We start from the raw sequence: 51,246 nt of genomic DNA on the forward strand, positions 1-51,246 counted from the left end.
CTCCACAGCCTGAAAAAAAGAGCCGATGGGCTCTTTTTTTATTTTTCTTTCTTGTGTTCTTTATATTCATGTACTTTTTCTTTTACATTACCAACTGTATCTTTAGCAGTGCCTTTCACCTTATCCCATTTTCCTTCAGCTTGTAATTTCTTATTGTCAGTTACTTTCCCAACAACTTCTTTTACTTCACCTTTTACCTTATCAATGGCACCTTCTACTTTTTCTTTTAAACCATGATCATGTTTAGTCATACATTTCTCCTCCTTGTAGTTTGATTAGAATTCTCTTTTCATATTGCAAGTTGAATGATGTATCTAGTAATATCGTAACAAATCTAGTTTGAATATTCAAATGATTAATAGGATAGAAAAGGATTTGTCATAAAATGTTTAAAAATGTAACGGAAGGAGAAATAAAGTAAATTATATGTCTTTTGCGGTCCATATTGATTTTGTATAAGCAATTTTCATGTGGGCACGTTCCATGTTATTTTGACTGCCGCTACCGAACCTTGCTTGTCCAACTATTAAAGTACAATTTGATTCAATAGCTGTCTTAATTCGTTTTTGAATTAATGCAGTATGACAGCCTTTACGCTGAAATTCTGGCAAAGTAGCAGAAGCAGCTAATGATGCGACACCCTTATTTATATACAGGACACCAATACCAGCAGGGATATTTTGAACTTCAGCTATGAAAAAATGCCATCCTGGTTCATTGTAAAGAATTTCATTATTTTGGCGCACGCTATCTTTTGTAAAGGATGGCATATTAAATCCATGTACATAAATGTTTGCAAAAATATCAAACTCATTTTCTTTTAGTTTTCGTATTGTAATATTAGAAGGAAGAAGTGATGAACCCTCTCTCGGTATACTATACAAAGCAGTATGGAAGCTAGATTGATAAAACCCTTTTTGAGATAAGTATTGAAATAATTTAGTTGTACCTTGTGCTGGGGTAATTTCAAAACGACAAGGGATTTGTAGTGATTCATAATAAGAAATGATTGCATCAATCGCATCTGCATTTGTAATACCTTTTACCGTATTAAAAGCAGGACCAGCAATTATTTTTGATGAAAAGGCAGTGGCGCTACCGAATTTTTTCATTTGCACTTGCATTGGGTTTCCGCTTATTGTTTGTAGTCTCTCTAATCTAGAAGAGAGCATATCAATTTCTGCATTTTCAATTTCTGTTGCTATATCGAGTGTCATAACAGTAGTCATAAAATTCCTCCGTTAATAAATATATTTCATAGTACATATACGATTTTTGTTTTGAGATTCCTGTTGAAATGTGAGAGAATAAGAGGCTTTTTGGAAGGGAAATGGAAGTGAGCTGTCGAAGGGAGTGGAAACAGATTAAAGGTGGTGCTCTCATGAAACAAAAAACCGTGCAGACATGCTCTAATTGTGGTTCTCAAAACATAGGAGAAGGTGAGTTTGTCGGATATGCACAAATACGGAAAAAGGAAACGATGTTCACATCTTCACCAGTAGATGCTTATATTTGTACAGATTGCGGGAATGTCCTTTTATTAAAAGTACGACATTATGAAAAGTTTAAGCAGAAGCCGTTATGATTATTGAAAAGTGTTTTTATTAAAGAAGCTAATAGGAGTAATATTTTACATATATATGAATATGCCTTATATAAAGAGATGACAACATATACTGTGTGGGATGCTTATTAATCGTTGCACAACATACAAAAATATATAGAAGAAATTGTGAATTAATATAAGAAAGAAAATTAGCCCTTCTTGGAATATTTCATATCGAAAACTCCTTTAAATGAATAAGGGAGTTTTTATTTTTTTGTAACAATAATTACCTTTAATTGTTATAATTTGTTATTGGAATGAAATGTTTGATTAATGTCATAATCGTAGAAGAAAACTAGCTAAATCGTATGAAAAATCGCTATATAACACAATCGCAACCGTAAGTTGACAAAGTGCAACCGCAGGAAGATAGAGATAAGGGCAATGTTTACATACAATTTAGGTAAGAAAACAAAGGGGGACACACATATGGGATTTGGTGAAAAGCTTTTTAAATTAAGAAAGGAAAAGGGCCTTTCTCAAGAAGCATTAGCTGAAAAATTAAACACAACAAGGCAAGCGGTTAGTAAATGGGAAAACGGTCAAGGTTTTCCTGAAACTGAAAAGTTAATAATGATTGGAAATGTATTTGAAGTATCACTCGACTATTTATTAAAAGAAACTGCAGAGCAAAGTAATGAAAATGTGGATGGCTATTACGTAAGTCAGGAAATGGCAGAAGGGTATATAGTGTATGGGCAAAAGATTTCAAAATATATAGCGTTAGGGTTTAGCTTGCTCATTTTATCTACAATACCGTATTTACTATTTAAAGAAAATGCAACAATGTCGACATTCCTTGTCATTATCATTGCTGTTCTTGGAATTGGAGCAATGATGGTGCCTGCAACGATAGAAGAGAGTCGATACAATGTATTGAAAAAAGAAGAACTACTATTTGATCAAAACTTTCTAAAAGAATTGACAAAAAGATATGCGATTATTAAGAAGAAGTATGCCGCAGTGATGATTGTTGGATTTTGTTTTATTGCCGCAGGCGCAATACCGTTTTTGTTTGAGGAAAAGCATATCACTTCAGGAGAATTAGTGCAGTATTATCCGTACTGTGTTGTACTTATTGCTATTGGAGTTTATCTTTTTGTTCGTGTTATAGGAGTGTGGGAGATGTATCGAATTTTAGTAGAAAATAAAGAATATAGCAATCGTATTATTTTCAAACTAAAAAAGAAAGTGAGAGAAAAAGTGGATAATTTTTAATAGGAGCAAACATACTTTTATGAAAAGTTAAGATAGGAGTGAAATGATGTCAAACATTCTAGAAATTAAAAATTTAAGTAAATCATTTGGAAACAAAATTGTTTTAAAAGATGTTACATTCAATGTGCCATCAGGGTCAATAGTGGGATTCATTGGTGACAATGGGGCAGGTAAATCAACAACATTTAAAACAGTACTAGAATTAATTTCTAAAGATAGTGGTACAGTGAAAATATTTGGTGAAGAAAATATAAATAAAGATGCCAAGAATAAGGGGAAGATTGGAGTCGTATTTGATGCTATGAATCTCCCGGCTCATCTTACAATAAAACAACTAAATAAGGTTTTTGAAAAGATATTTGAATCTTGGGACAGAGAAAATTTTTACCGATTAGTTCATTCTTTCTCTTTACCTACTAATCAAAAAGTAGGTAGATTTTCCCGTGGAATGTCGATGAAACTATCTATAGCTGTTGCATTGTCGCATAATGCCAAATTATTAATCCTAGATGAAGCGACGGGAGGTCTTGATCCTTCATCTAGGGAGGAGGTATTAGAGGAATTAAAAAGTTTTGTGAATAAAAGTAACGGTGGTATATTACTTTCTTCACATATTATGAGTGATGTAGAAAAAATAGCTAGTCACCTTATTGTGATAAAAGATGGAGAAATTTTATTGAATGAAGAAAAGGATAAAGTTTTGGACAATTATGCCATTGTAGATGTTGATGAGGAACAACTAACTTTAATTAACAAAGATATAGTTGTGGTGAAAAGGAATAATGGTTCTTATTTCAATGTACTTGTATCAGATGTGCATAAACTACCAAATGGGATTGCTCATAGAACCATTTCACTAGAAGAAATAAGTGTTTTATTAACAAGGGGTGAAAAATAAATGAAAGGTTTATTATTGACAAACTACTATCTAGTGTATCGAACTTTCTTTATGTTCATGGGAATGGCGATATTAGGATCAGGATTTGTTTTTTATTTTGGTAATGCTTCAATGTACCGTTTAATTGCTACATTCATTATCTTATTTGCTGCGATTCCTGCACTTGAAGTTATTAAGTATGAGAGTAAGTCGGGTTATGAAAAATATGTACTTACTTTACCGGTTACTAGAAATAACATTGTACAAAGTCACTACCTTTTCTATTTTTTAGTTGTAATTATTGGTACTTTATTATCGTATGGCATATTTTATGTACATGGTTTAGTTTCAGATACACCAATTGATGATGATATATTTAAGAGTGTTTCTTTAGGGATGTTCATCATTCTTAATGCCGGAGCAATAGCCTATCCACTTCTCTATGTTTTTGGAGCAGAAAAATCTGATGCTATTACAATTGGAGGCGCATGCGGGGGGCTTGTTACTTATTTTGGATTACAAAGTGTTATTGGTTATCTAATAGAACAATTTCCAATATCAAATTTAAATTCATCTGTATACGTTTCAATGCTATATACAATATTTGGTGTTATCATATATATCTTTTCTTTTGTTATTTCGGTATTTATATATCGTAAGAAAGAATTTTAATATGTTTTCACTTAGTATTTTCTGAATTATTTCCAAAGAAATAATTCAGAAAATACAGAAAAATGTCGTAATCATTTGCGGAAGTCTGTTATAATAAACGAAAAAATGAAAACGCTTTAAAGGGGGATATAACCAATATGATGATGAATGTACCGCTAACAATTAGTTCTATGATGGAAAGAGCAGAAAAGTTATTCTCAAAGAAAGAAATTGTTTCTCGCACACATGATACCATTACGACATTAACGTATAAGCAGTTAGGGGAAAGGACGAGAAGACTTTCCAGTGCGTTGAAAAAGCTTGGAATTAAAGAAGGTGAACGTGTAGGAACGTTAGCGTGGAACCATCATCGACATGTGGAAGCGTATTTTGCTATTCCAGGTATTGCTTCTGTTTTGCACACAATTAACATTCGTTTATCTCCTCAACATATTTCATACATTATTCAGCACGCAGAAGACCGAATTCTACTTATAGATGAAGATCTCGTACCGCTTGTTGAAAATATTCAATCACAATTATCAACTGTACAAGCTTACATTATTATGACTGATAAAGATAAACTCCCAAATACGACGCTGAAGCCTGTATATCATTATGAAAAGCTATTAGAAGAAGGTGATCCAAATTTCCAATTTGTAAAAGATATTGATGAAAATACACCTGCTGGTATGTGTTATACGTCAGCGACTACAGGAAATCCAAAAGGTGTTGTATATACGCATCGTAGTACTGTATTACACTGTATGGCACTCGGTTTAGCGGATACAGCTGCTTTATCGGAAAGTGATGCAGCAATGGCAATCGTCCCGATGTTTCATGTGAACGCTTGGGGACTTCCTTTTGCGGCTACTTGGTTTGGATCAAAACAAGTTCTTCCTGGACCGATGTTTACTCCAAAAATTTTATTAGAGATGATTCAATCAGAAAAAGTGACGTTAGCTGCGGGTGTGCCGACAATTTGGCTCGGCGTATTACAAGAGTTAGAAAATAATAGTTACGATTTATCTAGTATGACGAGAATACTATGCGGAGGTGCAGCGGCGCCGAAAAGTGTTATTAAAGCATTTGAACAGAAACATAATGTTCCGTTCATACATGCATATGGTATGACTGAAACGAGTCCACTCGTAACACTTGCACGTTTAAAAAGTTATGAAACGGAATTATCGTATGAAGAGCAACTAGAAATTCGCTCTAAACAAGGATATCTTGTACCTGGTGTCGAGATGAAAGTAGTCGGTACAAATGGTGAAGTGAAGTGGGATGGTACTGAGATGGGAGAATTATGTTTACGAGCACCTTGGATCGCTGAAAGCTATTATAACGATGATCGTACTGTCGAAGGTTTTCGCGATGGATGGTTATATACTGGTGATGTTGTCACAGTGGATGAGGAAGGTTGCGTGAAAATTGTTGACCGTACGAAGGATGTTATTAAAAGCGGGGGAGAATGGATTTCTTCGGTCGATCTTGAAAATGCTTTAATGGCACATGATGCTATATTTGAAGCGGCTGTCGTTGCAGTTCCGCACCCTCAGTGGCAAGAGCGACCAATTGCCTGCGTTGTTCAAAAGAAAAATAGTACGGTTACAAAAGAAGAAATATATGAGTTTTTAAAACCACAGTTTGCGAAGTGGTGGTTGCCAGACGATATTGTCTTTATGGAAGAAATACCGAAAACATCTGTTGGGAAGTTTTTAAAACAGGCGCTTCGGAAAGAACTGGAGCATTTGCATAGAGAGAAATAAGTGAACTTTTATTTGTAAACTCTAATACATTAACGGTTGACAAAAGAGGAGTGGAAAGATAATATAATTTTTGTGATATGTTATCTAAAAACAATTTTAAGTTTACAAATAGGAGAAGCAAATATGAATACAAAAAATTTAGTTTTCGTCGCTTTATTTAGTTCTATTATGGGAGTGTTAGGGTTAATACCTCCGATTGCTCTTTCTATTACACCAGTTCCAATTACATTGCAATCACTCGGTGTTATGCTTGCGGGTGGGTTGTTAGGATCACGTCTAGGTGCGTTAAGTCAGCTTATTTTCTTACTTATTGTAGGAGTTGGAGCACCATTGCTTGCTGGTGGACGCGGTGGCCTTGGTGTATTTGTTGGACCAAGTGCAGGATATTTACTTGGTTACATCATTGGGGCGTTTGTTATTGGTTATTTAATTGAGCGTTTACGTGAAGCTTCTATTATAAAAGTATTATGTATTAATATAATTGGTGGTATTTTCGTAGTTTATGTATTTGGTATTACTGTACAAGCGTTCTTAATGGAAGTTTCTGTATGGGAGACAATGAAAGTGAGTGCTGTGTTTTTACCAGGGGATTGTATAAAAGCAATTATTGCGGCAGTTCTCGTAACAAAATTACATCGTTCATTGAAACATATTATTACGCCCGCTTTAAAGAATGGAAAATATACAAATGCGGGATGATAAAGGGAAGAAACACGTTAATTGCGTGTTTCTTTTTATTATTATTGTAAAGAAAGGACGTCTCATATGGGGATTACAAAAGAATATAAAAAGCATGCCTCTTTACAACCAAATAAAATAGCGATAAAGGAAAATGATAGAGTTTTAACATATAAAGAGTGGTTTGAATCAGTTTGTAAAGTAGCAAGCTGGTTAAATGAAAAAAAATCGAAGAATAAAACGATAGCAATCCTATTAGAAAATCGTATAGAGTTTTTACAACTATTTTCTGGTGCCGCTATGGCCGGGTGGGTTTGTGTTCCGTTAGATATAAAGTGGAAACAAGATGAGCTCAGAGAAAGAATTGAAATTAGTAATCCGGATATGATTGTGACAGAACGATATAAGGTGAATGATCTATTGGATGAAGAAGGAAGAGTAATTGAAATTGATGAGTGGAAAAGAATGATAGAGAAATATCTTCCTACATATTCCACTGTAGAAAGTGTACAACATGCTCCTTTTTATATGGGATTTACATCAGGATCAACAGGAACAGCAAAAGCATTTTTACGTGCACAACAATCGTGGGTTCATAGTTTTGATTGTAATGTACATGATTTTCATATGAAAAGGGAGGATTCGATTTTAATAGCTGGGACGCTCGTTCATTCTCTTTTCTTATACGGGGCAATAAGTGCATTATATGTAGGACAAACAGTGCACATTATGAGAAAGTTCTTTCCAAATCAAGTATTAGATAAGTTAGAAACTGAAAATATATCAGTTATGTATACAGTTCCGACAATGCTTGAATCTTTATATAAAGAAAGTAGATTAATAGAAAATAAAGTGAAAATTATTTCGTCAGGAGCGAAATGGGAAGCTGAAGCGAAAGAAAAAATAAAGAATATATTTCCTTATGCGAAAAGATATGAATTTTATGGTGCATCAGAGTTAAGTTTTGTAACAGCACTAGTCGATGCAGAAAGCGAAAGAAGGCCAAATTCAGTAGGAAAACCTTGTCATAATGTGCAAGTTCGAATATGTAATGAAGCAGGCGAAGAAGTACAAAAAGGTGAAATAGGAACTGTTTATGTGAAAAGTGATCAGTTTTTTATGGGATACATAATAGATGGGGTTTTAACACGGGAGTTGAATGCAGAAGGTTGGATGACAGTGCGAGATGTAGGCTATGAAGATGAAGAAGGCTTTATATATATTGTTGGTAGAGAGAAGAATATGATTTTATTTGGAGGAATCAATATTTATCCAGAAGAAATAGAAAGTGTATTACATGAACACCCAGCTGTTGATGAAATAGTTGTAATTGGTGTGAAAGATAGTTACTGGGGTGAAAAGCCCGTCGCGATCGTAAAAGGAAGTGCTACGAAACAACAATTAAAGAGTTTTTGCTTACAGAGATTATCCTCTTTTAAAATACCGAAAGAATGGCATTTTGTAGATGGAATACCTTATACAAATAGTGGGAAAATCGCTCGTATGGAAGCAAAAAGTATGATTGAAAACCGGGAGAAAATATATGAATAGAGCAGTTATTGTAGAGGCGAAAAGAACACCTATTGGTAAGAAGAATGGGATGTTAAAAGAGTATGAAGTTCAGCAATTAACAACGCCGCTTCTTACGTTTTTAAGTAAAGGGATTGAGAGGGAAATAGATGATGTCATATTAGGTAATGTTGTTGGGCCAGGAGGGAATGTTGCGAGACTATCTGCTTTAGAGGTGGGACTTGGCTATCATATTCCTGGTGTAACGATTGATCGGCAATGTGGTTCTGGTTTAGAAGCAATTCGAACTGCGTGTCATCTCATTCAAGGCGGGGCAGGTAAGTGTTATATCGCCGGGGGAGTAGAGAGTACAAGTACGTCACCTTTTCAAAAAAGAGCAAGATTTTCACCTGAAACAATTGGTGATCCTGACATGGGAGTAGCGGCTGAATATGTTGCGGAGCGTTATAATATAACGAGAGAAATGCAAGACGAGTATGCTTGTCTTAGTTATAAGCGGACACTGCAAGCGTTAGAAAAAGGATATATACATGATGAAATATTTTCTTTTAATGGATTATTAGATGAATCTATAAAGCCAGAAATGAATTATGAACGAATCATTAAAAGAACAAAGCCCGCATTTTTACAAAATGGAACAGTAACGGCAGGTAATTCGTGCGGTGTAAATGATGGGGCATGTGCTGTTCTTGTAATGGAAGAGGGACAAGCCCGAAAGTTAGGATACAAGCCTGTACTTCGTTTCGTTCGTAGTGCTGTAGTGGGAGTGGATCCCAAGCTTCCAGGGACTGGTCCGATATTTGCGGTGAACAAATTATTAAACGAAATGAATGTAAAAGTAGAGGACATCGATTATTTTGAAATAAATGAAGCATTCGCCTCAAAAGTTGTTGCTTGCGCAAAAGAGTTACAAATTCCGTACGAAAAAGTAAATGTAAATGGTGGAGCAATTGCGCTCGGTCATCCGTACGGTGCATCTGGTGCTATGCTTGTAACACGTTTGTTTTATCAGGCACAAAGAGAGTCTATGAAATATGGAATTGCTACATTAGGAATTGGAGGCGGGATAGGGATTGCGCTATTATTTGAGAAAGTAGAAGACTAGCGAGGTAACTAGTTTTCTACTTTTTGAGGAACATAAATATTGCTACCAGGCTTCGCTTTCATTTCGTTCCAAGCAGCAATCGCATCAGCTTTTGCTTTCCCTTTATTATTTGGATCTTCGAAAAAGTCACGAGTAAAGCGATTGTATTCAAATTGTGTACCGATAGTTGTTTTGTATGTAGGGTCTTTTTTTCGTTCGTTTTCTTCATGCCAAAAAGCTATCGCGTCTTCATATGTTTTTCCAACATTCTCTTTGAAAAATTTTTGAAGAGCTACTGTAAAGCGGAAGTTTGTTCCGATTTTTTCTTTGAAAAAAGCACGAACATCTTCGCTACAGCGGTGATTGTTAGTAATAATCGTTTGAAGAGAAAGGTCTTTATAGGATAGGGAAGCTTTACTCACCTTTTGAACAGAGCTGTTTTTTAATATTTTACCAGTAGTTAAATAATGTGAGATACGCTCGGTTATTTCGATCTTAGAGCCACTAGCTGGCAACCCATTCTCACGACAAAATGTTTGGAGTTCTGCTTTTAACCAATAATAGTTTTGGAAATCTTCAAGTGATATAGACTTTGTTAAAGTTGGACGCATGAATGTAACAACTACTTTCTTCCATAATTTTCTTCAATTATAAAACGTATGTTCTTTTTATGGAAGGGTTAATTTGTAAATATAATGGGAAGAGGAGATTACATATGGAAAATGTAATGCAAGTTCGTGTTACGGGAATTTTAATTGAAGGTGAAAAATTATTGCTAGTAAAGCAAAAAGTTGCTAATAGGAATTGGTCTTTACCTGGAGGAAGAGTGGAGAATGGTGAAATGTTAGAAGAGGCGATGATTAGAGAAATGAGAGAAGAAACGGGATTAGAAGTTAAAATTAAGAAGCTACTCTATGTTTGTGATAAACCGGATGCCAGTCCATCTTTATTACATATTACATTTCTACTTGAAAAGCTTACAGGGGAAATTATGTTACCCTCTAATGAATTTGATCATAATCCAATTCATGATGTGCAAATGGTGCCGATTAAAGATTTAAGTCATTATGGTTTTTCGGAAACTTTTATAACTCTTATAAGTGAAGGTTTTTCAAATGCAGGGAGTTACCAAGGATTGAAACAAAATATTGGCCTGTAACTATAGAGTAAGGATAGCTATTAGCTATCCTTACTAAAAATGCTTTACACCGCCGACTGTAAAGAAGAAACAAGCTGATTTAAAAATTCATCTCCGCTCATAATTGCTTTCCCGCCACCGCGAGCACTCTTCTTATTTCCGCCACCTTTTCCTTCGATTGTAGGAAGAGCGTCTTTTAAAAGAGCATTCATATCGAGTGATACTGATTTTCCGCAAGCGAGAATACATTGTAGTTTGTCATCATTTTCGATGACGAAATACGTAATTGCATGCTCTTGTTGTTCTGTAATAATAGCGGAAAGCTTTGCGATTTCTTGCATAGAACGATTTGTAAATACTTTAGAAATAAGTATGTCAGCATGAATTTTTATAGGCTGTAGAAGTAGTTCATTTGCCTCTGCAAATAATAATTTTTCATTCATTGTTTGTATTGCTTTTTCGTTTTCTTTTTGAGAAGTAAGCAGTTGCGCCACTTTTGCTGGAATATCAGTTTCGCTACTGTTTAATTGTTTAGAAACATCTTTCATAATTTGTTGCTGTTGCCCCATTAATTTAAGTGTACGCCAACCAGCGATAAACGTTAAGCGTATACCACCTTTATTGCGCTCCCATCCTAGTACTTGAATAGGACCAACTTCACCAGTTCGTTTCGGATGCGTTCCACCACAACCGTTGTAGTCAAAGTTTTCGATAATAACAACCCGTATATTTTCTGTCATAGTCGGTTCTTTACGAAGGGGCAACGTTTTCGCTTCTTCTAAGTTCATCCACTGGATGCGGATTGGATGGTTTTCAAAAACAATTTTGTTTGCAATTTGTATTGCTTTTTCAACCGTTTCTGCATGAAGATTTTCTGTTTCTAAATCAATTGTTACTGTTTCTTTACCAAGATGGAATCCAATTGTAGGCATGTTAAAATGGTCCCAAAAAGCAGCAGATAAAATGTGCTGAGCTGCATGTTGTTGCATATGATCAAAACGGCGCTCCCAATTGATTTTACCTTCTACGTTTTCTGTATGTAATTGTTCTGCAATGTAGTGACGAATTTCTCCGTTTATCTCTTCTACATTGATTACATTGATATCATTTAATGTACCAGTATCATATGGTTGTCCGCCACCTGTCGGATAAAATGCTGTTTCATTCAAAACAACGTATAAGTTACCGTCTTTATCATAATCTTGCTTTATAATTTTAGTAGTAAAGTCTTGCTTATAAGCGTCAGTGTAATATAATTTGTGCTCCAATTTTCTTTCTCCCCTCGCATTAACTAGTTTCATTGTAATGCAATTGAAATTAGTTTCCTAATATTTCAGAAGAAAGAAACTATTTTTAGAATTTTCTTGCTATAATAAGGGAAAGAAAATGCGGGGGTGGAATAAATATGTTATATGAAAACGGCGTAGATAAACTGCTTAGTTTAAGTAGAAATATTTCCGAATTATATCGAGAATTAAACGAAATGACCCGGATTTTAACGGATTGTAATCGAGAAAGTGTGAAGTTTGATCGATTATATGTAAAAGAGTTACTTTGGAAGAAAGAAGATGTAATAGAGAAATATGACCAGCTACTTGTACAACTTTGTATTAACGAATGCTTTGATCTAAAAAGTGTCATTACAGGGGAATATAAGTATACATATGAAGAAGTAGAAAACATAGTTTTACAATTTAATGAAAAGTATAATGTCGCAATCTTAATTAAAGATGTGTGTAAAGAATTACAGTTCACATATGGAATTGATATGGACATAACGAGAACAACTCGGGTATCAACAGCTCAAGTATAGAAAAAGGAAAAGAAAGCAGATCCTTTGCTTTCTTTTTTTGTGAAAATAGAGAGAGTAGGTTTAACGATGAAGGGGAAGTTACAGCATATTCATCCGCTTGGAATGAGTATTATTTTAGGGACATTGTTTGCTAGGTTTGCAACTTCAATGAGTATCCCTTTTTTAGCGATTTATTTAACGACTGTTAAAGGTGTATCAGCTGGAATGACTGGTGCTATTATCGGAACGAGTGCACTTGTTGGTGTTTTTGCTAGTTTTATCGGAGGGAATTTATCAGATCGATTTGGCCGGAAAACGATTATGCTCTGGTCCATGATCGTTTGGGTTTTTGTGTTTATAGGTTTTTCACTTGCGGATCATGTTTTAAGTTTCTTTTTATTAAACGCTTTAAATGGATTATGTAGGTCGTTTTTTGAGCCAACATCAAGAGCATTATTATCAGATTTAACAAAGCCTGAGTATCGGTTACTCGTCTATAACTTACGATACGGTGCAATAAATGTTGGAGTTGCAATTGGACCAATTGTTGGATTACAGATTGGAAGTGCAAAATCAACAATTCCTTTTTTAGTAGCAGCTGGGGTATATATTCTATATACAGCTATATTAGCGTTCCAATTTAAGAAGTATCCAATGGAAAAAAAGAAAGTGAGTACAGAAAAAACTGTTACAATGCTAAATGCAATACGTATATTGCGAAAAGATATAGTATTTTTAGTTGCTTTAGTCGGTATTATTTTGAGTAATTGCGGTTTTTCCCATTTAACGACGACAGTATCTCAATATTTTGCAAATGCACATATATTTGAGGATGGGGTGAAGCTATTCTCATATATGCTCGCTTTAAATGCAATTGTTGTAGTGATTATCCAATACCCTGTTATTCAAATGTGCAAAAAGTATACACCGTTAACATCAATTATGGTTGGGACTTTATTTGTGAGCGGGGGATTATTTGGCTTTGGAATAGTAGAATCTATGCTAGGTGCTGCCGTTTGTACAATTATTTTTACAATTGGAGAAGTCTTAATGTTTTCGATGACGGATGTATTTATTGATGATATTGCTGTTGCGCATCTAAAAGGAACATACTTCGGTGCGATGGGCTTTTCGGGAATTGGAGTAGTAATAGGTCCGTGGTTCGGAGGAGTACTTCTCGATTACTACGGGTACCAAAATGGGTTTGCGGTATTTTCAGCACTAGCTATATTTTCAACTGTGGCATTTCCTGTGCTTTTAGTTACAAAAGGTTTATCGAAAAAAAGATATGATAGAAATTCTAATATAGAAATGCATGCGAAATAACATAAGCCCCAGTAATCAACTGGGGCTTAGTTTGAATTATATTAACTCTTAATTTGAAAAAAGAACTTTTTTTTCATGCTTATCAGCAACTTCATTTTTGGAAATATGAATGGCTAAAAATCCGTTTTCTAAGCAGGCTAGCATCTTTTTATAAATGATAGTAGTAGGTAAAGGGATTGTTCGTTGTAAGGAAATGTTTTTATGAAGTATGCATATAGCTAGGCCTGTCTCTAACTTTTTAATGAGTACATTTTGTTCCGTGACATTTTGTACATCTGTTTCCAAAATATATTCTTCTTCGGTTTCGCAAAGATCGATGTGAATTTGATTTGGAAAGCTAAAGTTACTATAAGAATCGGAACAAAATTGATCCATCCATTCTTCGAAACCATCAACATGAAAAAGACAATTCTTCTTTTTCTTGCCCATGTAAGACACCCTCCGTAAAATATCAATTCATATCATGTTATGCATGAATGAAACAGAGGTGAAGAATAAATGATGAAATACAAACATTTTATGTTGAATGTGCACGGTATGTGAATGTTTTTATTACATATCATGATGTGAATGTTTTTTTTGGCGTGAATGGTTACGGTTTTTTACTTTATGAGATCCGCTTAATGGTTCAGGTTGTCCTTGTTTTTCTTTTGATTCACGGTTGTTTTTATCCATTGTATATGACACCTCCTCTTTCTTTTTAGAATGAGAGAAGTTGGCGATTTTATACGAGAATGTTTTTAGAAAAAAAGGTAAAGATAAAGGGGACTAACAATTATAGAAAGGGGATTATATAATGCCATATCATAAAGATAAGCAACAAGCCTTTCAAGCGGCACAGCAAGGAGTTACACAAGCAGAAAATGCATTTAATAATATTGTGAAAAATGACCCTAACTACGGTCATGATTTAAAAGAGTTACGCCAAGAGGTTCAGGAAGCATATGAACAAATTCAAAATGCACTAGAGGTAGCTTCAGAAACACAACGTCCACAACTTGAGCAATATGAAAATAATCTCCAAAATATAATGCGAAATGTAGATCAATTAGAAAAGTAAATGAGGTTGTTGTCTATTCGACAACCTTGCTGCTTTAGTAAACGTTATGCTAAAACAGAAAATTTTTCTATTAGTTTTTTCTTTGCTATGTGCAGTACATATATTTCAAGTGGAAAAAGTGGAAGCGAAAATGTTGCTCAGAAAAGAGTTAGAACCAACTGGTTATGTAACATGGGAAGTACCTAATAATGAAAAAATTATTGCAATTACATTTGATGATGGGCCAGATCCAACGTATACACCACAAGTTTTAGATTTATTACGTCAATATAAGGCGGAAGCGACATTTTTTATGATTGGATTTCGAGTTCAGCGTAATCCATATTTAGTGAAGCAAGTGTTAAAAGAGGGACATGAAATTGGAAATCATACGATGAATCATTTGTACGCAAGTAATTCGTCAGATGAAAAATTAGAAAATGATATTTTAGATGGAAAGAAATTTTTTGAAAAATGGGTGAAAGAACCTTTGCTATTCCGTCCTCCTGGCGGATATATTAACGATGCTGTATTTAAAACAGCGAAAGAGGCTGGCTATCAAACCGTTCTATGGTCGTGGCATCAAGACCCGCGTGATTGGGCAAATCCAGGGGTTGAATCCATTGTAAATCATGTAGTGAAAAATGCTAAAAGTGGCGATATTGTATTGTTACATGATGGAGGGAATGATCGTAGTCAAACGGTAGCAGCGCTAGCAAAAATTTTACCTGAGCTGAAAAAACAGGGCTATCGATTTGTAACGGTTTCGGAATTACTACGTTATAAACATTAGAAGAAATCCCAAAAGGAAAATAGACCTTTTGGGATTTTTCTTTACTGGTTCTTTTTACGTTTCTTATTATTTTGTCGCTCTGCTGGAGTTAAAGGCTCGTTTGCAAATTCTTCATTGTAACCAGTTCCTTGTCCTTGTGCAGATGCAGCATTCATTCCTGAAATAGTATGATTTGCTTTTCTTTTACCCATTTTATTTCACCCCTATAACATTTTTTGTATGTTGAATGATGAGCAGTTCATAGTATGTATGAACTGTAAGTAAACCGCTGATAGAGCACTTTACTTTATGATAATAGTATTCATAAGGAGCATGAAAGCTATTCAAATTTAGAAACATAAAGAAAACTTATGATAATCTATAAGTTTCTTATTATTTACTTATTTAGAAAGTTGTAATAAGATATTATCGTAAGGTATTGAAAAGTTTGTCTACATTTTATATTCAGACAACTTAGTCACGTTTAACAGGGGGGAAACATAATGGTCAAACATAATCCATTTCAATCACGTGCAACTTTTGAAGTAGATGGAAAAACGTATCATTATTATGATTTGAAAGCGCTTGAAAATGCAGGGGTTGGCAACGTATCTCAATTACCATATTCCGTGAAAGTTTTACTTGAATCAGTACTTCGTCAAGTAGACGGACGTGTAATCACAGAAGAGCATGTTACAAATTTAGCGAAATGGGGAACGAAAGATGTGCAAGATATCGATGTTCCATTTAAACCATCTCGTGTAATTTTACAAGATTTCACTGGTGTTCCAGCTGTTGTTGATTTGGCTTCGCTTCGTAAAGCAATGGCAGACATGGGTGGGGATCCTGACAAAATTAATCCTGAAATTACTGTAGACCTTGTAATTGACCACTCTGTACAGGTTGATAGAGCGGGTACGGCAGACGCGCTTGCATTCAACATGGACTTAGAGTTTAAACGTAATGAAGAACGTTATAAATTTTTAAGCTGGGCACAAAAATCATTTGATAACTACCGTGCAGTTCCACCAGCTACAGGCATTGTACACCAAGTAAACCTTGAATATTTAGCACCAGTTGTTCATGCTGTGAAAAATGCTGAAGGTGACTTAGTTGCATACCCAGATTCATTAGTTGGAACAGACTCGCATACAACAATGATTAACGGTATCGGCGTTCTTGGATGGGGCGTTGGTGGTATTGAAGCAGAAGCAGGAATGCTTGGACAGCCTTCATACTTCCCAGTACCTGAAGTAATCGGTGTGAAATTAACTGGCACACTTCCAAGTGGTACTACAGCAACAGACGTTGCATTAAAAGTAACACAAGTATTACGTCAAAAAGGTGTAGTTGGTAAATTTGTTGAGTTCTTCGGTAATGGACTAAAGAGCATGCCTTTAGCTGACCGTGCAACAATTTCAAATATGGCACCAGAATACGGCGCAACTTGTGGATTCTTCCCAATCGATGATATTTCATTAGAATACTTACGTTTAACAGGTAGAGATGAAGAGCAAATTCGTATTGTTGAAGAATACTGTAAAGCGAACGGTTTATTCTATACAGCAGACAGTAAAGATCCAATCTACACTGATCTTGTTGAAATTGATTTAAATACAATCGAATCTAACCTTTCTGGACCGAAACGCCCACAAGATTTAATTCCACTTTCAGATATGAAAGATGCGTTCCACAAAGCTGTTTTAGCACCAGTTGGAACACAAGGACTTGGATTTAATGAGCAAGAGTTCGATAAAGAAGTGAAGGTTACATTAGAAGATAAAGAAGTAACGATGAAAACAGGTGCAATTGCAATCGCTGCAATTACAAGCTGTACAAATACATCAAACCCATACGTATTAATCGGGGCAGGTCTAGTTGCGAAGAAAGCAATTGAAAAAGGACTTGTAGTACCTGAGTACGTAAAAACATCATTAGCACCAGGATCTAAAGTTGTTACTGAGTACTTAGATAAATCAGGTTTAACAACATATTTAGACCAATTAGGTTTCCAAACAGTTGGTTACGGCTGTACGACTTGTATCGGTAACTCTGGTCCATTAGCGCCAGAATTAGAAGAATCAATCGCAGCAAACGACTTACTAGTAACATCTGTTTTATCTGGTAACCGTAACTTTGAAGGTCGTATTCATCCTCTTGTAAAAGCAAACTACTTAGCATCACCACCACTTGTTGTGGCATATGCACTTGCAGGTACTGTTGATATTGACCTGAAAAATGATGAAATCGGTAAAGATGCAAATGGCAATGCTGTTTACTTCAACGATATTTGGCCATCAGCTAAAGAAATTGAAGATGTAGTTCAAAGTGTTGTTACATCTGAACTGTTCAAGAAAGAATATGCACAAGTATTTAACAGCAATGAGCGTTGGAATGAAATCCAAACTTCAAACGAAGCTTTATATACTTGGGATAATGATTCAACATACATTCAAAACCCACCATTCTTTGAAGGTTTATCTAAAGAGCCAGGTGAAGTTGAAACGTTATCAGGTTTACGCATAGTTGGTAAATTTGGTGATTCTGTAACGACAGACCACATTTCACCAGCAGGTTCAATTGGTAAGCACACACCAGCTGGACGCTACTTATTAGAAAACGGCGTACAACCAGTTGACTTTAACTCTTACGGTTCTCGTCGTGGTAACCATGAAGTTATGATGCGTGGTACATTTGCAAACATCCGTATTAAAAACCAAATCGCACCAGGAACAGAAGGTGGATATACAACATATTGGCCAACTGGTGAAGTAACATCAATCTATGATGCTGCTATGAAATATAAAGAAGATGGAACAGGTCTTCTAGTTGTTGCTGGTAAAGATTACGGTATGGGAAGTTCTCGTGACTGGGCTGCGAAAGGTACTAACTTATTAGGTATTAAAGCAGTAATCGCAGAAAGCTTCGAACGTATTCACCGCAGTAACTTAGTATTAATGGGTGTATTACCACTTCAATTTAAAGATGGCGAAAGTGCTGAAACGTTAGGTCTTGTTGGTAACGAGTCATTTGAAATTCAAATTGACAAAACAGTTAGACCGCGCGATCTTGTAAAAGTAGTTGCAACTGATTTAGATGGCAACGAAAAACAATTTGAAGTAGTAGCTCGTTTCGATAGTGAAGTAGAAATTGACTACTACCGTCACGGTGGTATTCTGCAAATGGTTCTTCGTGAGAAAATCGAAGAGTCAAAAGTGTCAAACTAAATAATTGAAATGAAAAATAAGGAAGCTAACAATAGTTAGCTTCCTTATTTTATGGAAAGGGATGAAACCATATGGTTTCATCCCTTTCTTTTTACTACGAAAAGTGGAGGGAACGTCATGAAAGAATATAAAAGAATATTGTGGCCGTTACGAAAAGAGAAAATATTAGTAATGGCAGCTGTATGTAGTGGGATAATTGCTGCTATTTTAAATTTATCACGCCCAATTTTCATGGGATTAATTGTAGACAATCTTATTCAAAGGGAGCTAAAAGGTGCGTATTTATATATAGCTTTGTTTGCGGGTATTCGCTTTTTAATGTGGACGAACAATCTTTTATTTGATTATATAAGCTCAAAAGCCAGTCAACGTATATTACAAACGAAACGTATAGAATTATTGCGTCACTATTTCTCATTACCGTTTGAAGAGAGTGAGAAGATTAAGCAAGGGGAGTTAGAAACTTTGGTCGTATCTGATATTCCGAACTGGGTCAGATTATATGGTTCTATATTAATAGAGTATATACACGCTATTGCCCAATTTATTGGAGCTTTCATAGCACTACAACATATAGATATACAGTTTATATTGTGGGTAACTCCGTTTTTATTTTTCAGTGCAATTGTTCCAATACTGATGGGAGAAAAGGTAAGGGATATTGCAAGCATTGCTCAAAAAAATCAATCGAGTGTTGTAGAGATGGTGTCACAGTTTGTAAAGGGTATACAAGATTTACGTAGTGTACAAAAAGAAAAATGGGCCATTCGCTTATTTAAAGGAGTAACGGCACAATCTTATAAATCGGAAGTAAAGAAGACGATGATGCAACATTGCATTGGAGTAGTTGGAACAGTGATTGAAACAGGAGCATATATCGTTGTTCTCATTGTAGGCGCACAAAAAATAATGAAAGGGGAAATGGAAGTTGGTTCACTTGTTGCAGTGTTAGCTACAATTGAAATGCTCTTTTTCCCAGTCCGTTACGTGGGCGATTTATTAATGATGACACAAGTTGCAGTCGCTTCGGCAAATAGAGTTTTTTCCTTTTTAGATAAAAGAGTGGCAGATAGTAATGTAGAAAGAGCGATGGGGATGATAATAACAAATGTTTCATTTCAGGAGAGTGAAGAAGAGAAATGTAGAATTAATAATATTGATTTGCAAATTAATCCTGGTGAATTCGTTATCATTGTCGGAGAAAGTGGTGCAGGAAAAACAACACTTTTAAAATTAATGACAGGTTTGTATAAACCATCTAACGGTAGTGTTGTTTATTATGGTCAAAAGGCTCGAATGACTACAGTGTGGCAAGAACCTCGTTTCTTTCGGACGACAGTAAAAGAGAATATGTATTTCCGGGAGGAGTATTTAGAAAACGAATTAGAAAAAAATATTGACCTTATAAATATGAAGCCGATAATTAGAGATTTACCTAAGGGGATTCAAACTGTACTACATAAAAGTGGAGAAGAGCTTTCGGGAGGAGAAAGAAAACGTCTTGCATTATTACGAGCGATTGGTTCAAATCCGAATCTTATTATTTTAGATGAACCGACTGCGGGGTTAGATCCGAGTAATCAAGAAACTGTTTGGAATATGATTGAAGGACTAGGAAGAGATGTAACGAGAATTGTGGCAACACATGATGTAGAGAAAGTGATACTAGCGGATCATGTTGTCATAATGAGAGAAGGAAGTATTGTTGCATGTGGAAGTCCTGAAAAATTAATAAATAGTCATTCATTTTGAAAGAGATGTGAATAAAGATAAGAGCAGTGCCCTTATCTTTATTCAATATCATTTATTTGATATTGGATAGATTCTGAATGATTTAGATCTACGTTAAAAGTAGCAGTCATAAGGAAAGTTGCAATTCCAAGGATTAAGAAAAGGACGAATGAGACTAGAGAAATGTAAAGACAAATACGCCCTACTTTCTTTTTTTCAAGATCGTTACTAAAGAGTGAAATGATCCATGTAATAATACCGATTGGGTATAAAAGAAAACTAAGAATATATAATGTTATTTTTTCGAATGAATTCATAAAAAATCCCCCTTTTGTTGAAGTTTATATAACTACGAAAGTAAAAAGGTGAATGGGCCCATAAGAAGATAAACAACACTTCATCTGTTTTTCTAATTATATGATAAAAAGGAAAAGATTACACTTCAAATGAGAATATTCTAATTATTTCGACTCTGAATATTTCCAAGCTTGTCCGTATAAGCTAAAATAAGGTATATAGTATTTGAGTAATTAAGTTATAAGAAGATAAATACGTTAGGGTGATATAACATGTGGCGGAAGCTTACGATTATTGTAGTGTTACTTTGTTTAGCGGGATATGCAGCTTATGAACAGTTTGGTAAAAAAGAGCAGATGGTACAAGGGGAGCAAGAACAAAGTGAAGCTGCTATGAAAGAGATGATTGCAAGTAATGGTATTGAAATAGGGAAGAGTGCGCCAGACTTCGAATTAACGAAGTTAGATGGAACGAATGTAAAGCTATCAGATTTAAAAGGAAAGAAAGTGATTTTAAACTTTTGGGCAACATGGTGTGGACCTTGCCAACAAGAAATGCCGGATATGGAGGCTTTCTATAAAGAACATAAAGAAAACGTAGAAATTTTAGCAATCAACTATACGCCTTCAGAAAAAGGTGGGGGGGAAGAAAAGGTAAGCAATTTTGCTAAAGAAAAAGGAATTACTTTTCCTATTTTATTGGACAAGAACATTGATGTGACAACAGCGTATAAAGTAATTACGATTCCAACTTCGTATTTTATAGATACAAAAGGTGTCATTCAAGATAAGTTTATTGGGCCGATGACGCAAAAAGAGATGGAGAAAAGGGTTGCTAAATTAAAATAATGGTGAAAAGGTAGAGGTGGAGAGTTCCCATTTCTGCCTTTTCTTTTTCAAGTAGTAATAACTTCATGATATGATGTAAGAAATATAATCGTTTAGAGATAAAGGAGTGTATGGAGTGGGGAATGTATCCTTACCGTTAGATTATGTTGTAATTGATTTTGAAACAACAGGATTTAACCCTTATAATGATAAAATTATTCAAGTTGCAGCGGTGAAATATCGTAATCATGAACTGGTAGATCAATTTGTTTCATACGTGAATCCAGAGCGACCAATTCCGGACCGAATAACGAGTTTAACCGGTATTACCAATTATCGTGTTTCAGATGCACCGACGATTGAAGAGGTATTACCTTTATTTTTAGCATTTTTACATACAAATGTTATTGTGGCCCATAATGCTTCTTTTGATATGCGCTTTTTGAAAAGTAATGTAAATATGCTAGGGCTACCTGAACCTAAAAATAAAGTAATTGATACTGTATTTTTAGCGAAGAAATACATGAAGCATGCGCCTAATCATAAACTTGAAACGTTAAAGCGAATGCTTGGAATTCGTTTAAGCTCTCATAATGCATTTGACGATTGCATTACGTGTGCTGCTGTTTATCAAAAGTGTGCAGCTATTGAAGAAGAAGGACAGAGAAAAGTAAATAAGGTCTCACTTGATGAAATCGTAGTATACGAAGCGGTGAAAGAAATGCTTGCACGTAATAAACGTAATGTAGAATGGCTACGTTGTATGAACGTAGGAAGTTATTTAGATATAAAAGCTTTTTATCCAGTTATGAGATTAAAGGTAAAAGGGCGAAAGAAATATGTATTAACAGAGATATTAGAAGAAGATGTGAAAGAAATATGTACAAGTTTAAAATGTGAACCGGCGTTAAAAAGTGAAGTTGGTAATACGAGAATTATGCTTAATAGCTTAGAGGATGTTATGAAATTAGAAAGTTATATTTTAGAGCAGTATGATTTTGTATTACAGGCGCTTCATGATTATAAAGAAAATGAAATGAATGCAGATGAAAAGTTGAAAGAGTATTTAAATATTATGGTATGAAAAACTCCGTGTGCAATATATTGTACACGGAGTTTTTTTAGGAGTACCAAAACATAAAATTTTCTTACAAATCTGATTAAAGAGTTTTTCGTTTGCTCATACTATGTAATAAGAAAGTGAAGGAGAGAGGGTGAACAACATGAGAAGAAGTCGCCGTAAATCGTTTGAAGAACTTGTAAATGAAAATAAACAACAATTATTAAGCGATCGTGATGCAATTGATCGCATTGAAGAGCGCATCGAAAAACGTTATGAAATGAAACTTTTTAAGCAAGCTGAATAATTCTTAACGCTAGTACGATACTAGTGTTAAGGAGGCGATAGTAATGGGTAATCCGAAAAAAAATTCAAAAGACTTTGCACCAAATCATATTGGAACACAATCGAAAAAAGCTGGTGGAAATAAAGGAAAGCAAATGCAAGATCAAACAGGTAAACAACCGATTGTTGATAACGGTTAAAAAGGAGAATGTTATCATTCTTCTTTTTTGTGAGGAAATGAAAGATGAGTTTTTAGCAGTAATATGAAAAAAAGGGCTGACTTTTGTCAGCCTTTTTTCGTAATCGTAAAATTTTCAACGAGTAAACGCCAATTTTGCGGGAATGGTAAACCGATTTTCCAGTAACTAATACCGCCTATACCTTGTTCTTTCATTAAATTGAATTTACTTTGAACAGACCGTGAATCTTCAAACCAAACTTCGTGTTGCACGCCGTTTTCATCAAAGTAATTAAAATGAGGAGCTTGGGCTGTGAAATCATAACGAATAGGAACATTATATTTACGAGCTAGTGCAACAGCTGCGACAGAGCTAATTGCTTTTGCGGGTGGATTTCCTTGTTTAAATGGAAGCTTCCAATCAAACCCGTATAAATTTTGCCCCATCATAATTTTTTGTGGAGGCATTTGAGATTTTGCATATTGAAGTACTTCTTTCACTGGACCGATAGGAGAAATCGCCATCGGTGGACCGCCTTGCCATCCCCAGTCATATGTCATAATGACGACGAAATCAACAATTTGCCCTTGCGCTTTATAATCGTGAGCTTCGAAAAATTTTCCCTTTTGATTTGAACTTGTTTTCGGTACGAGAGTTGTGCTCAATGTGTACCCGCTAGGTAAGCGTGTTTTTACATTTCGTAAAAAGCGATTATACGCCTCGCGGTCTTCAGGTGCTACACTCTCGAAATCGAAATGAATGTCTCGCATGCCATATTTTTGAGCTGTTTGCAAAATGTTAGTAATGAATTTGTTTTGAATCGTTGCGTCGCGTAAAATAACTGATGTTAGATCGGCACTGAAATTACCATTTTCAATATTTGTAATAACGAGCATAGGGATTGTTTTACCTTGCGTTGCAATATTAGCAATTTTAGCTGTTTCAGTAGGTTCTTTTAATGTGCCATCTCTTTTTGCCTCAAAACTAAAATAGGCTAAGTATGTTAAAAATGGATTGATGGCGCGTGTCGCATTAACTAAACTCTCTTTAATCGGTATAGTTGAAGGTTGTAAATAAGCGATGGATTCTACAGCTCGTTTTGTGCCTTTTGGTACATATAATTGTTGTCCGACATGGAGAATAGATTTTAAAGATAAATTATTAACTTTAGCTAAACTAGCGAGGGGGACATTATATGTTTGAGAAATTCGATATAGGCTGTCACCAGGCTGTACATAATAATTATTTCCTTTCGTATTAACGATAAGTGCCTGACCAACAACGAGCGTTTCAGCTGGATTTAGTCCATTGTCTTTTACTATTTCGTCAGGTGTTGATCCATATTTTGATGCCAAGCTATATACGCTATCACCACTACGAACAGTTACAATTTGAATCATATGCTGGCTCCTTTCAGTAAAAGATTCACTGTTTTTATTTTATTTTTGATGTCACTGTATTATGATTAAATGTATGCAAGGTAGCAGAAGTGAAAGAAGGCGAATACATATGTTTGTAGCAGAACATGAAGTTGAAATCCGTTATGCGGAAACAGATCAAATGGGTGTTGTTTACCATTCAAACTACTTAGTGTGGCTTGAGTTAGGTCGCACGAAACTTATACAAGATTTAGGTTTTTCATATGTTGAAATGGAGAAAGAAGGAATTATTTCTCCTGTGTTAGATTTACAAATTTCATATCGTAAAGCGATGCGTTATGGAGAAAAGGCAATCGTAAAAACATGGGTAGATACTGTGAGCCCGCTTCGCGTTGTATATGGATATGAAATATATAATGGTGATGGTGATCTTTGTATTACTGCAAGTACGACGAATATTTGTGCGAAAAAAGAAGGATTCCGCCCTGTATCATTTAAAAAGTTATATCCTGAGTGGTATGCGAAATATGAGGAAATTAAGAAAAAATAAAAAAGCGTGGCAAAAGCCGCGCTTTTTTATTTTTCATAATTAAATTGTGGGAAGTCGTCACCTTCATTAAGTGTAACAGATAAATTATGTCCATCGAAGAACCATTCATCATCGCCTTCAATAAAGAAGTTAATACCTTCTTCTTGAATTTGAACAGCAGGGTGTGCAGGATCATCTTTACGAATACCTAAAGAAAGTCCTTTTTGCACAGTACTGCAACCACCGTATTGTACGAAAAAGCGTAGTGTTTCATTTGATTGTAAGTTTAATTCAGTTTTATACCATTGTGCTGCTTCTTTTGTTACGGAAAGATTCATGTATAGTTCCTCCAAGTTATGTTGCTTTTTCTTTAGTATAAAAAATAACGCAAAAAGACGCTATTAATATGCTTCACGTTTTCTTTTTGCGTTATGTGGGTTACGATCTTATTTTTGCTTTTTTGAAAAGTTTGCTTTTGGTTCAGTTTTATTTATAATTCGTCCGATATTTGCACGGTGTTTATAAATAACCATACCTGCTAATAAACACATCGCAATAATGAAGATTTTATCCCCGCTAACAATGGATGCAATAACAGCAACAACTGCTGTTACCATAGAAGAAAGTGATACGTATCTTGTTGTAAATAAAAGGGTGAAAAATACAACAGCCAATATTGCAAAAACAACTGGTGAATAGCATAATAGCACCCCAGCAGAAGTTGCAACTGCTTTACCACCACGGAATTTCGCGAAGATCGGGTAGACATGTCCAAGAACAGCCGCTAACCCGAACCATAGTGGGTGAATATCTAATCCGAAAATCATTGGTAGACTTGTTGCTAATGTCCCTTTTAAAATGTCAGCAATTGTAACGGTAAAACCTGCTTTTTTCCCTAATGTACGGAATGTGTTTGTTCCGCCTAGATTACCGCTCCCGTGCTCACGAATATCGATTCCGTAGCCAATTTTTCCAACAACTAGTGCAAATGGAATCGAGCCAAGCAAGTAGGCAACGATAAATAAAAGATATGTAGTAACCATAAGTTCAGTCTCCTTTATTCAAATGTGTTGATAAAGGGTAAAAAGAGTTTTTCCCGTATATTGTACCATACATTTGTAAAGAGCACATTTCTTTTTTGTAAATGAAAAATTCATTATTTCGTGAAAAAAATTTCACAGTAATGTTACATTTCTCACAGAAACAGCAAGACTATATGTAGTAACATTTTAATCAAAAGACAACAACATATTGGTGGAGGGTTATAAATGTTACAAAATAATACACGTGGAGAAGAATTAATGAAAGTGTTCGAGACGATAGTCCACGGCAATGAACAAGATTTAATGCAAGAAAATGCAAATGTAGACGGCCGCTCTCCAATGGGTGTAATGGGAACGTTCGCATCTGAGAGTGCAAAATATTATGCTGTTGAGAATTTATTGTCAGATCAAGTGAAAAAAGCGATAAATGAAAATATATTATATCCACATGATTTAGATTTTTATGCGACAGGAACGACGACTTGTTCGCAAATTCCGTTAGCGCAAATGCTTGCTAACGGTTTTCATACTGGACATGGACATATGAGACAACCACAAGACATTAAAAGTGCATTGGCTCTTTCGTCTATTATTTTTCAAGCGAATCAAAATATGCAGCATGGCGGTCAATCGTTTGCACTCTTTGATATTGATTTAGCACCTTATGTACGAAAAACAATTGAGAGACATAAAAAACGATTACAATCATATCCGCTTACGAAAGAACAAATAGAAGAATTTGCATGGAAAGAAACGGAAAATGATACGTATCAAGCGTGTGAGGCTTTCGTTCATAATTCGAATAGTATGCATAGTAGGGGCGGAGGACAAGTCCCGTTTATTTCTATTAATTACGGAACAGATACATCAAAAGAAGGAAGAATGTTAATTAAACAACTATTAAAAGCAACACAAGCTGGACTTGGTAAAGGAGAGACACCAATTTTTCCGATTCAAATTTTCAAGATGAAAAAAGGTGTGAATTTTGAAGAAAGTGATCCGAATTACGATTTATTTGAATTAGCATTAGAGACAACTGCAGAGCGATTATTCCCTAACTTTTCATTTTTAGATGCTCCGTTTAATGCAGTGCATTATGATGGAAGACCAGAAAGTGAAGTATGTTACATGGGATGTCGTACCCGTGTTATGTCTAATATACATGGAGAAGAAACAGCGATTGGTAGAGGGAATTTATCATTTACGTCTATCAATTTAGTGAAATTAGCGTTAATTAGTGGTTCAAAAGAAGCATTTTTTGAAGCGCTAAACTACTATTTAGATTTAGGAATTAAGCAGTTATTAGAAAGATTTGCGTATCAATGTACGAAGCGAGCAAGAGATTTTCAGTTTTTATATTCACAAGGTGTATGGCGTGGTGGAGAAGCATTGCAGCCTGAAGACTCCGTAGCTTCGATTTTAAAACAAGGGACGTTAAGTGTTGGTTTTATCGGTCTTGCGGAATGTTTAGTAGCTTTAACAGGAAAGCATCATGGGGAAGATGAAGAATCATGGAAACTTGGGTATGAAATTATTTCCTTTATGAGAGATAGAATGGATAAAGCGACAGAAGAACATCAACTGAATTTCTCGATAATTGCAACTCCAGCAGAAGGATTATCAGGAAAGTTTGTGAAAAAAGATAGAGAAGAATTTGGCGTAATTAGCGGTATAACGAACCATAATTACTATACGAATTCATTCCATATTCCAGTTTATTATAACATTCAAGCGATAAATAAAATCCGTTTAGAAGGCCCGTTCCATGCTCTCTGTAATGGAGGACACATTACGTATATTGAACTGGACGGAGCAGCGATGCATAACAAAAAGGCATTAAAACAAATTGTACAAGCCATGGCAGAACATGGCGTTGGATACGGTTCAATTAATCATCCTGTTGACCGTTGTAAGTGCTGTAGTTATCACGGGGTTATTGGAAATGAATGTCCAAGTTGCGGGAATGAAGATGAGGCTAATATAGAAAGAATTCGCCGCATAACAGGCTATCTTGTAGGAGATATGTCGAAGTGGAATAGTGCGAAACGTAGTGAAGAGATAGATCGGGTGAAACATAAATGAAAGTGATGAATATTATTCATGATAGTGTAGTAGATGGAGAAGGATTGCGGACAGTCGTGTTTTTTGCGGGCTGTCCGCATCGTTGTGTCGGTTGCCATAATCCAAAATCGTGGAATATTTGCAACGGAACGGAAATGACAGTAGAAGAAATTGTGAAAGAGATTGCAAGTAATCCATTAACTGATGTAACATTTTCAGGTGGAGATCCATTTTTTCAAGCTGCTGAAGTGAAAAAGGTAGCAAAAATCGTGAAAGATTTGAAAAAAAACCTATGGATGTATACAGGTTATACGTTAGAAGAGATACAGAGTTCTCAAAATAATGATATGATAGAGTTGTTACATTATGGGGATGTTTTAGTCGATGGAAGGTTTGAAATTGAGAAAAAAGATTTAACACTTCCATTTCGCGGAAGCTCCAATCAACGTATTATTCGATTGAAAGAGTAAAAAGGCGGGATAGATTATATGAATAAAACAGTATTGCTTGTTGAAGATGAAAGAAGATTACGTGAAATTGTTAGTGATTATTTTCGTAATGAAGGCTTTGAAGTAATCGAAGCAGAAGATGGGAAAAAAGCGTTAGAGTTATTTGCAGAGCATGAAATTGATTTAATTATGTTAGATATTATGTTACCGGAAATAGATGGATGGTCTGTTTGTAGACGAATTAGAAAAGAATCAGCAGTACCAATTATTATGTTGACAGCGCGTTCGGATGAGGATGATACATTGCTAGGTTTCGAATTAGGTGCAGACGAGTATGTAACGAAACCATTTAGCCCGAAAGTATTAGTAGCTCGTGCAAAGACGTTATTGAAACGTGCGGATGGTGCGGTAGGAGTAGCGGAAGAAAATGCTATGTCTTTAGCTGGAATAGAAGTGAATCGTCTATCTAGAACTGTTTTAGTAGATGGAGAAGAAATTATATTGACACATAAAGAATTTGAACTTCTTGTGTATTTAATGGAGAACAAAGGAATTGTGTTATCACGTCAACATTTATTAGACCAGTTATGGGGATATGACTATTACGGTGATGACCGAACGGTTGATACCCATATTAAAAAACTTCGAAATAAGTTAGGAGATAAAGCGAAGCATATCGGTACTGTTATTCGAGTTGGTTATAAATTTGAAGAATAATCTAGAACGATTTGTGTAATTTAGCCTAGGAAAATGGCGATTTTATACTCTCTTTTGAAGGTAGAATGTACAAAAAATACTTTTCTTGTCTACAATGTTAGATAGGAGTATTTTTTTAATTGGATTTCACGATGAGTTCACAAGAAGGACACAAAACGTGACTATACTGAAAATACGAATTCACCAGAGAGGGGAAATAAAACATGGGATATTACGACGGACCAAATTTAAATGAAGAGCATAGTGAAACGAGAGAAGTGAGAAAATCAGGTAGTAAAAAAGGCTATTTCTTCACAGGTTTAGTGGGAGCTGTAGTCGGAGCGGTTTCGATTAGTTTTGCAGCACCATATATGCCATGGGCTCAAAATAATGGAGCACCAGTATCATCATTTAGTTCGGATTCAAAAGTAGAAGGTACTGTAGTTCCTGTTGTAAATAAAGCGAAAAATGAAACTGATTTACCTGGTATGATTGAAGGAGCGAAAGACGTTGTTGTAGGTGTTATTAATATGCAGCAAAGTGTTGATCCATTTGCAATGCAACCGACAGGTCAAGAACAACAAGCTGGTTCAGGATCAGGTGTTATTTATAAAAAAGCAGGAAATAAAGCATATATTGTAACAAACAACCACGTAGTAGATGGTGCAAATAAACTTGCTGTAAAACTAAGTGATGGTAAAAAGGTAGATGCAAAGTTAGTAGGGAAAGATCCTTGGTTAGATTTAGCTGTTGTTGAAATTGACGGCTCTAATGTGAATAAAGTTGCAACTTTAGGTGACTCAAGTAAAATCCGTGCGGGTGAAAAAGCAATTGCAATCGGTAACCCACTAGGATTTGATGGAAGTGTAACGGAAGGCATTATTAGTAGTAAAGAACGTGAAATTCCAGTTGATATTGATGGCGATAAACGACCAGATTGGCAAGCACAAGTTATTCAAACAGATGCAGCGATTAACCCAGGTAATAGTGGTGGTGCATTATTTAACCAAAATGGTGAAATAATTGGGATTAATTCAAGTAAAATTGCACAGCAAGAAGTTGAAGGAATTGGATTTGCTATTCCAATTAATATCGCAAAGCCAGTTATTGAATCACTTGAAAAAGACGGAGTGGTAAAACGTCCAGCTCTTGGAGTAGGTGTCGTTTCGTTAGAAGATGTGCAAGCTTATGCAGTCAATCAATTGAAAGTACCGAAAGAAGTAACGAATGGTGTTGTATTAGGTAAAATTTACCCAATATCACCAGCAGAAAAAGCTGGTTTAGAGCAATATGATATTGTAGTAGCATTAGATGATCAAAAAGTAGAAAACTCACTTCAATTCCGTAAATATTTATATGAAAAGAAAAAAGTAGGCGAGAAAGTAGAAGTTACATTCTACCGTAACGGTCAAAAAATGACGAAATCGGCTACTTTAGCAGATAATTCAGCTACAAAGAATCAATAATCGAAATAAAAGAAAGTCTCTTTCATATTGAAAGAGACTTTCTTTATCGGCTATACTAAAGGAATAGGAGGGATTAATTATGACAATTGAAAACCCAACTCGTACGGAAATTGGTGAAGTGTTAAAGAAAAGCAAAACAATTGCGGTTGTTGGATTATCAGATAAGCCAGAACGTACATCGTATATGGTTTCAAAAGCAATGCAAGATGCTGGATACCGTATTATTCCAGTTAATCCAACAGTAGATGAGGTGCTTGGAGAAAAGGCAGTTTCTTCACTAAAGGATATTAAGGAACACGTTGACATAGTAAATGTATTTCGTCGCTCAGAGTTTTTAATGGGTGTTGCAAAAGAATTTGTAGAGATTGATGCAGATGTTTTTTGGGCACAATTAGGAGTACAAGATGAAGATACATATAAACTTTTAAAAGAAAAAGACTATACTGTAATAATGGATCGTTGTATTAAAGTAGAACATGCGATGACAAAATAGTATAGATTTAAAAGTAGAAAGATTGATTCAGCCCTCATTATAGATAAGTAGGGCCGATGAACGAGGTGTTCATCATGAGATTTTTTAAAGGCTGTTTTTGGGGATTGTTATTTGTAATCCCATTTTGGATCTTGATCATTTGGATCATAATAAAGGTTTGGAATGTGTAATCTTGGAATACATATCCATTTCTCGTTGACAAACGATTATTTTTCTGAAATAGTAGCCTAGAGGAATCCTTGTGAGAAAACAAGGATTTTTCTATTGAAGATGGTATATAAAAGAGATAAGATAACTTGCCAAAACTATAGTCGAGGCGTTATTCTATAATAGAAACATATGTTCTGATTTTGGATTAGGAAAGGGGCAAGGAGTTTGGCGAAGCATCAGTTCCAATATAATGAAGATGCGATTCAAGTGTTAGAAGGACTTGAAGCCGTTCGAAAACGCCCGGGTATGTATATCGGGAGTACGGATAGCCGTGGATTGCATCATTTAGTATATGAAATAGTAGATAACTCCGTTGACGAAGCGTTAGCGGGATTTGGCGACGAAATTTCAGTCGTAATACATAAAGATAATAGTATTAGCGTTATAGATAAAGGGCGAGGAATGCCTACGGGAATGCATAAACTTGGGAAACCTACACCTGAAGTTATTTTAACTGTACTTCATGCAGGTGGTAAGTTTGGTCAAGGTGGCTATAAAACGAGTGGTGGTTTACACGGTGTTGGGGCATCAGTTGTAAACGCTTTGTCAGAATGGTTAGTAGTAACAATTAAACGTGATGGTAACATTTATGAACAACGCTTTGAAAATGGTGGCGTTCCTGCAACGACGTTAGAGAAAATCGGGAAAACAAAAGAGTCTGGTACGACAATGCACTTCAAACCAGATACAACGATTTTCAGCACGACAAATTACAATTATGAAACATTATGCGAGAGATTACGTGAATCTGCATTCTTATTAAAAGGAATGAAAATCTCGATAAAAGACGAACGTAATGATTTAGAAGATATATTTCATTATGAAACAGGAATCGAAGCTTTCGTTTCATATTTAAACGAAGAAAAAGATTCAATTCACCCGGTTGTATATTTCACTGGTGAACAAAACGGGATTGAAGCAGAACTAGCATTCCAGTTTAATGATGGTTACTCAGAAAATATTCTTTCGTTTGTAAATAACGTACGTACAAAAGATGGTGGAACACACGAAGCTGGATTTAAAACAGCAATGACGCGTGTGTTCAATGAGTATGCTCGTAAAGTTTCATTATTAAAAGAAAAAGATAAAAATTTAGAAGGTACAGATATTCGTGAAGGTGTAGCGGCTATCGTTTCTGTACGTGTACCAGAAGAAGTACTTCAGTTTGAAGGACAAACGAAAGGGAAACTTGGTACAAGTGAAGCTCGTTCTTCTATTGATGCCATTGTCTCAGAGCATTTAGCTTACTTTTTAGAGGAAAACCCGGATGTAGCTACACTTCTTGTGAGAAAGGCAGTTAAAGCAGCGCAAGCACGTGAGGCTGCTCGTAAAGCGAGAGAAGAAGCACGTAGTGGTAAGAAGAAGAAAAAATCAGAAGGTACGTTAAGCGGGAAGTTAACACCTGCACAATCACGTAATCCTCAGAAAAACGAATTGTATTTAGTAGAGGGTGACTCTGCTGGTGGTTCAGCGAAACAAGGACGAGACCGTCGTTTCCAGGCCGTATTACCATTACGTGGTAAAGTAATTAATACAGAGAAAGCAAAGCTTGCTGATATCTTTAAAAATGAAGAGATTAATACAATCATTTATGCGATTGGCGGCGGTGTAGGAAATGAATTTGATGTTGAAGATATTAACTACGATAAAGTTGTAATTATGACCGATGCCGATACGGATGGAGCTCATATTCAAGTATTGTTATTAACGTTCTTCTACAGATATATGAAGCCACTTATCGAAGCGGGTAAAGTGTTTATCGCACTCCCTCCTTTATACAAAGTAAGTAAAGGAAAAGGTAAGAGTGAAGTAATTGAATACGCTTGGTCAGATGAGGAATTAGACGGTGTAACGAAAAAAGTTGGAAAAGGCTATATGTTACAACGTTATAAAGGGCTTGGTGAAATGAATGCGGATCAATTATGGGAAACAACAATGAATCCTGAAACGCGTACATTAATTCGCGTGAAAATTGATGATGCAGCAAGAGCAGAGCGTCGCGTTACAACATTAATGGGCGATAAAGTAGAACCGCGCCGTAAATGGATTGAACGCAATGTACAGTTTGGCATGCAAGAAGAAGGAAATATTTTAGAAAATGAAATGATTATGGAGACGGAGGTGGAATAACATGCAAGCAGAGAAGTTTCATGACCTCCCGCTTGAAGACGTGTTAGGTGATCGCTTTGCACGTTATAGTAAATATATTATTCAAGATCGTGCACTTCCAGATGCACGTGATGGCTTAAAGCCAGTACAAAGACGTATTTTATATTCTATGTATGTAGAAGGTAATGTACATGATAAAGCGTTTCGTAAATCAGCTAAAACAGTAGGTAACGTTATTGGTAATTATCATCCACATGGAGATTCCTCTGTATATGAGGCAATGGTACGCTTAAGCCAAACTTGGAAAGTACGTAATGTTTTAGTTGAAATGCATGGTAATAATGGTAGTGTAGATGGGGATCCAGCGGCAGCAATGCGTTATACGGAAGCTCGTTTATCACCAATCGCATCTGAATTATTACGTGATCTTGATAAAGAAACAGTTGAATTCGTGTCAAACTTTGATGATACGAGTGAAGAACCAGTTGTATTACCAGCAGCGTTCCCGAATTTATTAGTGAACGGATCTACAGGGATTTCCGCTGGTTATGCAACAGAAATTCCTCCGCATCATCTTGGAGAAGTTATTGATGCTACAATGATGCGTATTGATAAGCCAAATAGTACTGTTGATGATTTATTAACAGTTATGAAAGGACCAGATTTCCCAACAGGCGGTATTATTCAAGGGATTGATGGTATTAAAAAGGCGTATGAAACAGGTAAAGGTAAAATTATTATTCGCGGAAAAGCAGAAGTTGAAACAGTGCGCGGTGGGAAACAACAAATTGTAATCACTGAAATTCCTTACGAAGTGAATAAGGCAAACCTTGTAAAGAAAATGGATGAATTACGTCTAGATAAAAAGTTAGATGGTATTGCTGAAGTGCGTGATGAGACAGATCGTACTGGTTTACGAATTGTTGTTGAATTAAAGAAAGAAGCAAACGCCGAAGGTATTTTAAATTATTTATATAAAAATACAGATTTGCAAATTCCATATAACTTTAATATGGTAGCGATTAATAATCGTCGTCCAACACTTATGACATTACCAAAAATTTTGGATGCTTATATTGGACATCAAAAAGAGGTTATTACGAGACGTTCGCAATATGAATTAAGAAAAGCAGAAAATCGTCAACATATTGTAGAAGGTTTAAAGAAAGCATTATCGATTTTAGATCAAGTAATCGAGACAATTCGAGCTTCAAAAGATAAACGTAATGCGAAAGATAATTTAAGTGCAAAATTTGGCTTTACAGAAGCACAGGCGGAAGCAATTGTTTCCTTGCAATTATATCGCTTAACGAATACAGACATTACGGCGTTACAAGAAGAAGCAGATGAGCTTAATAAGAAAATTCTAGAGCTACAGTCAATTTTACAAAGTGAAAAAAGATTACTTCAAGTCATTAAAACTGATTTGAAGAGAGTTAAGAAAACATATAGTGATGATCGCCGTGCTATTATTGAAGAACAAATTGAAGAAATTAAAATAGACGTAGAAGTGATGATTCCACAAGAAGATGTCATCGTTACTGTAACGAAAGAAGGATATGTGAAACGTACTGGATGGCGCTCACATAATGCATCAAACGGCAAAGACTTCGGTATGAAAGAGGGTGACATCTTACTTGAACGATTCGATACGAATACGACTGAAACAGTTCTTTTATTCACAAGTAAAGGGAACTATATATATCTTCCAGTATACGAAATGCCAGATATTCGTTGGAAAGATTTAGGTCAGCACGTTGCAAATATCGTTTCACTCGACCGAGATGAAACGATCATTTGGGCAACGGTTGTACCGAACTTTGAGGAAGAAAAACGATTTATCGTATTTGTAACACGAAATGGTATGATAAAGAAAACAGAATTAAATCAATATAAAGTTCAGCGTTATTCAAGGGCATTCGTTGCTGTAAACTTGAAAAAAGATGATGAAGTTGTCGATATATTTGCGACAGATGGAACGAGTGATATCGTTCTTGCTACACATGGTGCATATGCACTTATTTTCCATGAAGATGAAGTAAGTCCAGTCGGTGTAAGAGCTGCTGGTGTGAAAGCAATTAATTTAAAAGAAGATGACTATGTCGCTTCTGGTAAACCGTTAAATGGTGATAAAGATCAACTTATTCTCGTAACGCAGCGTGGTGCTGTAAAACGTCTAAAAGCATCAGAAATTGAAAAATCAACGAGGGCGAAGCGAGGTCTTGTTATTTTCAAAGAGTTAAAACGTAATCCGTACCGCATTGTCGGTATTGAAATTGTTCGGGACGATGAATTAGTTTACATAAAGACAGAGAAAAACATTGTAGAAGAGATTGATCCGAAAGCGTATCGAAATAAAGACCGGTATAGTAATGGTAGCCTAGTGCTAGATGTAAATGATACTGGTGAAGTAGTAGAAACGTGGACGAAAAAACGACCGGAGTAAAAAAAGCATCTTGCTATGAATAGTAGCAAGATGCTTTTTTCTAGGCAATTTATTATGTAAATAATAATAATCTTGTTATAATAACTGAATGAAATCGTTCTCATAAAGTGAAACTTTAATCAATGGGGATTTTCTTCATCCTCACTGATTATTAGTTGAACTAATCGGGCTTTAACAAGCAGTTGATTCCTCACCTAATTCCTTAGCTTTCACTGAATTTTGGGTTAGGAATCTTACTGCCCGTTAAAGCGGCACAAATGGAGGGGCAACATGAAAAAAATAGGTGTAGGGATTGTAGGATTTGGTTTTTCTAGTACGACATTTCATATCCCACTATTACAAACAATAGAAGAATATAATATTCGAGCTGTATTATCCTCAAAAGAAGAGGTAGTAAAAGAAACATTACCAAACGCTAATGTTGTTAGTACAATTGATGAATTGGTGAAGCGAGCTGATGTTGACTTAGTTGTTATTACATCACCTAATACAACTCATTTTCCATATGTAAAAGAAGCAATTTTAAACGGTAAGCATGTTGTTGTAGAAAAACCATTTGTTGTTTCAATTGAAGAAGGGGAAGAGCTTATTGCATTAGCAGAGCAGCATAATGTAATGTTAAGCGTATATCATAATCGTCGTTTTGATAATGATTTCTTAACAATTAAGAAATTGTTAGGAGAAAACAGAGTAGGGAATGTATACGCATATGAATCAAATTTTGATCGTTTCCGTCCACATGTACGTGATCGATGGAGAGAAAAAAATCTACCAGGTTCCGGTATATTATACGATTTAGGATCGCATTTAATTGACCAAGCGTTATCAATATTCGGGAAACCAGATGCGATAAGTGCAGATGTAATAAAACAACGACCAGGTGCAGAGGTGGATGATTATTTCCACATAGTACTGCATTACGGAGTTAAACGTGTCATTTTACGTAGCAGCAGTTATGTGAAAAAAGCTGGACCGCATTTTATAGTGCATGGAGAGAAAGGTTCTATCGTGAAGTACGGTATGGATTCGCAGGAAGAGCAATTAAAAAATGGAATGAAGCCAGGCAATAACGGTTATGGGGTAGACGATGAAGAGAATTTTGCTACTTTAGAAACAGAAGAAAGCTTAGAGCGTATTCCAACAGAAGTCGGTTGTTATGACAATTATTATAAAGGTGTACGAGATAGTATATTAAATGGTGAGGAACTACCTGTAACAGCAAAAGAAGGTTTAGATGTTATTAAACTGATTCAATTAGCGATTGAAAGCAGTGAAAAGGGTAGAGTCATTTCTATAAAATAAAAAGACACGAATTTCGTGTCTTTTTTATTAGGAATATGTGAATATGATTAATTAATTAGTTTAGTCGTTTATCATACATTAATTGGATTTGTATGCCATAAGGATCTTCAATAATACCATATGCTTCACTAAATATATTTTTTTCTAGCTGAGAGATTATTTTCACATGCTTATCGGAAATTAAATTATTATAAAACCTTTGTATTTCTTCTAAATTAGCGCTTTGAATGCAAAGTGACATGTTATTTCCAACGTTATAACGTTCATTAGTATTCATTGTATCTTCTGCTATCATTAGCTTTGTATTCCCAATTTGTAAAACAGAGTGAGCAATATGATCTCTATTTTCACTTGTAATTTTAAAAGAACTATCTCTTTTCGCCAGTTCTTCATACGTAACAATCATTAACTTTTTGGCTTCTAAATTACGTATATAAAAATTAATCGCCTCCTTTGCTTGCCCATTCATTGAAAGAAAAATAGCTATTTCTAATGTCATAAATATATAACTCCTTTATTAGTTGATAATTATAATATAGATTAAAAGGGTTTCAATACATGACACCTTTTTGGGAGGGAAATATGAAAAAAACGGAACGAATAAATGATATGCTTATTTTCTTAAAGAATAAAAGATATTTTAATTTAAAAGATTTAATGACTAGATATGATATTTCTAAAAGTACCGCATTGCGAGATATTCAATCATTGGAAGAAATAGGTGTACCCATATATTCTGAACTGGGTAGAAATGGAAGTTATAAAATTATAGAAAATAATGTGTTATCACCAATTTATTTTAGTGTGGATGAAATGTATGCGTTATACTTTTCAATTCTTACGCTAAATGGATACAAGACAAAACCATTTAATGTAGAAAGTATTGCGCTTGAAAATAAATTTAAACATGTATTACCTGATAATGTGAGTAAAAATATTTCAATCATGGAACTAACGCTTTCCTTTGAAGTAACAAATCATAGTAATTTTAGTCCGTTCTTAAAAGAAATTTTACAGGGGATTTTTGCTGAGCGAGTTTATCATTTAACATATTTAAAAAAAGGTGAGGAGAAAGCATTGGTTGCCCAATTTATTCGAATAGAATCTAAATTTGGCCAGTGGTATGCTAAAATCTTTAATTTTGAGACAAATCATGTTCAAATAATTAGATGTGATAAAATTCTTTCTATTGTGGAAACAAGCAATGTTCATCCAAAAAATCTTGAAGAATTATTAAGTTATCTTACTACTTTTCACAGGAAGCCTGATGCAATTGATTTTAGCGTCATTGTTAATCAAAAAGGAAAAGACATTTTTGATAAAGAGAATTACCCTTCCATGAGGTTGCAAAAGGAAAATGAAAATTACATTATAACAGGCTATTTTAACAAGCAAGAATCTGATTTTATTTCAAATTATTTTCTGAATTTCGGTGAAACGATTATTTCGATTCAGCCTGTTATGCTAAAAGAGTTAATCTATAATAAGGTGTTATCTATAAAGCAGCATTTAACTTCTTTAAGATAAAGTTAGTTTTAGCTATTTATTTGATATGAGAAAGCCCTTGAGATTTAAATATCCAAAGGGCTTTTTGGTGATTGTATTTGTTTTTTAGAAACAATTATTTTTCTGGGACGGACAGTCCATAAAAGAACATCGTGACGATATCTTGTATATGTTTTTCGCGATTTCCTTCAAGAAGTTGTGCCCCAAAATCATCACCTAATTTAGTAAACATTTGAATGTAAAGTAACATCATTTCTTTAGTAAGGTGTGGATTAATTTCGTTTTTGCGCTGAGCTTGTTCTAATATTTCTAAATACCAGGGCAGGATTTTTTCATTTTGATAACTATAAATAAACTTACGGAGTTCTTCATCCCTTTGCATCATTTGCAGTAACATATCAGGTTGAAATAACCCGCCAGTATTCATTTTTCTTACAATCATTTTTTGCATCATATCATGAAAAGGTAATTTTTCTTCTGCAAGCTCTTTATAATATTGAAATTCAGATATGATAAATTCTTGTATAAGCTCCCTAAATAACGCATCTTTACTTCCGAAATGATTATAAATTGTAACTTGAGAAACGTTTGCTTCTTTTGCGATATGTTCTATTTTCACTTCATTAAATCCACGTTCTGAAAATAATACGAATGCTGCTTCTTTAATGGCACGCTTTTTCTTTTCTTTTACTCTTTCAAAGCCGTTCAATGCAATCACCTCACTTAAAATATACAAGAAAAAATAATGGAAAACAATAATTTTGAAATATGGACTAATGAATATTTCAAAAAGTTGTTGCGAATATGGAAGATGAGGAGTACAATAATTTTGAAATATCACATATTTAATATTTCAAAAAATGAGGTGGAATTATGATTTCAGTTCAAGATGTCACAAAACAGTTTTCGAATGGAAAAGGTTTGTTTCATATTACATTTGATGTAAAAGAGGGAGAAGTATTTGGTTATTTAGGACCGAATGGTGCCGGAAAATCAACGACGATTCGTAATTTAATGGGATTTATAAAACCGACAGCTGGTAAAGCGACAATTTTTGGATTAGATTGTTGGAATGAAGCAGCGAAAATTCAAAGGGAAGTTGGTTATCTACCGGGTGAAATTTCTTTTATTGAAGGAATGAACGGATTAGAGTTTTTAAAATTAATGCAGGGAATGCGTGGATTAAAGGATACGAAAAGACGAGATGAACTGATAGAGCGTCTGCAATTTGATGTGAAAACACCGATTCGCAAAATGTCTAAAGGAATGAAGCAAAAAGTAGGGATAGTCGCTGCATTTATGCACGATCCAGAGGTGTTAATTTTAGATGAACCAACATCTGGACTTGATCCACTTATGCAGCAAGTGTTTATAGATTTAATATTAGAGGAAAAGCAAAGAGGAAAAACAATCCTAATGTCATCACACATTTTTACTGAAATTGAGAGAACTTGTGACAGAGTAGCTATTATTAAAGATGGTCGACTCGTAACGGTTGAAAATATTCACGATTTACAAGGAATGAGAAGACAGGTGATAGATGTAACAGTATCATCACAAGAAGAGATTGAGTCCCTTACAAAGTGTAATTTGCAATTTGAAGCGGTAAAAGGCAGAGAGGCATCTATCATTGTACAAGGAAACTATCAAACTGTTTTACAAACACTTTCAAACTATAATGTAACGGCACTTCAAACGAGAGCGATGGATTTAGAACATTTATTTATGCATTATTACGATAAGAAAGAAGGGGTAACGCATGAATAAGCAATTGTTTTTAGCTAGTTTGAAAGAAACACAAAAAAGTATTTTGAGTTATGCGTGTGGTGCGGCTTTATATTTGTGGTTATTAATTTGGATATTCCCGTCAATGGTATCAGCGAAAGGGCTAAATGAATTAATAGGTGCCATGCCTGATAGTGTGAAAAAAATCGTTGGTATGGAAAGTCCGATTCAAAACGTAATGGATTTTCTAGCGGGCGAATACTATAGTCTATTGTTTATTATAATTTTAACAATTTTTTGCGTAACAGTTGCGACACATTTAATTGCTCGTCATGTAGATAAAGGAGCAATGGCATACTTGCTAGCAACACCTGTATCTAGAGTGCAAATTGCTATTACACAAGCTACTGTTCTCATATTGGAACTTCTGATTATTGTATCTGTTACGTATGTAGCTGGGTTAGTAGGTGCAGAATGGTTTTTACAAGATAATAACTTAAATAAAGAATTATTTTTGAAGATAAATATAGTCGGAGGGCTCATATTTTTAGTCGTTAGTGCGTATTCATTTTTCTTTTCTTGCATATGTAATGACGAAAGAAAAGCACTAAGTTATTCAGCGAGTTTAACTATCCTATTTTTCGTATTGGATATGGTAGGGAAGTTAAGTGATAAGTTAGAATGGATGAAAAACCTATCATTATTCACGCTGTTTCGTCCGAAAGAAATTGCTGAAGGATCATATAATATATGGCCGGTAAGTATAGGTTTAACTGCTGGAGCGCTTTGTATTTTCATCGTAGCAATTGTAGTGTTTAAGAAGAGGGATTTACCGTTATAAAGTAGAAAGTCCACTGAGAAAGTGGGCTTTTTTTATTTGTAAATTTAAACTAGTATTGTTTATCGCATAACACTTATAAAGGGTATATATCTTTTGGATTACAAAAATATTCAAAAAATTGAACCTTTTTCTAGGTTCATACGTCTAATACATGTAAAGTTAAATTGGAAGTGATGAAGTGAGGATGAAACAGGAGGAGCAATTGTGAAAGTAATCCCTTTATATAAAATAATTATAAAAGAAGAAACGGATGTTGCTTTAGCGAAAAAAGGTGATCATGAAGCCTTTATAGCGCTTATACATACAGAAAAAGTGAAGATGTATCGAATAGCAAAGGCGATGTTACGTGATGAGACAAATATAGAGGATGCGATACAGACAACAATTTTAAAGGCCTATGAAAATATAAAAAAATTAAAAAAAGAAGAATTTTTTCAAACTTGGTTAATTCGAATACTAATAAATGAGTGTAACAATATTATTAGAGCGTATAAAAATGTAATTGTGACAGAAGAGAATGATTACAATATGAGTGCGTGTGATCAGTATGAAGATATAGATTTGTGTAATGCGATTCAATCGTTACATGAAGAATTAAGAGCTGTTACGGTGCTTTATTATTATGAAGATATGAATCAAGAGAGTATAGCAAAGCTGTTAGAAATACCGAAAGGAACAGTGAAATCAAGATTGTCACGCGCGAGGGAACAACTACAAAAACGATTAAAGATGGAATAGGGGGTGTAAAGGATGGATAATGAAAAATTATTTGATGAGAAATTAAAAAAGAGAATAAAAGATGAAAATGTTATAGTACCTCCAGAGTTAAATGAAAAAATTAATGGCACGCTACATAATCTTAAGGTAAAAAAGAAGAGTTACAAAATTCATATGATGATAATTAGTGCAGCGGTTTGTATACTTTCAGTGGTATCTATGTCTGAGTTTTCTATACAAAGTTTTGCGCAAAATGGTGGAGTATTTGAATATGTAAAGAAAAAAGCGTTTTCTGATTTTGAAAATGAAGAAGAAATAAAATCGAATGTACATTATCCAGATAAAGAAAAGATTCATCAAAAAATGCTAGATTCTATTGATTATTTTAAAAATATTTCAGGACAATTTGAGGAATATTCTAGCTCATCAAGAATTGCTACAACATATAAGTATGCGATTGATACGGAAAAACAAAGAGGTATCTCTTCGAAAGAAGATAAACTAGCGAAAAAACGAACAATTATATATAACGAGGGCAAGAAAAAAGAGTTTGATGATGAGAAGTATACCTATAAAGAGACAAAATGGAACCCGAAAGAAAGAAACAATGAACTATTAAAATTAAATCCTACGGAAAGGTTATTGAAAAAAGCAGGTGAAAAAAAGCGATATGATGATGAATATATAGGGCTAGCTAAATATAGTATTCAATCAGAATTCGCAGATTTGTTAATTCGATATAAAGATTGGAATTATAAAGAAACGAAATATCTTGGATTAGATTGTTACAAAATTGAAGGAGTCATCAACATAGAGATGCCTGTTAGCACCTCTGAAGATTTAAGAGGGAAATTCGAAATGGTTGTGGAGAAAAATACAGGGATTATGTTGAAATTTCTTAGTTTTCAAGAAGGCTTGATTCAATATTCAGTTACGACTGAATGGATACAAATAGATAAGGGATTGAAAGAAAGTATGTTTCAAAAGGATAGCGCTAAATATGAAAGAATGAAAAACATATTGGATGAATAGAAACAGGAGGAGAGTAAATGGAGAATCATTCATCTTTAAGAGAAGAGAAAAATAAGCAAAAATATAAAAAGAAAACGATAATAAGTTTACTACTGGCGGTATTACTATTTGGTGGAATTGGCTATGGAGCCTATGTATATATGAAAACTTCTAGTCTCGTACAAAAATCTAATTTGAATTTAGCACGAGGTGAAAAATCCAATTTACGTGAGAAATCTGTAAAGCCAATTGCAAATCATGTTTCACTTTTAATTATGGGAATTGATGAAAATCAAGAACGACAAAAGGAATATAATGGTGCATTTCATACAGATGCATTATTGTTAGCGACTTTTAATAAAGACGATAAAACAGTGAAATTAACGAGCATACCGCGTGATACATATACATATGTTCCAGTTGAAAAGAAAAAAGATAAAATAACCCATGCATATGGAAGTGGTTTCGTTAAAAATGGTACAGATGGAGGACCGCAAGCTTCTGTGGAAGCGGTAGAAAAATTGTTACAGGTGCCCGTTGATTATTTTGTGAAATTTAATTTTGGTTCCTTTACTAAAATTGTTGATGGGTTAGATGGTATTGAAGTGGATGTCCCGGTTGAATTTACGGAGCAAAATAGTAAAGATGAACCTGATGCGATTCATTTGAAAAAAGGATTACAAAAATTAAATGGCGAAGAAGCACTTGCACTAGCAAGAACGCGCCATATTGATAGTGATGCAATGAGAGGACAGCGCCAACAACTTGTTATTGAAGCGATTTTAAGTAAATTAAAAAGTGTAGGATCGATTACGAAGCTAGAAAAAATAGTTGAGGCGGTTGATAGTGATTTTAAAACAAATTTAGTAATGGATGATATTTTATCTTTTTATAAATACGGTTTAAACGGTTCAGTTGAAAAAATACAATTAGCTGGTGATGATTTATACTTACCTAATGGCCCAAACGGGCAACGTGTATATTATTATAATCCTAATAAAAAAGATCTACAGAGTTTGAGTAATACTCTTAGAACACATCTAGGGTTAAGTGAAAAGCAAATTGAGGAGAATTAAAGCAGACGAAATGTCTGCTTTTTTATTTTTGTAGAAAAGAGGTTTGTTACAATATACATTATTTATTAACAATAATTTACAAGTTATTTTATAGTGAAGGGATATAAAGACTATTAAATCAATACATAGAATTCCATGAGGTATAGTGTTTCGAAAGGTTAAGTAATTTTTATGAATATTACTGTAAAAAAATAATTTTTTAAAAATTTTCAATAATAACACTTTACAAAACTCAAAAAATTAGTAGAATAATAGTTAATAAGAATCTTCTGATAAATATATAAAGAAAAACAGAATTATCAGAAAATTCTTAAATGAGAGCGTTAAGAATTAGGGAGGGTACAGAAAGTGAAAAAGAAAAAAATGAAAAAACTAACAGCGGTTGTAGTACCAGTTTTAGCAATGAGTATGGCATTAACAGCATGTTCTACATCAGGTGGAGATAAGAAGACAAGCACAAATTCTAGCTCTGGTGGAGATAGTAAATCAGAAGGAAAATTAGCAGCAAAACAAGTACTAAATCGTACTGAAACAAATGAGATTCCAACAATGGATACTTCTAAAAATACAGATACATTAGGTTCTCAAATTTTAGGGAACACAATGGAAGGTTTATATCGATTAGATAAAGATAACAAACCAATCCCAGCTGCTGCAGAATCAAGCACGAAGAGTGAGGATGGTAAAAAATATACATTTAAACTACGTAAAGATGCAAAATGGTCAAATGGTGATCCTGTAACAGCGAAAGATTTTGCATATGCATGGCAACGCTTATTAGATCCAAAAACAGCTGCTGAGTATGCATTTATTGCATTTCCAATTAAAAATGCGGAAGCGGTGAATAAAGGTGAAAAACCTGTAGCAGAGCTAGGAGTAAAAGCGGTAGATGACTATACGCTTGAAGTTGAGTTAGAACAAGCAGTACCATACTTCTTAAACTTAGTAGCGTTCCCATCGTACTATCCATTAAATGAGAAGTTCGTGAAGGAAAAAGGAGATAAATATGGTTTAGAGTCTGATACAACAGTATATAACGGACCGTTCGTTCTTACTGATTGGAAGCATGAGCAAGGTTGGAAATTAAAGAAAAACGACCAATATTGGGATAAAAAGACTGTAAAACTAGATGAAATTAACTATAGTGTAGTAAAAGAAGTAGCTACAAGAGTAAATTTATATGATACAAATGCAATTGATTTTGCACTTCTATCAGGTGAATTCGTTGATAAGTATAGAAATAATAAAGAAGAGTTTGGCACATATTCACAAGTAAGCACATACTTCTTACGTCTGAACCAAAAACGTGGCGGACAAGATACACCGTTAAAGAGCCAAAAATTACGTGAAGCAATCGCGCTTTCTATTGATAAGAAAAATCTATCAAATGTAATTTTAAATGATGGATCTAAACCTGCGGACTTCTTAGTACCAAAAGGATTAGCAACCGGACCTGATGGTAAAGATTTCCAAGAAACATTTAAAAATGGTATTAAGCCAGATGCGAAAAAAGCAGCAGCTGCATGGAATGAAGCGAAAAAAGAACTTGGAAAAGACCAAGTTACAATTGAGCTATTAAACTATGATACTGGTAATGCGAAAAAAGTTGGAGAATATGTAAAAGACCAGATCGAGAAAAACTTAAAAGGTGTAACAGTTAATATTAAACTTCAGCCATTCAAACAAAAGTTAAAATTAGAAACAGAGCAAGATTATGATTTATCATTTGCTGGTTGGGGACCTGACTACGCTGACCCAATGACATTCTTAGATATGTTCCAGTCTAATCATTCTCATAACCAAATGAGCTTCGCTGATTCTAAGTATGATGATATGATTAAAAAAGCTGGTGGAGAATTAATGGGTGACGCGAAGAAACGTTGGGAAGAGCTAGGAAAAGCTGAGAAATTACTTCTTGAGAAAGATGTAGCACTTGTACCTTTATACCAACGTGGTGATGCATATGTTCAAAAACCAAATGCAAAAGGCATCGTTCACCATAACATTAGCCCAGAGTATAGCTTCAAGTGGGCATATATGACTGAAAAAGATGGAAAATAATTTTTAAACAGTAATGTTATCTTTAAGTGGATGTATACAAGTTTCTTAGCTTATTTTGTAGTGAGAATCTCGTACAATAGAAAGATAAATGATAGAGCATTCCAAAAGTAGACTATTTACTTTTGGAATGCTCTTTTTATTATGAGATTACATGTAAATAAATCGATAGATGTAAGGAAGAATTTGTATCATGACAATTGTAAAAAATACGTTTTACTATAATAAAAAAATAATTTTTAGAATATTTTAAAAATAACTTTACAAAAGCGGAAAAATTAGTAGAATATTAATTAATAAGAATTTTCTGATAACTAGTTATTAGAAAGTCTATCAAAAATGGTTTCGTACATATAATTGGGGAGGGTACAAAAATGAAGAAAAAGATGAAAAAGTTCACGGCGGTTGTAGCGCCAGTTTTAGCAATGAGTATGGCGTTGACAGCGTGTTCTGGATCTGGTGGGGAGAAGAAATCAACTACGACGTCTAGTGGTGGTGGGGAAGAGAAAAAAGCTGAAATTAAATATGCAGCGAAACAAGTATTAAATCGTACAGAAAATCAAGAAATTCCGACGATGGATGTTTCAAAATCTACTGATACATTAGGTTCTCAAATTTTAGGGAACACAATGGAAGGTTTATATCGATTAGATAAAGATAATAAGCCAATCCCAGCTGTGGCAGAATCTAGTACGAAAAGCGAGGATGGCAAAAAATATACATTTAAATTACGAAAAGATGCAAAATGGTCAAACGGTGATCCTGTAACAGCGAAAGATTTCGTATACGGATGGCAGCGCTTACTCGATAAAAATACAGCTGCAGAATATGCGTTTATCGCTTTCTATATTAAAAATGCAGAAGCAATTAATAAAGGTGAAAAACCTCTAACAGATTTAGGAGCAAAAGCGGTAGATGATTATACGCTAGAAGTAGAATTAGAAAAGCCAGTACCGTATTTCTTGAATTTAATGGCATTCCCATCGTACTATCCTTTAAATGAAAAGTTCGTAAAAGAAAAAGGAGATAAGTTCGGTTTAGAAGCAGATACAACGTTGTATAACGGACCGTTCGTTATGGCTTCATGGAAACATGAACAAGGATGGCAATTAAAGAGAAATGATCAGTATTGGGATAAAAAGACTGTGAAATTAGAAGAAATTAACTATAGTGTAGTAAAAGAAGTTGCGACGAAAGTAAACTTATATGATACAGGATCAATTGATTTTACACTATTATCAGGAGAATTCGTTGATAAATATAAATCGAACAAAGAGGAGTACGGTGAGTATTCAGAAGCAAGTACATTCTTCTTACGTTTAAATCAAAAGCGTAACGGACAAGATACACCGTTAAAGAGCAAAAAACTACGTGAAGCAATCGCATTATCAATTGATAAAAAAGGTTTAGCGAACGTTATTTTAAATAACGGTTCAAAAGCAACAGATCAATTAGTACCAAAAGGGCTTGCGACAGGGCCTGACGGTAAAGATTACCAAGATACATTTAAAAATGGTCTAAAATATGATCCGAAAAAAGGTGCAGCAGCTTGGGAAGTAGCGAAAAAAGAACTTGGAAAAGATCAAGTGACAATTGAACTACTAAGCTATGATGATGGAACTGCGAAAAAAATTGCTGACTATTTTAAAGATCAAATTGAGAAAAACTTAAAAGGTGTAACGGTTAACACGAAAATTCAGCCGTTCAAACAAAAACTGAAATTAGAGTCAGCGCAAGATTATGAAGTTTCATTTGCAGGTTGGAGCCCAGATTATTCGGATCCAATGACGTTTATTGATATGTTTGAATCGAAGAGCCCATATAACCAAATGAGTTATTCGAATCCAAAATATGATGAAATGGTAGCGAAAGCAGGTAATGAATTATTGTCTGATCCCAAGAAGCGTTGGGAAACGTTAGGAAAAGCAGAGAAATTGTTCCTTGAAGAAGATGCAGGATTAATTCCTTTATATCAAACAGGTAGAGCGTATGTAATGAAACCGAATGTTAAAGGAATTGTGAAACATAACATCAGTCCAGAATATAGCTTTAAGTGGGCTTATGTAACGGAAGGGAAATAATAAATAAGAGCGTTTTAAAGGTAGATAATGACTTTTAGAACGCTCTTTTACTATTAAATTAAATAGAGAAGAATAAGAAAAGTGGTACTTACATATAGTAGATGTGGGAGAATTCGTATAGTAGTAATAGATTGTTATTGAAGTAAATAAATTAATTATTATGAATATTTTTAAAAATACTTTACAATTCGAGAAAAATTAGTAGAATAATAATTAGTAATAATTTTCTGATAATTTAAATTGGAAATCTCTCAAAGTTAGTTTCGTACATATAATTGGGGAGGGTACAAAAATGAAGAAAAAGATGAAAAAGTTTACGGCGGTTGTAGCGCCAGTATTAGCAATGAGTGTGGCGTTAACAGCATGTTCTGGATCTTCTGGTGGGGAGAAGAAAACGACTACGACATCTAATAGTGGCGGGGAAGAGAAAAAATCCGATATTAAATATGCGGCAAAGCAAGTAATGAATCGTACAGAAACGAATGAAATTCCGACGATGGATACTTCTAAAAATACAGATACGTTAGGTTCTCAAATTTTAGGAAACACGATGGAAGGGTTATATCGTCTAGATAAAGATAACAAGCCAATTCCAGCGGCGGCAGAATCTAGTACGAAAAGCGAGGATGGCAAAAAATATACATTCAAATTACGAAAAGATGCAAAATGGTCAAACGGTGATCCTGTAACAGCGAAAGATTTCGTATTTGCATGGCAACGTCTAGTAGATCCAAAAACAGCTGCTGAGTATGCGTTTATTGCTTACTATCTTAAAAATGCAGAGGCAATAAATCAAGGGAAAGCAGAAGTTTCTACATTAGGTGTAAAAGCGGTAGATGATTATACGCTGGAAGTTGAACTAGAGAGACCAGTACCATATTTCTTAAATTTAATGGCATTCGCGTCATACTATCCATTAAATGAAAAGTTCGTAAAAGAAAAAGGAGATAAATACGGTTTAGAGTCTGATACGACAGTTTATAATGGACCGTTTGTACTTACTGATTGGAAGCATGAACAAGGTTGGAAATTAAAGAAAAATGATCAGTATTGGGATAAAAAGACTGTAAAACTAGAAGAAATCAACTATAGTGTAGTAAAAGAACCAGCTACAAGAGTAAATTTATATGATACAGGTGCGATTGATTTTACACTTTTATCAGGTGAATTTGTTGATAAGTATAGAAATAATAAAGAAGAGTTTGGTGCATATTCAGAAACAAGTACGTTTTACTTGCGTCTAAATCAAAAACGTGGTGGGCAAGATACACCGTTAAAGAGTAAAAAATTACGTGAAGCAATTGCATTATCAATCGATAAGAAAGCTTTAACGAATGTCATTTTAAATGATGGTTCAAAACCAGTGGATTATTTAGTACCAAAAGGTTTAGCAGCTGGACCAGACGGTAAAGATTTCGCAGAAACGTTTAAAAATGGTTTTAAACAAGACTCTAAAAAGGCAGCAGCAGCCTGGGAAGCTGCGAAAAAAGAACTTGGAAAAGATCAAGTGACAATAGAGCTATTAAATTATGATACTGGTAATGCGAAAAAGGTTGGGGAGTATGTAAAAGATCAAATTGAAAAGAATTTAAAGGGTGTAACAGTAAATATTAAACTTCAGCCATTTAAGCAAAAACTAAAATTAGAATCAGACCAAGATTATGATTTCTCATATGGTGGCTGGAATCCAGATTATGCGGATCCAATGACATATCTTGATATGTTTGAAACGAAAAATTCACAGAATCAGATGAGCTATTCAAATTCAAAATATGATGACATTATTAATAAAAGTAAGACGGAATGGATGGCTGATGCAAAAAAACGTTGGACAGAGCTAGGGAAAGCAGAAAAATTGTTACTTGAAGAAGATGTAGCGCTCGTACCTTTATATCAAAGTGGTAGATCGTATGTTATGAAACCAAATGTAAAGGGAATTGTAAAACATAATATTAGTCCGGAATATAGTTTCAAATGGGCGTATGTAGAAGAGAAATAGTAAAAGAAAAAAGCGTTTTCAAGTTGCAACATTGCACTTGAAAATGCTTTTTTTTCTGTGCACTATTTTTTTGAGGATGAATATATGTATTATAGAAAACTTGAAGGAGAGTCCTATGAAGCGAAACACATACATCGATTTCCTAGCTTATTACGGAATAGGAAGTGCTCATCCTGGTGGTTTTACGTTAACAAAACAATTGTTAGCACAACTGCCTTTTAAATATGGAGCGAATGTCCTTGAAATAGGTTGCGGTACGGGAAAAACAGCGGCATATATGACAAGGGAATTTGGTTATAAAGTAACAACGGTTGAAAAGAATGAAATTATGATTCAAAAGGCAAAAGATAGATGGTTGTTTGAAGGGTTAGCTATACAATTAATTGAAGGAAGTGTAGAGCAATTACCTTGTTTGAATAACTCATTTGAGTTCGTACTTGGAGAATCAATCATCGCTTTTACAGAGAAAGAAAGGGTTATCTCGGAGTGTTATCGTGTATTACAGCAGGATGGTAAGCTTGTTGTCATTGAGATGATTATTGATAGGCACATTGATAAGGGTGAGGAAGAAAAAATCGCCCAATTATATGGCATGAAAGAACTATTAACTGAGAATGAGTGGGTACAATTATTTCAGAAAGCAAATTTTAAAAGAATCACAATTGCTGGCGGTGGCACGATTGCAGAAACAATCTCTGGCTATGTAGAAGAGCCAGAATGGAATGTATCCTCACATATTCCGAATGAGTTATATGAGGCGTGGGTACAGCATGAAAATGTACGGCTTATGTACCAACACATTTTAGGGCATCGTATTTTTATATGTGAAAAATAAAGAAAAAGAGTTGGCTAAAGGTAGCCAACTCTTTACTATGTTAAATGAAAAATAATGCAGCTAATGTGATTCCGAAGATGAAACCAAATCCGAGTTCAACACCCCAGCCACCACCGCCGCCACCC

The 51,246-nt window shown here is 34.7% G+C and carries 51 protein-coding genes and 1 pseudogene; 39 read left to right on the forward strand and 13 right to left on the reverse strand.

From position 1 onward, the window contains the following. Positions 1-38: 38 nt before the first annotated feature. Complete coding sequence (locus tag DN400_RS20550) at positions 39-251, reverse strand: CsbD family protein (protein ID WP_000160410.1); 213 nt, start codon at positions 249-251, stop codon at positions 39-41. Positions 252-422: 171 nt separating this feature from the next. Further along, positions 423-1,229 carry a GNAT family N-acetyltransferase gene (locus DN400_RS20555; protein WP_000214344.1) on the reverse strand — a complete coding sequence of 269 codons (807 nt, stop codon included), beginning with the start codon at positions 1,227-1,229 and terminating at the stop codon, positions 423-425. A 152-nt stretch (positions 1,230-1,381) separates the two neighbouring features. Here DN400_RS20555 and DN400_RS20560 point away from each other — a divergent pair, with 152 nt between their 5' ends. From DN400_RS20560 to DN400_RS20600, 9 genes and pseudogenes are all read left to right on the forward strand, one after another. After that, a complete protein-coding gene (locus DN400_RS20560) occupies positions 1,382-1,585 on the forward strand; it encodes a hypothetical protein (protein WP_000810949.1) in 204 nt (67 codons plus the stop codon). Positions 1,586-1,588: 3 nt separating this feature from the next. Next, positions 1,589-1,693, forward strand: a pseudogene (locus tag DN400_RS30315) (GNAT family N-acetyltransferase); the annotation flags it as partial. Positions 1,694-2,035: 342 nt separating this feature from the next. After that, entirely contained in the window at positions 2,036-2,824 is a 789-nt protein-coding gene (locus DN400_RS20570) for a helix-turn-helix domain-containing protein (RefSeq protein ID WP_000505616.1), read from the forward strand. A gap of 46 nt (positions 2,825-2,870) precedes the next feature. Beyond that, the gene (locus tag DN400_RS20575; RefSeq protein WP_147801900.1) at positions 2,871-3,722 is read left to right on the forward strand and encodes an ABC transporter ATP-binding protein; all 852 of its coding nucleotides are present in this window, start codon (positions 2,871-2,873) and stop codon (positions 3,720-3,722) included. Next, positions 3,723-4,373 (forward strand): ABC-2 transporter permease, encoded by a 651-nt coding sequence (locus tag DN400_RS20580; protein ID WP_000677369.1) that lies wholly within the window; start codon positions 3,723-3,725, stop codon positions 4,371-4,373. It abuts the gene before it with no gap. A 137-nt stretch (positions 4,374-4,510) separates the two neighbouring features. Next, positions 4,511-6,124, forward strand: coding sequence for a long-chain fatty acid--CoA ligase (locus DN400_RS20585; protein ID WP_061660267.1), 1,614 nt, complete (start codon positions 4,511-4,513; stop codon positions 6,122-6,124). 123 nt (positions 6,125-6,247) lie between these two features. Beyond that, a complete protein-coding gene (locus DN400_RS20590; protein ID WP_147801901.1) occupies positions 6,248-6,823 on the forward strand; it encodes a biotin transporter BioY in 576 nt (191 codons plus the stop codon). A gap of 66 nt (positions 6,824-6,889) precedes the next feature. Next, the gene (locus tag DN400_RS20595) at positions 6,890-8,353 is read left to right on the forward strand and encodes an acyl-CoA synthetase (RefSeq protein WP_000513156.1); all 1,464 of its coding nucleotides are present in this window, start codon (positions 6,890-6,892) and stop codon (positions 8,351-8,353) included. Then, positions 8,346-9,437 carry an acetyl-CoA C-acyltransferase gene (locus tag DN400_RS20600; protein WP_001078010.1) on the forward strand — a complete coding sequence of 364 codons (1,092 nt, stop codon included), beginning with the start codon at positions 8,346-8,348 and terminating at the stop codon, positions 9,435-9,437. The genes DN400_RS20595 and DN400_RS20600 overlap by 8 nt, the downstream gene beginning before the upstream one ends. A gap of 8 nt (positions 9,438-9,445) precedes the next feature. Here the strand turns inward: DN400_RS20600 and DN400_RS20605 are convergent, their stop codons facing one another. Next, positions 9,446-10,027, reverse strand: a complete 582-nt coding sequence (locus tag DN400_RS20605; protein WP_001247912.1) for a DUF6434 domain-containing protein — start codon at positions 10,025-10,027, stop codon at positions 9,446-9,448. A gap of 104 nt (positions 10,028-10,131) precedes the next feature. Here DN400_RS20605 and DN400_RS20610 point away from each other — a divergent pair, with 104 nt between their 5' ends. Next, positions 10,132-10,575: an NUDIX hydrolase gene (locus DN400_RS20610; protein ID WP_000432583.1), complete on the forward strand. Its 444-nt coding sequence runs from the start codon at positions 10,132-10,134 to the stop codon at positions 10,573-10,575. A gap of 44 nt (positions 10,576-10,619) precedes the next feature. Here DN400_RS20610 and DN400_RS20615 read toward each other — a convergent pair whose 3' ends face one another. Next, complete coding sequence (locus DN400_RS20615) at positions 10,620-11,822, reverse strand: alanyl-tRNA editing protein (RefSeq protein WP_147801902.1); 1,203 nt, start codon at positions 11,820-11,822, stop codon at positions 10,620-10,622. A gap of 137 nt (positions 11,823-11,959) precedes the next feature. On the opposite strand from DN400_RS20615, the gene DN400_RS20620 reads away from it, so the two are divergent. Both DN400_RS20620 and DN400_RS20625 read left to right on the forward strand, forming a co-directional pair. Then, positions 11,960-12,367 (forward strand): hypothetical protein, encoded by a 408-nt coding sequence (locus tag DN400_RS20620; protein WP_000965149.1) that lies wholly within the window; start codon positions 11,960-11,962, stop codon positions 12,365-12,367. Positions 12,368-12,433: 66 nt separating this feature from the next. Continuing rightward, entirely contained in the window at positions 12,434-13,672 is a 1,239-nt protein-coding gene (locus tag DN400_RS20625; RefSeq protein ID WP_000676814.1) for an MDR family MFS transporter, read from the forward strand. 48 nt (positions 13,673-13,720) lie between these two features. Here DN400_RS20625 and DN400_RS20630 read toward each other — a convergent pair whose 3' ends face one another. Beyond that, positions 13,721-14,101 (reverse strand): Hsp20/alpha crystallin family protein, encoded by a 381-nt coding sequence (locus DN400_RS20630; RefSeq protein WP_000516758.1) that lies wholly within the window; start codon positions 14,099-14,101, stop codon positions 13,721-13,723. 123 nt (positions 14,102-14,224) lie between these two features. Next, positions 14,225-14,347, reverse strand: a complete 123-nt coding sequence (locus DN400_RS20635) for a small acid-soluble spore protein P (protein ID WP_000360249.1) — start codon at positions 14,345-14,347, stop codon at positions 14,225-14,227. A 121-nt stretch (positions 14,348-14,468) separates the two neighbouring features. Between DN400_RS20635 and DN400_RS20640 the strand changes: the two genes are divergently transcribed. Continuing rightward, entirely contained in the window at positions 14,469-14,732 is a 264-nt protein-coding gene (locus DN400_RS20640) for a hypothetical protein (protein ID WP_001146295.1), read from the forward strand. A 46-nt stretch (positions 14,733-14,778) separates the two neighbouring features. After that, entirely contained in the window at positions 14,779-15,504 is a 726-nt protein-coding gene (gene pdaB, locus DN400_RS20645) for a polysaccharide deacetylase family sporulation protein PdaB (RefSeq protein ID WP_061665781.1), read from the forward strand. A gap of 41 nt (positions 15,505-15,545) precedes the next feature. Here pdaB and sspO read toward each other — a convergent pair whose 3' ends face one another. After that, the gene (gene sspO, locus DN400_RS20650; protein WP_000518057.1) at positions 15,546-15,695 is read right to left on the reverse strand and encodes an acid-soluble spore protein SspO; all 150 of its coding nucleotides are present in this window, start codon (positions 15,693-15,695) and stop codon (positions 15,546-15,548) included. Positions 15,696-15,986: 291 nt separating this feature from the next. On the opposite strand from sspO, the gene acnA reads away from it, so the two are divergent. Both acnA and DN400_RS20660 read left to right on the forward strand, forming a co-directional pair. Continuing rightward, positions 15,987-18,710, forward strand: a complete 2,724-nt coding sequence (gene acnA, locus DN400_RS20655; RefSeq protein ID WP_000238552.1) for an aconitate hydratase AcnA — start codon at positions 15,987-15,989, stop codon at positions 18,708-18,710. Between the two features lie 117 nt (positions 18,711-18,827). Further along, positions 18,828-20,462: an ABC transporter ATP-binding protein gene (locus DN400_RS20660; RefSeq protein ID WP_086387325.1), complete on the forward strand. Its 1,635-nt coding sequence runs from the start codon at positions 18,828-18,830 to the stop codon at positions 20,460-20,462. Positions 20,463-20,500: 38 nt separating this feature from the next. On the opposite strand, the gene DN400_RS20665 is transcribed toward DN400_RS20660, so the two are convergent. Continuing rightward, complete coding sequence (locus tag DN400_RS20665; protein ID WP_001083875.1) at positions 20,501-20,758, reverse strand: hypothetical protein; 258 nt, start codon at positions 20,756-20,758, stop codon at positions 20,501-20,503. A gap of 252 nt (positions 20,759-21,010) precedes the next feature. Here DN400_RS20665 and DN400_RS20670 point away from each other — a divergent pair, with 252 nt between their 5' ends. The 4 genes from DN400_RS20670 to sspN all read left to right on the forward strand — a co-directional run bounded on the left by DN400_RS20670 (position 21,011) and on the right by sspN (position 23,110). Next, complete coding sequence (locus DN400_RS20670) at positions 21,011-21,586, forward strand: TlpA family protein disulfide reductase (RefSeq protein WP_000269064.1); 576 nt, start codon at positions 21,011-21,013, stop codon at positions 21,584-21,586. 115 nt (positions 21,587-21,701) lie between these two features. Beyond that, positions 21,702-22,649, forward strand: a complete 948-nt coding sequence (locus DN400_RS20675; RefSeq protein WP_065229193.1) for a 3'-5' exonuclease — start codon at positions 21,702-21,704, stop codon at positions 22,647-22,649. Between the two features lie 139 nt (positions 22,650-22,788). Continuing rightward, positions 22,789-22,932, forward strand: a complete 144-nt coding sequence (locus tag DN400_RS20680; protein WP_001254699.1) for an FbpB family small basic protein — start codon at positions 22,789-22,791, stop codon at positions 22,930-22,932. A 43-nt stretch (positions 22,933-22,975) separates the two neighbouring features. Beyond that, the gene (gene sspN / locus DN400_RS20685) at positions 22,976-23,110 is read left to right on the forward strand and encodes an acid-soluble spore protein SspN (protein ID WP_000527987.1); all 135 of its coding nucleotides are present in this window, start codon (positions 22,976-22,978) and stop codon (positions 23,108-23,110) included. 86 nt (positions 23,111-23,196) lie between these two features. On the opposite strand, the gene DN400_RS20690 is transcribed toward sspN, so the two are convergent. Continuing rightward, on the reverse strand, positions 23,197-24,489 hold the full coding sequence (locus DN400_RS20690) for a glycoside hydrolase family 18 protein (protein ID WP_000614858.1): 1,293 nt from the start codon (positions 24,487-24,489) through the stop codon (positions 23,197-23,199). Positions 24,490-24,598: 109 nt separating this feature from the next. Between DN400_RS20690 and DN400_RS20695 the strand changes: the two genes are divergently transcribed. Beyond that, positions 24,599-25,018 (forward strand): acyl-CoA thioesterase, encoded by a 420-nt coding sequence (locus DN400_RS20695; protein WP_000495808.1) that lies wholly within the window; start codon positions 24,599-24,601, stop codon positions 25,016-25,018. Positions 25,019-25,044: 26 nt separating this feature from the next. Here the strand turns inward: DN400_RS20695 and DN400_RS20700 are convergent, their stop codons facing one another. Continuing rightward, positions 25,045-25,335 carry a HesB/YadR/YfhF family protein gene (locus DN400_RS20700; protein WP_001054455.1) on the reverse strand — a complete coding sequence of 97 codons (291 nt, stop codon included), beginning with the start codon at positions 25,333-25,335 and terminating at the stop codon, positions 25,045-25,047. 108 nt (positions 25,336-25,443) lie between these two features. Next, the gene (gene plsY / locus DN400_RS20705; protein ID WP_000258974.1) at positions 25,444-26,040 is read right to left on the reverse strand and encodes a glycerol-3-phosphate 1-O-acyltransferase PlsY; all 597 of its coding nucleotides are present in this window, start codon (positions 26,038-26,040) and stop codon (positions 25,444-25,446) included. A gap of 225 nt (positions 26,041-26,265) precedes the next feature. Here plsY and DN400_RS20710 point away from each other — a divergent pair, with 225 nt between their 5' ends. The 8 genes from DN400_RS20710 to DN400_RS20745 all read left to right on the forward strand — a co-directional run bounded on the left by DN400_RS20710 (position 26,266) and on the right by DN400_RS20745 (position 37,272). Beyond that, positions 26,266-28,122, forward strand: coding sequence for an anaerobic ribonucleoside triphosphate reductase (locus DN400_RS20710; RefSeq protein WP_000940082.1), 1,857 nt, complete (start codon positions 26,266-26,268; stop codon positions 28,120-28,122). Continuing rightward, positions 28,119-28,571 carry an anaerobic ribonucleoside-triphosphate reductase activating protein gene (nrdG, locus tag DN400_RS20715; protein WP_000867078.1) on the forward strand — a complete coding sequence of 151 codons (453 nt, stop codon included), beginning with the start codon at positions 28,119-28,121 and terminating at the stop codon, positions 28,569-28,571. Before DN400_RS20710 ends, nrdG begins: the two co-directional genes overlap by 4 nt. A gap of 18 nt (positions 28,572-28,589) precedes the next feature. Continuing rightward, entirely contained in the window at positions 28,590-29,267 is a 678-nt protein-coding gene (locus DN400_RS20720; protein WP_001044679.1) for a response regulator transcription factor, read from the forward strand. Positions 29,268-29,470: 203 nt separating this feature from the next. Further along, the gene (locus DN400_RS20725; RefSeq protein WP_000542643.1) at positions 29,471-30,712 is read left to right on the forward strand and encodes a S1C family serine protease; all 1,242 of its coding nucleotides are present in this window, start codon (positions 29,471-29,473) and stop codon (positions 30,710-30,712) included. Positions 30,713-30,791: 79 nt separating this feature from the next. Next, a complete protein-coding gene (locus DN400_RS20730; RefSeq protein ID WP_000151392.1) occupies positions 30,792-31,205 on the forward strand; it encodes a CoA-binding protein in 414 nt (137 codons plus the stop codon). A 375-nt stretch (positions 31,206-31,580) separates the two neighbouring features. Continuing rightward, positions 31,581-33,545 (forward strand): DNA topoisomerase IV subunit B, encoded by a 1,965-nt coding sequence (parE, locus tag DN400_RS20735; RefSeq protein WP_001062197.1) that lies wholly within the window; start codon positions 31,581-31,583, stop codon positions 33,543-33,545. A 1-nt stretch (position 33,546) separates the two neighbouring features. Beyond that, positions 33,547-35,970, forward strand: coding sequence for a DNA topoisomerase IV subunit A (gene parC, locus DN400_RS20740; protein ID WP_147801903.1), 2,424 nt, complete (start codon positions 33,547-33,549; stop codon positions 35,968-35,970). Positions 35,971-36,240: 270 nt separating this feature from the next. Continuing rightward, the gene (locus DN400_RS20745; protein ID WP_098675399.1) at positions 36,241-37,272 is read left to right on the forward strand and encodes an oxidoreductase; all 1,032 of its coding nucleotides are present in this window, start codon (positions 36,241-36,243) and stop codon (positions 37,270-37,272) included. A 55-nt stretch (positions 37,273-37,327) separates the two neighbouring features. Here DN400_RS20745 and DN400_RS20750 read toward each other — a convergent pair whose 3' ends face one another. Continuing rightward, on the reverse strand, positions 37,328-37,771 hold the full coding sequence (locus DN400_RS20750; protein WP_147801904.1) for a VOC family protein: 444 nt from the start codon (positions 37,769-37,771) through the stop codon (positions 37,328-37,330). 59 nt (positions 37,772-37,830) lie between these two features. Between DN400_RS20750 and DN400_RS20755 the strand changes: the two genes are divergently transcribed. Beyond that, the gene (locus DN400_RS20755; protein ID WP_002094112.1) at positions 37,831-38,799 is read left to right on the forward strand and encodes a helix-turn-helix transcriptional regulator; all 969 of its coding nucleotides are present in this window, start codon (positions 37,831-37,833) and stop codon (positions 38,797-38,799) included. Between the two features lie 94 nt (positions 38,800-38,893). On the opposite strand, the gene DN400_RS20760 is transcribed toward DN400_RS20755, so the two are convergent. Beyond that, positions 38,894-39,496 carry a TetR/AcrR family transcriptional regulator gene (locus tag DN400_RS20760; protein WP_120460340.1) on the reverse strand — a complete coding sequence of 201 codons (603 nt, stop codon included), beginning with the start codon at positions 39,494-39,496 and terminating at the stop codon, positions 38,894-38,896. Positions 39,497-39,651: 155 nt separating this feature from the next. Here DN400_RS20760 and DN400_RS20765 point away from each other — a divergent pair, with 155 nt between their 5' ends. The 9 genes from DN400_RS20765 to DN400_RS20805 all read left to right on the forward strand — a co-directional run bounded on the left by DN400_RS20765 (position 39,652) and on the right by DN400_RS20805 (position 51,121). Next, positions 39,652-40,545 (forward strand): ABC transporter ATP-binding protein, encoded by an 894-nt coding sequence (locus tag DN400_RS20765; protein ID WP_025118000.1) that lies wholly within the window; start codon positions 39,652-39,654, stop codon positions 40,543-40,545. Next, on the forward strand, positions 40,538-41,344 hold the full coding sequence (locus DN400_RS20770; RefSeq protein WP_098675400.1) for an ABC transporter permease subunit: 807 nt from the start codon (positions 40,538-40,540) through the stop codon (positions 41,342-41,344). The genes DN400_RS20765 and DN400_RS20770 overlap by 8 nt, the downstream gene beginning before the upstream one ends. A 204-nt stretch (positions 41,345-41,548) precedes the next feature. Beyond that, positions 41,549-42,082 carry an RNA polymerase sigma factor gene (locus tag DN400_RS20775; protein ID WP_065229191.1) on the forward strand — a complete coding sequence of 178 codons (534 nt, stop codon included), beginning with the start codon at positions 41,549-41,551 and terminating at the stop codon, positions 42,080-42,082. A 12-nt stretch (positions 42,083-42,094) separates the two neighbouring features. Further along, on the forward strand, positions 42,095-43,093 hold the full coding sequence (locus DN400_RS20780) for a hypothetical protein (RefSeq protein ID WP_000368239.1): 999 nt from the start codon (positions 42,095-42,097) through the stop codon (positions 43,091-43,093). Between the two features lie 17 nt (positions 43,094-43,110). Continuing rightward, entirely contained in the window at positions 43,111-44,148 is a 1,038-nt protein-coding gene (locus tag DN400_RS20785; protein WP_000427599.1) for an LCP family protein, read from the forward strand. Positions 44,149-44,496: 348 nt separating this feature from the next. After that, positions 44,497-46,209 (forward strand): peptide ABC transporter substrate-binding protein, encoded by a 1,713-nt coding sequence (locus DN400_RS20790; RefSeq protein WP_000727534.1) that lies wholly within the window; start codon positions 44,497-44,499, stop codon positions 46,207-46,209. A gap of 371 nt (positions 46,210-46,580) precedes the next feature. After that, positions 46,581-48,287 carry a peptide ABC transporter substrate-binding protein gene (locus DN400_RS20795; protein WP_098675401.1) on the forward strand — a complete coding sequence of 569 codons (1,707 nt, stop codon included), beginning with the start codon at positions 46,581-46,583 and terminating at the stop codon, positions 48,285-48,287. A 292-nt stretch (positions 48,288-48,579) separates the two neighbouring features. After that, entirely contained in the window at positions 48,580-50,286 is a 1,707-nt protein-coding gene (locus tag DN400_RS20800) for a peptide ABC transporter substrate-binding protein (protein WP_000728481.1), read from the forward strand. A 115-nt stretch (positions 50,287-50,401) separates the two neighbouring features. After that, positions 50,402-51,121 (forward strand): class I SAM-dependent methyltransferase, encoded by a 720-nt coding sequence (locus DN400_RS20805; protein WP_071714658.1) that lies wholly within the window; start codon positions 50,402-50,404, stop codon positions 51,119-51,121. The last annotated feature ends 125 nt before the right edge of the window (positions 51,122-51,246 follow it).

The organism is Bacillus sp. AR8-1, from assembly GCF_008042345.1.
Taxonomy (GTDB): domain Bacteria; phylum Bacillota; class Bacilli; order Bacillales; family Bacillaceae_G; genus Bacillus_A; species Bacillus_A cereus.

Coding starts and splice junctions, on each gene's coding strand:
- DN400_RS20560 (WP_000810949.1), top strand. CDS start 1,382: ATGAAACAAAAAACCGTGCAGACATGCTCTAATTGTGGTTCTCAAAAC.
- DN400_RS20610 (WP_000432583.1), top strand. CDS start 10,132: ATGGAAAATGTAATGCAAGTTCGTGTTACGGGAATTTTAATTGAAGGT.
- DN400_RS20700 (WP_001054455.1), bottom strand. CDS start 25,335: ATGAATCTTTCCGTAACAAAAGAAGCAGCACAATGGTATAAAACTGAA.
- DN400_RS20805 (WP_071714658.1), top strand. CDS start 50,402: ATGAAGCGAAACACATACATCGATTTCCTAGCTTATTACGGAATAGGA.
- DN400_RS20750 (WP_147801904.1), bottom strand. CDS start 37,771: ATGACATTAGAAATAGCTATTTTTCTTTCAATGAATGGGCAAGCAAAG.
- DN400_RS20555 (WP_000214344.1), bottom strand. CDS start 1,229: ATGACTACTGTTATGACACTCGATATAGCAACAGAAATTGAAAATGCA.
- sspN (WP_000527987.1), top strand. CDS start 22,976: ATGGGTAATCCGAAAAAAAATTCAAAAGACTTTGCACCAAATCATATT.
- DN400_RS20725 (WP_000542643.1), top strand. CDS start 29,471: ATGGGATATTACGACGGACCAAATTTAAATGAAGAGCATAGTGAAACG.
- DN400_RS20640 (WP_001146295.1), top strand. CDS start 14,469: ATGCCATATCATAAAGATAAGCAACAAGCCTTTCAAGCGGCACAGCAA.
- DN400_RS20625 (WP_000676814.1), top strand. CDS start 12,434: ATGAAGGGGAAGTTACAGCATATTCATCCGCTTGGAATGAGTATTATT.
- DN400_RS20680 (WP_001254699.1), top strand. CDS start 22,789: ATGAGAAGAAGTCGCCGTAAATCGTTTGAAGAACTTGTAAATGAAAAT.
- DN400_RS20785 (WP_000427599.1), top strand. CDS start 43,111: ATGGAGAATCATTCATCTTTAAGAGAAGAGAAAAATAAGCAAAAATAT.
- DN400_RS20695 (WP_000495808.1), top strand. CDS start 24,599: ATGTTTGTAGCAGAACATGAAGTTGAAATCCGTTATGCGGAAACAGAT.
- DN400_RS20580 (WP_000677369.1), top strand. CDS start 3,723: ATGAAAGGTTTATTATTGACAAACTACTATCTAGTGTATCGAACTTTC.
- sspO (WP_000518057.1), bottom strand. CDS start 15,695: ATGGGTAAAAGAAAAGCAAATCATACTATTTCAGGAATGAATGCTGCA.
- nrdG (WP_000867078.1), top strand. CDS start 28,119: ATGAAAGTGATGAATATTATTCATGATAGTGTAGTAGATGGAGAAGGA.
- DN400_RS20730 (WP_000151392.1), top strand. CDS start 30,792: ATGACAATTGAAAACCCAACTCGTACGGAAATTGGTGAAGTGTTAAAG.
- DN400_RS20605 (WP_001247912.1), bottom strand. CDS start 10,027: ATGCGTCCAACTTTAACAAAGTCTATATCACTTGAAGATTTCCAAAAC.
- plsY (WP_000258974.1), bottom strand. CDS start 26,040: ATGGTTACTACATATCTTTTATTTATCGTTGCCTACTTGCTTGGCTCG.
- DN400_RS20795 (WP_098675401.1), top strand. CDS start 46,581: ATGAAGAAAAAGATGAAAAAGTTCACGGCGGTTGTAGCGCCAGTTTTA.
- DN400_RS20630 (WP_000516758.1), bottom strand. CDS start 14,101: ATGGGCAAGAAAAAGAAGAATTGTCTTTTTCATGTTGATGGTTTCGAA.
- DN400_RS20720 (WP_001044679.1), top strand. CDS start 28,590: ATGAATAAAACAGTATTGCTTGTTGAAGATGAAAGAAGATTACGTGAA.
- DN400_RS20635 (WP_000360249.1), bottom strand. CDS start 14,347: ATGGATAAAAACAACCGTGAATCAAAAGAAAAACAAGGACAACCTGAA.
- DN400_RS20585 (WP_061660267.1), top strand. CDS start 4,511: ATGATGATGAATGTACCGCTAACAATTAGTTCTATGATGGAAAGAGCA.
- DN400_RS20620 (WP_000965149.1), top strand. CDS start 11,960: ATGTTATATGAAAACGGCGTAGATAAACTGCTTAGTTTAAGTAGAAAT.
- DN400_RS20765 (WP_025118000.1), top strand. CDS start 39,652: ATGATTTCAGTTCAAGATGTCACAAAACAGTTTTCGAATGGAAAAGGT.
- parC (WP_147801903.1), top strand. CDS start 33,547: ATGCAAGCAGAGAAGTTTCATGACCTCCCGCTTGAAGACGTGTTAGGT.
- DN400_RS20665 (WP_001083875.1), bottom strand. CDS start 20,758: ATGAATTCATTCGAAAAAATAACATTATATATTCTTAGTTTTCTTTTA.
- DN400_RS20595 (WP_000513156.1), top strand. CDS start 6,890: ATGGGGATTACAAAAGAATATAAAAAGCATGCCTCTTTACAACCAAAT.
- DN400_RS20575 (WP_147801900.1), top strand. CDS start 2,871: ATGTCAAACATTCTAGAAATTAAAAATTTAAGTAAATCATTTGGAAAC.
- DN400_RS20670 (WP_000269064.1), top strand. CDS start 21,011: ATGTGGCGGAAGCTTACGATTATTGTAGTGTTACTTTGTTTAGCGGGA.
- pdaB (WP_061665781.1), top strand. CDS start 14,779: ATGCTAAAACAGAAAATTTTTCTATTAGTTTTTTCTTTGCTATGTGCA.
- DN400_RS20770 (WP_098675400.1), top strand. CDS start 40,538: ATGAATAAGCAATTGTTTTTAGCTAGTTTGAAAGAAACACAAAAAAGT.
- DN400_RS20550 (WP_000160410.1), bottom strand. CDS start 251: ATGACTAAACATGATCATGGTTTAAAAGAAAAAGTAGAAGGTGCCATT.
- DN400_RS20755 (WP_002094112.1), top strand. CDS start 37,831: ATGACACCTTTTTGGGAGGGAAATATGAAAAAAACGGAACGAATAAAT.
- DN400_RS20745 (WP_098675399.1), top strand. CDS start 36,241: ATGAAAAAAATAGGTGTAGGGATTGTAGGATTTGGTTTTTCTAGTACG.
- DN400_RS20780 (WP_000368239.1), top strand. CDS start 42,095: ATGGATAATGAAAAATTATTTGATGAGAAATTAAAAAAGAGAATAAAA.
- DN400_RS20710 (WP_000940082.1), top strand. CDS start 26,266: ATGTTACAAAATAATACACGTGGAGAAGAATTAATGAAAGTGTTCGAG.
- DN400_RS20570 (WP_000505616.1), top strand. CDS start 2,036: ATGGGATTTGGTGAAAAGCTTTTTAAATTAAGAAAGGAAAAGGGCCTT.
- DN400_RS20600 (WP_001078010.1), top strand. CDS start 8,346: ATGAATAGAGCAGTTATTGTAGAGGCGAAAAGAACACCTATTGGTAAG.
- DN400_RS20590 (WP_147801901.1), top strand. CDS start 6,248: ATGAATACAAAAAATTTAGTTTTCGTCGCTTTATTTAGTTCTATTATG.
- DN400_RS20660 (WP_086387325.1), top strand. CDS start 18,828: ATGAAAGAATATAAAAGAATATTGTGGCCGTTACGAAAAGAGAAAATA.
- DN400_RS20690 (WP_000614858.1), bottom strand. CDS start 24,489: ATGATTCAAATTGTAACTGTTCGTAGTGGTGATAGCGTATATAGCTTG.
- acnA (WP_000238552.1), top strand. CDS start 15,987: ATGGTCAAACATAATCCATTTCAATCACGTGCAACTTTTGAAGTAGAT.
- DN400_RS20800 (WP_000728481.1), top strand. CDS start 48,580: ATGAAGAAAAAGATGAAAAAGTTTACGGCGGTTGTAGCGCCAGTATTA.